The sequence below is a fragment of the Glutamicibacter sp. MNS18 genome, from assembly GCF_026107515.2.
GTDB lineage: Bacteria > Actinomycetota > Actinomycetes > Actinomycetales > Micrococcaceae > Glutamicibacter.
Map to the genome: position 1 here is coordinate 1 of NZ_JAPCHW010000018.1, position 49,431 is coordinate 49,431.

The window sequence follows — 49,431 nt, forward strand, 5'->3', positions numbered from 1 at the left end:
GACCCTTCACAGCGCTGGAAGGCCCGAACTGCCATAGGGATTCGACGACAGAACTTTCGACGATGCCACGGACGGAAACGCCGGCACATTCCGTCACCCCTTGGAAAACAAAGCTGGAATATCGCTCCCGCACCAGCTCTACGTCCACCAAACATACTGACGCAGGGTGGCACTGAACCGCAATTGCGCTGGCTCCCAAAGAGCCAATTATTCGCAGATCCCTAACGGCGAGGGAACCATGAGGAATACGTCTGTTCCGCTGCGAGTAGGGGAGAGGCCGTCACGGAAGTTTGAAATTGTGTGCTGTTGGTCGTTCGGAATTGAGTAGCCTCTGTCCGCGTGCCACAAGAGGAGATCATTGGCGTCATTCGGCAGACTGGCCGGCACGCAGTGATTTGATGATTTACTGCTCTCCAGGGGCACGCGGTTGGACGGGTTGAAGATCTCGCGGTGGGATTTCGATATTGCTGAAAAGGCAAGGGGTTGTACTCAGCAGATCCTTGGCCATCCTCGCAGGAAAACACATATCGAAGCTTTCAGGTCATAGCAAGTTGTTCTGCTGCAGTGGGCACAGCGCCCGCTCGGACGTAATACCGGCACTTGCGCTCCCGTCCAGGGGTGCCTGCGCGATGGATGACATCTTTGAGGGTGGCCAGCATAGACGGCACCTGGATCGGACTGTACACCTGCAGCTCCGTGGATGATCTTCCATATTAGCGGTCCAGTGCGTATCCGGTTAGCTCAGGTTCGCCGGGTGGTGCCGGGGCCTTGTGCCACGATTTCCCGGAAAGTCGTTGGGCCCTGGTGCGACTCAAGCCCGAGCAGGCTCCGGAAGGCAGACATTGGTGAATTCCGGCGGTTGTAGCGGAAGACGAACTCATCAAGATAGACCTGCAGGTGTTCTTTGCTGACGGAGCGGTGTGTGCCGCGCAGCCAGGATTTGAAGTTGCTGATGGCCCTGTGAACTCGCGGCATGACGGGTTCTGTATCACCGGTGCGCTTGGCTGCCCTTTGAGATCGCGGACGGTGGTCGTAGCCATTCTTTGCGAGCAGGACATATGGCCCCCATCCGTCCGTGTGGACAACTGCTCCCGGTGCCACGGTCTCATGGACGAAGTTGTACAACGTCGGCCCTGAAGCATCCGGGATGACTTGCATGCGAATGCGCCCGGAGCCTTGGCCGCGGACCTCAACAGCGACAACGACGCGGGCTGCTTTGGCTATCCGGCTGCGTCCGCTGCTGCGGCCCTTTTCCACTCCGCCGACCTCGCACTCATCAACTTCGACTTCCCCTGTCAGCATGGAGCGCTCGGGATTGACCATGGCCCGGCGCAGCTTGTGAAGCATCGTCCAGGCACTTTCGTAGCGACTGAGACCGAGCTGGCGCTGTAGCTGTACCGCGGAGATTCCAGGGGTGCTCGTGGCCATCAGGTAGGCCGCCCAGAACCAGTATTGGAGCGGCAGATGGGTCTTGTGCAGCACCGTCTCGGCGGTGAGTGACGTTTGACGGTGGCAGTCAGCACATTCCCAAAGGGTCCGCGTTGCCAGGGGCCAGCCCTTTCGTCCCTGGCAACGCGGGCAAACAAAGCCTTCCGGCCACCGGCAGGCAACCAAGTATTCCAAACAGGACTGCTCATCACCGAACCGTGCCTGAAACTCCAGAATCGAGCGCGGAAAGTCCGGACGTGCCATAGGTTCAACCTACACCTGAGCTAACCGGATACGCACTAGCGGTCCAATCAAACTGCTGGCGACCAAGGTCTTAACTACAATCAGCAGCACCATCCTCTGGGGGAAAAGGTCCGGTCGCCCCAGATAGCGAAACATGATGATCGGAGCGGTGTGGGACGGTCGAAGGGTGGTCGGTCGCGGGCGTTGTCGTTGCTTATTGTTGATTGCGAAAATTTGGAGCATGGATAACGCGTCCAGCGGGCACCTTTGTCATTGCTGGCGCAGGGTACTGTTCATAGTGGTGACTGGCTCTGTAAGGTTCGGAAGTACATTCCCTACAGTCAAGACCGCGTAAGTCATTTGCCGCTATCCGTGCCGGCACAATGACCTGTCGGGTGGTATCGGTGATAGCAGACGTGAACGCAGTCGGCCAGGTTTCCGGAGACGGACCAAGCGGCTTCCACAAGGAGGGCAATGGTGACAGGTCATTTCCGCATATTTGTGGTTCCGTCCAACTGCTGCCATCTTCATCCGAGGGTAGCAGCGCTGACACCCGTTCACCCCGGGTTCTCCCATCCATGACACGGACGCGAGTGCAAAGTCGAAGTGACGACCGGTCCATGCAGCATGGAACCAGCATGAACAGACATTTGTTATGAATGCCAATCTCTGGCCCACCCGCCCCGGGAGCCGATGACGGAAGAAGGGATTGGAAAAACCCGAGCTCCCGTGGACGGCAGATCGATCGCAAGATGGCCACCGACTATCCGCAGTCGTAAGCCTGTGAATTGCCAACGGTTTGGTATTTTCACGAGAGCAGGAATGCGAACAAAGCCGAGGCCGCATGGAATAAACTAAACAATGTTATCCATTTGTTTACTAACTAATATTGTCACAGAAGGATCAGAATCTCGAAGCCTGTTGAATCCATAGTCCTATAAGGGTCAGAAGACAACAAACGGGCGATGAACCAAGAAGGTTCATCGCCCGCGAAACCGGTATGTAGTTACAGGTACTCGGCAAATTCCTTTTCAAGGACAGGCTTTGGCTTAGCCCCAATGGAGGTCGCGACATGCTCGCCATTCTTGAAGACATAGACCGCAGGAATGCTGGTGATCCCGTACTTGGCAGCAATGCCCTGGTTCTCGTCCACGTTGACCTTCACGACGTCGATCTTATCGGCGTGCTCTTCGGCGATCTGATCAAGGATCGGACCCAGCTGACGGCATGGACCACACCATTCAGCCCAGAAATCAACGATGACCGGCTTGGAAGCATCCAGCACGTCGGTCTGGAAAGTTGCTTCAGTGACATCCTTTGCGTTGCTCATAGGAGACAACCACCTTTCAATTGAGCTTTAGTTTGCGGCCTGGGCCGGGGTTTTCAGATCGGCCAGGTAGTGTTCCACATCGATTGCAGCAGCACAGCCGGAGCCGGCTGCTGTGATGGCCTGACGGTATTTGGAATCGATGACATCACCTGCGGCAAAAACCCCCTTCAAGGAAGTCTGCGAGGAGCGGCCGTCAACGGCAATGGTGCCTTCGGGGGTCAGTTCGAGCTGGTCCTTGATCAGATCGGTACGCGGGTCGTTGCCGATCGCCACGAAGACGCCGGTGACATCAAGGGTTGTTTCATCGTTGGTGTGGCGGTTCTTCACGCGAAGACCGGTCACCTTGGGATCCCCGTCAATGCCTACGACTTCCGAATCCCAGACGAACTCGATCTTTTCATGTGCCAAGGCACGATCTGCCATGATCTTCGAAGCACGCAGCTCACTGCGACGGTGCACCACAAAGACCTTGGAAGCGAACTTGGTCAGGAACAGTGCTTCCTCCATGGCGGAGTCGCCGCCGCCGACAACAGCAATCTGCTGGTCACGGAAGAAGAACCCGTCACAAGTAGCGCACCAGGATACACCCTTGCCGGAAAGACGTTTCTCGTCAGCCAGACCCAGTTCGCGATAGGCCGAACCGGTGGAGATGATGACTGAGTACGCGTTGTAGACGGTGCCGTCATTGATGGTGACCTTCTTGATGTCGCCACTCAGGTCAACGTTGGTGACATCGTCAAAGAGGATCTCAGCGCCGAATCGTTCTGCCTGCTTTTGCAGGTTGTCCATCAGGTCCGGACCCATGATGCCTTCGGGGAACCCGGGGAAATTCTCCACATCGGTGGTATTCATCAACTCGCCACCTGCAGTCACCGAGCCGGCGATTACCAGTGGGCTGAGGTTTGCGCGAGCGGTGTAGATCGCCGATGTGTAGCCCGCTGGGCCGGAACCTACGATGATGACATCGCGGATTTCATCATTCTGTACTGAAGCCACGGGGGTGGTTCCCTTTCGTTTCATGTCAATGCGAAGTGCATCGTGGGTATGAACCTCACTATGCACCTCAACGTTGTGCGGCGGAAAAAAATTCCGCGTGTATTACTTGGCCGAGAATTCGCCGATTTGCAGGCCGAACGGACGCGAAGCGTTGGCTCCGGAAGCACGGCGCGGCAACTCGGTGACGTTCAGGAACACATGTTGTCCGGTGGAGTGTTCCTCGCTGACCGGTACCGAGAGTGACGGACCGGTAAATGAGCCGTTGGCCACTGCGGTGGCTTCACCCAAATCGTCGCTGTCGCCAATCAGGATCTGGTAGGTCCCGCCAGAAGCGTTCAGGCCGTCAAGGGTCACTTCGCTGATCTTCGAGGATTCCTCGAGTTCAAGGATGAAAACCATGTTCGAGGCAAAACCGCCAAAATTGGCGGTGGTGTATGAGTAGGTGTTGTAGGCACTGGCCGGGTTGCCGTCAATCATTCGTGGCAAGGTGTCATCGGTTTCGTCGTTCAACGACTGGTTGCCCGGTACCAAGCGGGACACTCCGCTCACCACTGGTGCTGGCAACTCCGTCTGCGGTTCCTCCGCGCCATCCTCACTGGGGTCAGCCGGAGGGGTGGATTCCGCGTTGGTCGTTGGCGACTGGGCCACCGGGGCCTCATTGCCGCCACCGAGGAAGTTGAAGGCAAAGACGACTCCGACCACCAGAACGGCGATCAGAACCGCGCCAACCAGCAGGCGTGCACCCTTGTTGGTGGTTTCCTCTTCTTCAACCTGTTGCTCCGGAATCTGAGTGGCGGCAGGTGCCGCCTTGGCAGCAGCGGGGAAGGTCTTCGGCTTGGAACCGTTACCTGCAGCCGCTGCAGCGGCTGCAGCAGACCCGGTATTCGCGCTCTGGGCTTCGGGTTGTCCGGTGTCGTGTTCGGTCTTCCGGGTGCTGCCAGTAGCCGCCGCAGCGGTTGCCGTGCCAGCTACAGTCTTCTTTGATTCCTTCTTCTTTATGTCCTTGCCCTTGGACAGCTCGGCCGAGGACAACGCCGCGGTGGCAGTGACACTGGGCTCCTCGTCGTCGAGTTTGGTGACCTTCGGCTTGTTCGAGGTCTGTGGTGCCGGTGTGGCGGCTGTTGCGGGCGCCGATTCGTCGGAGGCGGTGTCATTGGGCGCAGTTCGAGGATCCGCGTCGCCGTCCCAACTATCGTCCTCGCCAGCTTCGTTAGCCGGTTGCGGTTCGCTCTTGCGTCCGAAACGGTTCTTCAGTCCGCTGAACCCGCTACTGAGCGCAGTGCCGATGCGGCCTTGCTCCTCTGGTTCGTCCTCGTAACGAAGATGTTCGTAGTATTCGTCATCGTCTTCATAGGTCTGTGGCACTGCCTGGCGGGCTTCGCCGAAGATCTCGGTACCGAGGGTGTCAGTGTAAAACGGCTCGACGTACGGAGCATCACTTTCGACCACCAAATCCAGCAGATCCACGGAATTGGCCAAATTGGCTACCAAATAGGTCTGGCTGTTGTCGGTGATGCCCAAGTCCAGGACCTGGACGTTGGCGCTACGTTCGTCCATGGCGATTTCGCGGGCGCTACTGGCCAGCTGCGAGGAGTTGTCCGAGGATGCGACCAGAATGCTGACCGAGCGGTTCAGGACCTGGTCAATCCCTTCGAGTACAAGGTCACCTTCGGCGGTGGTCATGACAAACTCGGTGACCTGGTAACGACCGCCGAGAATTGACCCGACTTCGATGGACTGCGACACGTGCATCTCCAAGCGTTGGTTGTGCTGTGGGACAGACTTCCCTGCCTCTGAACATGTTACCCGTGTTCACTGGAGTTGTGTTGGTGATTTGGCCAGAGTCACGTTAGTGCTCATGGGGTCCGGCGCATTGGAATCGGCGGTCAGGAACCTGCATGGTACTTGGTGAGGACTTCACGTGCCAGGTCCGCAATACGGCGTTCGTTGGGAAAGGACAGCCGCTTGCCCAGGGCGTTCAGCGGCACCCACGCGACGTCCACTGCCTCGTGGTCAGGGTCGTTTTCGATGGTGAGCTCACCACCGGTGGCCTGCAACAGAAAATGGTGCACGGTCTTGTGCACACGGTAGTTCGTGACGGTAAACCAGTAGTCGACCGCACCCAATGGGGCCAGGATCCGGCCGGCGATCCCGGTTTCCTCCTCGATTTCCCGTACCGCGGCTTCTTCGTTGGTCTCGTCGCCTTCGGGATGTCCCTTGGGCAGACACCACTCGAGACGTCCGCCGCGGTTGTATCTGGCAATGATGGCGACAGGGTAGGCGGGATCATCAAAGTCGATGACAATACCACCGGAGGAAACCTCTTCCACCGTGGGCAACGGCTGGTGCCCACTGACCGCATGCCCGTGCGCCATTGACGCAGTCAATGGCGTGCGCTTGGGCGCGGACGGAATCGGTCGGTTCATGCAACCACTCTATCGACAAATCGCCTGACAATTCGTTAACCGCGTAGGCTGGAGAGTTTTCTCGCAAGGAATATCCGGAGGTTGGCGCGCACAACCGCGCGAAATCTGGCACCCTTAAAGAACTATGTACGAACTTCCTTCGCATGCCGCATTGCGCCAGATCCTGCCAACGGTCATTTTCGAGATGGCCGACCTCTTTGTTGAGGCCGGATTCGAGCTGTCCCTGGTTGGTGGGCCGGTACGCGACCTGTATTTGGGTAGGGTTTCCCCGGACCTGGATTTCACCACGAACGCGTTGCCGGAGGATACGCTGCGCATTATCGCCGGATGGGCGGATGCCACTTGGGATGTCGGCCGCGAGTTCGGCACCATCGCCTTGCGTAAGGGCCAAGACACCATTGAAGTCACGACGTATCGCGCTGATGCCTATGACAAGGATTCACGCAAACCGATCGTTGCCTTCGGGGACAACCTCAAGGATGACCTGTTCCGGCGTGACTTCACCATGAACGCCATGGCATTGCGTTTGCCTTCCCTGGAGCTGGTGGATCCTTTCGATGGCGTGTCCTCACTTAACGACCGGTTGATCCGTACACCTGGCTCCCCGGAGGTATCCTTTTCGGATGACCCCTTGCGTATGATGCGCGCCGCCCGGTTCACCTCGCAGTTGCCGATGGAGGTTTCCCCGGAGGTCCGGCAGGCCATGACCGACATGGCCCAACGTCTGAAGATCATTTCCGCGGAACGGGTGCGTGATGAGCTCGTGAAGCTGATCAACGGCAAGGACCCACGCACCGGGATCGACCTGCTGGTGCAGACAGGATTGGCTGACCTGGTATTGCCCGAGATCCCTGCCCTCCGTCTCGAAATCGACGAACACCATCGGCACAAGGACGTCTATCAGCATTCATTGACTGTGCTGGAACAGGCGGTAGGCCACGAAACCGATGAGCAGGGTCCGGTTCCCGGCCCCGACTTCGTCCTGCGGTTTGCAGCCTTGATGCATGACGTGGGCAAACCGGCCACACGCAGGTTCGAGAGTAACGGTTCGGTGAGTTTCCGGCACCATGACGTGGTCGGCTCCAAGCTGGTCAAACAACGTATGCAGGCGTTGCGTTTCGACAAGGAGACCACCAAGGCAGTGGCCCGTTTGGTCGAACTGCACATGCGGTTCTACGGCTACGGTGAGGCCGGCTGGACCGACTCCGCGGTACGTCGTTATGTCAATGACGCCGGACCCCAGCTAGAGCGTCTGCACCGGCTGACCCGCTCGGATGTCACGACCCGCAACCGGCGTAAGGCCGACCGGTTGGCGTTCGCCTATGACGATCTGGAAGAGCGCATCCAACAAATCACCCAGCAGGAAGAGCTCAACTCCATCCGTCCGGACCTGGATGGCGAGCAGATCATGAAATTGTTGGACATCAAGCCGGGGCCGGTGGTCGGGCGAGCCTACAAGTTCCTGCTCAACCTGCGTTTGGACGAGGGACCGCTGGGTGAGCAAGAAGCCACCGAACGGCTACGAGGGTGGTGGAGCGAACAGCCAGAGGCCGTAGCTGACACCGCTGAACTGCCCTAGGTATCGCCTGCCACGCAAACGACCGCACCGCCACATTACCTGTGGCGGTGCGGTCGTTTATGGACACCGAGCTCGGGCAAGTAAAAATAGTTGGAAATAATATGCCCGGCGACTAGATATTTAACCGGAGGCTCGGTTATGCTAGATATCGTGATTGGGAAGTCTCAATGAGACCGACGAGATCGAAAAGACAATAATCGTTGCAGTCTCGTGTGTAAGACACGATCGACTCGAGCAGACCTAGAGGAGGTGGGAAACATGAATATGATCCAGATCAATTGGACCTATGGTGGCGGATTTGTGGGCAATTTTGCCCGAACTCGCCGGAATTTCCCTGCCTCCGGACAGATGAAGATCTAGTTTTCTCACACTGATTCATCAAAAAAAGTTCCTGAGGCGGAAAAGTCAGTAATCGACCGCAACCTCGAGGAACTTTTTCCATGTCTGCCCCACTTCATACCACCACTCCACAGCGTGCTGTCCGTACCGCGGAACTAATCTTCGCCGGACCGGAAAGCCTCAAGGCCCGCCGCGTGAACCACGGTTCGCCCACTGGTGCCACCCTCCCGATCCTTCAGGAGAGGAGGGGAGAAAAATGAAAAAACGCTACCGTGGCGATCAGAGTGATCGCGTGAAGGCTACCCGGTTCCACCAGGCCAGCCGGGAACGCGAATTGAAAAACCATGTGCCGCCAGAAATGTACTTCCGCATCCGCTGAGGATCGACCTGACGCCATTACCGTCAGTTCGAGACCGAAGGGATAACCTGATGGAAGCGCAAAAGAATATCGAGACAAGGCCCGCCGGCCAGCAGCCCGGCGGGCTTTGCCGTACCCCACATATTGGTCACCGGAGGGACGCTGGTAAAACGGCGCGGCCCGTTGACCCTGAAGGGTCAACGGGCCGCGCCGGGACTAAGCAGCCGGTTCTAGCGCTCGATATCGCCGCGGATGAAGGCTTCGACCTTCTCGCGTGCGGATTCGTCATCGTACTGCTCCGGTGGAGATTTCATGAAGTAGCTCGAGGCAGAGAGGATCGGCCCACCCACTCCACGGTCCAGGGCGATCTTCGCAGCCCGCACCGCGTCGATGATGACACCGGCAGAGTTCGGGGAATCCCACACCTCGAGCTTGTATTCGAGGCTGACCGGGGCATCGCCGAAGTTGCGGCCCTCGAGGCGCACAAACGCCCACTTGCGGTCATCGAGCCAGGCGACGAAGTCACTGGGACCGATGTGCACATCGTCGTCACCCAGCTCGGCTGAGGTATTCGAGGTGACGGCCTGGGTCTTGGAGATCTTCTTGGACTCCAGTCGCTCACGCTCGAGCATGTTCTTGAAGTCCATATTCCCGCCAACGTTCAGCTGGTAGGTGCGGTCCAGGACGACACCGCGGTCTTCGAACAGCTTGGCCATGACCCGGTGGGTGATGGTGGCACCGATCTGGCTCTTGATGTCATCGCCCACGATCGGCACACCGGCATCGGTGAACTTCTGGGCCCACTCGGGAGTCCCGGCGATGAAGACAGGTAGCGCGTTGACAAAGGCGACACCGGCGTCGATGGCAGCCTGGGCGTAGAACTTGGCAGCCTGCTCCGAACCGACCGGCAAGTAGCAGACCATGACATCAACTTGGGCTTCCTTGAGCGAGGCAACGATATCCACTGCTTCGGCGGCGGATTCCTCGATGGTCTGGCGGTAGTACTTGCCCAGGCCGTCCAGGGTGTGGCCACGCTGAACGGTCACACCGGTGGCCGGCACGTCTGCGATCTTGATGGTGTTATTCTCGCTGGCCAGAATGGCGTCGGCCAGGTCCAGCCCGACCTTCTTGGCATCCACGTCGTAGGCGGCAACAAACTGGACGTCGTTGACGTGATAATCGCCAAACTTGACGTGCATCAGTCCCGGCACGGCCGTATCGACCGTGGCATTTCGGTAGTACTCGACACCTTGGATAAGTGAGGTGGCACAGTTACCCACGCCAACGATGGCAACTCTGATCGGGTTCGCCGACACATGAACTCCTTTGGAAAAAAGATGAAAGCTTGGGGAGCGGATCCAATAGATAAGAGGTATCTGCAAACAGGCTCCCCATAGATCTTAAGTCCCTTGGGGGCCTATTTCATTCCCGACCTGACCGACCCGAGGTTCGCGGGCGCTTCACCGGCCATTGGAAAACCCGTCGACTTACATGTGCCTGCACGATGATTGGCGTACTACACGCAAAAATATGTCAGGTTTAAAACCATAGACGCTAATGACCCCTTGGGGAAATACGGTGATTCCTATCCGAATTACTCACAAAATCGACTCAAAATTCAAGTAACTAGCAAAATGGATATAGATACTGACAATGTGTGTGGCCCGATTTCACGCATCAGCGAGATAGCGACGCAACTTTCGTGCTAACCGGAGCAAAGGAGCCGGCAGGGACGTCCTGACTCGTTGGCGGAACGGAAAATTCTTGATTTCGGCCAGCAACTGCGGGTCGGTAGTGAGCGCTCCCTGGCGGGCCCGGTGCGCCAAAAGCCGCAACGAATCCTCCAGATCACGATTGCCGCGGTGAAAGTAGTTCTCGCGCAGCCAGGTACGGTGCGGTGGGGTGAAATTCAGGTCCTGGAGGTCCTGGAGATTTCCCTGCAGTCCTGATCCGACGAACACGGTGTTGATCATGGAGTTGTTGACCCCGAAGTCGGTGAGAACCAGTGTTGGTAATCCGCGGTCAACTGCTTCCAGCGCAGCGGTGGAGGAAACCGTAACCAAGGCGCTTCCCGGGAGCAGGTAGTCACGCAGGGCGCCCGTGGCAAACGTCAGGTGAGTACTTTTGGTGAAACGACCAGCCGCCTTCATCTGCTCCATCAGGCTGTCGAACGGGTATTTCTCCAGGTGTGTCTGGGGCTCACCGGCTCGAGCGCGCAGCTTGATCACCACTTCCGTACCCGGATTGAGCCGAGCGACCGACTCCAGGGCAAGCAGGATCTGCGCTCGTTCCTCACGGCCTACGGGAACCTTGGCTTGTGGCGCGAAGACCACCTGCTTGATGGGATCCTGGCATATGGCGGGAAACCCTTGTGAGCAGAGGAACGGAAGCTTGCCCACCAGGATTGTCGGGTGGTGGCCGGGGGAGGACTCCGCCAGATCCGCGAAGTCACGTGCTTCGGCATGGGAATGGCAAATGAAGCCGTCACCGGCACGCCGGAAGTTCCATCCCTTGGCTGTTGCCGGGAATGCGACTCCGGGAAGCGCGGAAACCAGCGCGGTACGGCGTGCGTTCCGTGGTTCGCTACGCAACACCCGGGCATAGATCTCGGCGACCACAGGCCCGGTGGCCGAGGCGAAGAGCAGGTCTTCGGGAACCGCGGTGGCGCTGAGCTGGCTTAGCGTGAGGACCTGGATATCCTGCGCGTCCATATCAGTCCCCGCGAAGGCCGCCTCGATCTGCTCATGGGTCGGGGTGGTCGGTGTGCGGACCAGGATGATCCTGCGATCCCAGCTGGGACCCAGGCGGTGCAGCAGGCTGGTGGCCAATTTCAGATACGAGTCCGAATCAGCCACCGCGAGAATGCTAGGAGCCACTGATTTCACTACACTTTCAGGGAACTGGAAAGATGCTCGCGTACCTCGGGAGGCGTTGTGCCGGTCCACCAGCTACCGGGCACCGGCTTGGGGAAGATCCGGTTCCGCTCGGTGCCAAGCAACAGCCGCAACGACGGGATCACGGTGGATGGCAGGGAACGGATCTGTTGGCCGGGTTTCAGAGCCCGTAGACGCATTTCGATTGGGATGGTGTGTTCCTTCATATGGACACCGGGCAGTGTCGCAATCAATTTCAGTGTTTCGGGATTTTCACGTCGGTGTGGGAAATACGCGAAGGGGCCATCGGCGGCCAGCTCGGCCAACCAGCCAAGGTAGGGTTCGGTGTGGATCAGGCCATCGGCGCTCATCGCCGAACCGATGACGAGGGTCGGTTCGGGGAACTTCTCCTCAACCGGCTGTGCGGCCAGCCATTCGAACCTGTGCCGCGCGAACTTGATCCCGACCTCGTGCATTCGCTCCCGGGTTTCCTGGCCGACGTCCAGGGCGGAAACGATCAGTAGCCTCTGGTCACGGGCCATGAACCGCAGTCGGTACCACAAGGCCAGTCCCAGGGCCTTGCGGCTGGCGGAATTGTTGGTTCGGCCGCGCACGATGGGGGTGGGCTCGGTGCTGATCAGTTGGCGAATCAGGGCCAGGGTGGCCATGCCGTCATCGATGATCACCACTTCCTTGGCTTGCACGGGACCCAGAAGGGTGCGCTGGACCCGGCCGGAATAGGCATCCCCGGTGACCCAGCGGTCATCGGTGCGTATCGGAGTCGGAGGACGTCGAGCCGGATCATTGATGGACAACCCGGCAGGTGCGGCCGCCAACAAGGCTCGGGTGGTCGCCGCCAGCGGCATGTTCTTACGCGGAACGATCATCGTTTCGGTGCCCAGCAAACCGGCCGCATGTGTCTCCACCGCCGAGAGCAGCTGCAGCGGGGACTCGACCCAGACCTTGGATGCACCGAACCGGGGACGGGCAACCTCGGCTTCGGGCACATATTCGAAATCCGTCATGCTCACGCCTTCACATCCAGCTTCTGCGCGACCTGTTTGACGACACGTGCCGAACGGCGACGAAGACCGCGCACCTTGCGTCCGGCCGCACGCCGCAGCCGCACCACGGGATGGCGGTGCCCCGCCGGGTGCGCCCACCGCGGTGGCAGGTCCAGGGCTGCAAGCCGACGGCGTTTGAAGTAGCCGCTGCTCTGCCCGTAGCTGCTCTGCAGAAACCGCTCGGCAGCGGGACGCAACATCGGCAGCTGGTCGGCCTGCATACAGAAGGCGATGGCCTTGACCAGCTCACCGAGCATATCGGTTGAACCTTCCGGCACGTCGGCGGGGACCGGGTAGTCCTCGACGAACAGCGCATGGATCAGGCTCAACGGAATCCGGTTCGAATTCTGGTACGGCGCCAGTACCTTTAGCAGCTGCCCGGTGCCTACGGCGCACACAGGTACCCGGAGCATGAACTGCGCGGTTGCCAAGGCGGTGGAGAAGCAGGAGACCACCAATGTCGGTTTCATCCGGCTGATCACCGTCTCGGCGAGCAGCGGACTGCGTAACCAGGTGAAACCCAGGCCGCGCTCCGCAGCCAGGGTTGCCAGCCGGTAGGTGGCTGCCGGGGAAGAGCTCGGATGCGGTTTGAAGACGATGTGGTTGAGCCCCTGATCGGCGGCACATTGCAGCATTCTCAGGTGCAGCTCGAGCTCCTGGTCGGCATCGAGCAAGCCCAGTGCACCGAGGTATTGGCCCAGGACCAGGGCGTGGTTGCCCGGGACTTCGGGCAGTTCGCTGCCCGGCGAATCGTCGCGGACCAGTTCCTCGAACACCGTCTGCAGGGCAGAAAGTGGCACCACCTGGCGTTCCGGTGCCAGTTCACGCAGCAGCACGGGTTCAAGACCGGGCACCAGATCCACGTGGCAGGTGCCGATGATGCGCTGGGTGATGATCCGTGGCAGCTTATTGCGGGTTGGCCCGTAGGACATCAGGCCGTCGGAGTGCACGATGATCGGCGCGTCATGGAAGATCCGGGCCAGTGCCTGGGCCGGATTCACCTGGATGGATTCGACTACCAGGGTGACCGGTTCGTCACCGAGATCCCAGGCCTGCCGTAGCAGCCGTTCAAAGGTGACCAGTTCCTCGGTGCGGGGATTCCACGCCCCGGCACGCCGCGGCGCGGTGAGCGCCCCCAGATCCACGACGTTATCGAAGCGGGCGGCCACGGAGTCGAAGCCGGGACCTTCGTCCAGCGGCACGGTCAGTTCGGGACAGATCGAGCCGTTGGCCAGCACCAGCACGCGGCGATCGGCATCCGGCAGGGAACGGGTGTCGAGCATTGCGGCCAGGCACATCAGCTGGAAGCTGGAAGAGGCCACCAGTAACTGGATCATGGGTTCACCTTCAACACGCTGGGTTTGTGCAGGGCCAGCAGCAATCCGCGGCGCCGGTCATCCAGATCCCGCAGGGCCTCGGCGAGGTGACGTTGCGGCATGGCGGCCATGGCGGTGGAGATTTCCCGGCGGAGCCGGGCCGCCATCGCGGGCGGGAAGTTCCGGGCCCGATCCAGATGGTGGCAGCTCACGGCGAAGAACTGCCGTAGCGCCTTGGGCAGGAACTGTTCGGCGTCCCGGTCGGTGAACACCAGGTTCACGATCTTGAGGTAGGCGTGCACGAAGTGCAGTTGCCGTTCGTCGAAGACCTGTGTCAGCGAGGCGCTGTTACCGCGGCGGTAGAAGAACCCGGGTTCGCCCACCACGGCGTAACGGCCGGCGGCCAGGAACAGCTGCCAGGTCCACAACCGGTCCTCGCAGGTGTCCAGCGACTCGTCGAACCATGGGGCGGGCAGCACATCATGGCGGAACAGGCCGGTGGGAGGGAAGGGATAATCGATCATCGAGCTGGCAGCAACGGGCAGGATATCCGCCCGGGGCTCGAGCACCGTGTGCCGTCTGGCCTGCGGGGCGCGGTGGATATTCCGGGTGGCCCCGGTGACCTGGACATGGTCGCAACGCACGAAATCGACGTCCAGGTCCTCCAGGTCGCTGGCCAACCGGGCCAGGTGATCCCGGGAGAACCAGTCATCCGGATCCAGGAAGGCGATGTATTGACCTGTCGCTGCCTCCAGCCCGGTGTTACGTGCCGCCGAAACCCCGCGGTTCTGCCCGTGGCCGACCAGCTTCAGGTTCTGCAGCCGGTGGGTGTAACCGGAAACCAGGGTCGCGGTCAGGTCCGTGGAGGCGTCATCAACGACGATGACCTCCAGGGTGAACCGTCCCAGCCGTTGGGCCGCCAGGGAATCGAGCGCATCGGTGATGTAGGGCTCCTGGTTGTAGGCCGGGATGATCACGCTGATTTGCCCGGCGATTCGTTCCGTGGCGGTGGGGGGTTCGGTCACTGACGATTCATTCCTAGTTGGTAGTTGGAAACGGCGGGGATGCGGGTTTTCCGGGGCTCCTGGCAGGAACCCCGGAAAACACCGGTCACTGGGTGGCCGGAAGCCTAGCCGTCGACGCGGCGCAGGCGGGAGAGGGGAGCGAGCTCACCGGGGAAGACGCGCTTGACGCCGTCGCCCATGGCCTGCTCCAGGATGCGGATATCGCGGATCAGCGCCTCGAAGCCCTTGGGCTCCAACGAGGAGGCCTGGTCCGAACCCCACATGGTGCGGTCCAGGGTGATGTGGCGTTCCACGGTGACCGCGCCCAGGGCCACGGCGGCCAACGAGATCTGCAGGCCGCGTTCGTGGCCGGAGTAGCCCACCGGGACCTGGTAGCGGTCGCGCAGGGTCTCGATCATGCGCAGGTTGGCTTCCTCGGGAGGCAGCGGGTAGGTGGAAGTGGCGTGCATCAGCACCAGGTTGTTGGTACCCAGGGTCTCCACGGCCTTATCGATCTGCTCGATGGTGGACATGCCGGTGGAGAGGATGATCGGCTTGCCGGTCTCGGCCAGCGCCTTGAGCAGCTCGAGGTCGGTGACCGAGGCGGAGGCAACCTTGTGGGTGACGGCACCCTGGGCTTCCATGAACTCCACCGAAGGGACATCCCAGGGGGAGGCGAAGGCGTGCAGCCCCTTGGAGGCGGCGTAGGAGATCAGTTCCCTGTACTGCTCTTCGCCGAACTCCACACGGTAGCGGTAGTCCAGGTAGGTCATATCGCCCCAGGGGGTGGAGCGGATCTTGTCGCGCATGTCCATCGGGGTGGAGATTTCCGGGGTGCGCTTCTGGAACTTCACGGCGTTGGCGCCAGCGGCGGCCGAAACGTCGATCAGCTGCTTGGCGATCTCGATGTCACCGTTGTGGTTGATGCCGATCTCGCCGATCACGTAGACCTGCTGGCCGGTGCCGAGCAGGTTCTCGCCGATGGCTACTGGCTTGATATCGGTGGTTACGCTGGTCATGGTTGCTGCCTTTCGTAGGGATGGAAAGTCTTCACTTGTTGCGTGCTGCGAGCACGAGCTCGGCCAGTTCACGCACCGCGCCGGTCCCTCCAGCGCGGGTAAGTCGGTGTCGTGCGGCCCGGTGGGCCTCGGGGCGGGCATCGGCCACGGTGATGGGCCAGCCGACCAATTCCATGGCCGGGACATCGTTGATGTCGTTGCCCAGGTAGGCCACCCGGGCGGGGTTGACGGACTCGTCCGCCATCCAGCGTCCGAGGTAGTCGGCCTTGGACTCGATGCCCTGGGCCACTTCCACGTTGAGCTTCGCGGCCCGGGCGGAAACCACCTTGTTGCGTTCCTTGGACAGGATCAGGAACTTGATTCCCGCTGCGCGTAGCCGTTCCACACCCATCCCGTCCGAGCGGGAGACCCGCACGGACTCATTGCCGTACTCGTCCAGGTAGGCGGTGTCGGGGGTGTGGACCCCGTCGAAGTCGGTGACTACCGCATCAACGTCGATGAGTTGGTCGGTGGCGGTGAAATCGTGGTTGGCCAGGGCCAGATCCGCTTCGGTATCAATGTCGATCCCGTGTTCGGTGGGAACCTGGTGGATCTGCACGGTCCCGAAGAAGCGGTGACGGTTCTGAAGCAAGCCGGCGGTGCGCATGGCGTAGAAGGCACCGGTTTCGCGGAACTGCGGTGCCCGGTCCTGGCGGCGGGGGCGATGGGCGGCGTCGTGGCCGATGGCCAGTGCGGCATCCTGTTCGTCGGTTGCCCACAGGAAACCGTGGTCCGCCACGGCAGCGAAAGTGACATCCGCGGCCCCGGAAGCCACTCGGGTGACCGCTGCGTCCAGGTCCTGCGGGTTGATGAACGGCGAAGTGCACTGGATGAACAGGGTGACATCCGGGGTGGACTCGCGTCCGGCCAGGACATGCAAAAGGACTGCCTCGCTGCTGGCCGTATCTCCGGCGATTTCTGCCGGGCGATCAACAACGGTGGCCCCATGGGCCAGGGCCTCGGCCCGGATCTGTTCATGATCGGTGCTGACCACGACTTCGCTTACTGTCGTCGCGGATTTCGCAGACTTGATGGCGCGGGCCAGCAGGCTGATGCCGCCGACCTTGCGCAGGTTCTTGAGCCCTACTCCCTTGGATCCTCCACGTGCCGGGATGATCGCCAAGACGTTTGGCTGATTGGAATTGCTCACGTCATTGACGCTAGGAGCCGGAGTTGACCGACGCGCACCTATTGAGTGAACGAGCGGTGAAGTGCAGGTTTAATTACCTGACGATTACCTGAACGGACTGGTTAGCATCCCCGGGTGAACAAGGACAGGAAGACGTTAGGGCTCCAGGGCCCCATGGATGACCACCCGCAGGGCATCACGCGCATCGCTGGTGTCGTGGCGGACGACCCGGTGCAGGATGATCCCCTCGGCGCAGGCCATCAGCGCCGTGGCTGCCGCGGACGGGTCGGTGGCTCCAAGCCGGGAAAACACCTGGGTGACGAAGCCCTCGAGCTGGTGGCGGCCGCCGGTGACCGCCTCGCGCAGTTGCGGGTTGTGGCCTGCCTCCATGAACAGGGTCAAGCGGGCGGCGGTCAGGGTCCGGCGCTCGCCGGTGGTGTCATCGATCAACCGGGCCATGGCTTCGACCAGCTGATCCGCGGTGCCGGGCATGGTTGCTTCGCGGGTTGCTGGGGCCTCGCGCTCGATGATGCGTTCCATGGTGGCCTGCAGCAACCGGGCCCGGGTCCGGGCGTAGTTCGAGGTGGAGCCCGCAGGCAGGCCGGCGCGTTGGTCCACCCTGCGGTGGGTGAGGGCACGCAGCCCCTCGGTCCCCACCAGTTCGATGGCCGCATCCATGGCCCGTTGCCGCATACTTCGCATGCTGCAACTGTAAAGGCCGCGGCGGTGGACCCCAAGCCCACCGGCACGAGGGACATCATCGTGCGCTCGCCGGAGGGGGCCAGGTTTCGGCTATTCATGGACGAAACTTCGGGTAGCCGCCCGACGGTGCGGGAGTAAAGCAATTAGGCTGGGGACTATGCGCGAGCAAAAACAGCCTGAGCAGACACGTCAGCCCTGGCGGATCACCGTTCCTTCCCGTGCCGACGGGTTCCTTCGGCAATTCACCCGGGTGATTGGCGGACCGCTGGGCCGGCACTGCGATCCGGGGCGGATCAGCCCGGGGATTTTCACCGTGGAACGGGTGTTGATCATTTTCACCGCCCTCGGTGCCCTGTTGATGCTCCTGGCCAAGAACCCATGCAGGGTCAACGGCTGGGGCGGGTCCAACCCCTATCTCATGGCCTGCTACACCGACTGGGTTCCGCTCTTCGGGGCCCGTGGTTTCGCCGATAACCCCTGGGCACCGTTCGCCGCTGGAGCCGAATTCGAGTACCCGGTTTTGATGAGCGCCGCGGCCTCCTCGGTGGCCTCGCTGGTGCCCGAGGGCATCGAGAACCGGACCCTGCTGTTTTTTGACCTGAACCTGATCCTGGTGGCGATCCTCTGGCTGGTAACGGTGCTGTGCACGGTGCGGATGGCGGGACGGCGACCCTGGGACGCCGCAATGGTAGCCATCGCCCCGGGGCTGGTCCTCACCGCGAGCATCAACTGGGATATGTGGGCCGTGGCGATGCTGGCCTTGGGCATGCTCAGCTTCGCCCGGCGTCACCTGGTGCTGGCCGGTGTGCTGATCGGCCTGGGCACCGCGATGAAACTGTATCCGGTGTTGGTCCTCGGCGCGGTGCTGGTCCTGGCCCTGCGCACCGGCAAATTGCGGGTATTTTTCGTGACCGCTGGTGCGGCCGCCGCCTCCTGGCTGGCGGTGAACCTGCCCTATGCGCTGGCGTTCCCCGATGCCTTTGCGCATTTCTTCAAATTCACCTCTGAACGTGGCGCCGGGCTGTCGAGCTTCTGGCACGTCTGGAACATCATCGCCGGCAAGCTCGAGTGGCTGCCCCGCGTCGAGCCGTCCACGATCTCCCGGCTGGGCCTGGTGATCTTCTTCCTGGCCTGTGTCGCGGTGGCCTTGCTGACCTTCCTCGCTCCGCAGCGACCGCGTATCGCCTCGCTGATCTTCCTGATCGTCGCTTCCTTCGTGATGGTGAACAAGGTCTACTCGCCACAATTCGTGGTGTGGCTGATCCCGCTGTTCGCGTTGGCACTGCCGCGCTGGCGCGAATTCGTGATGTGGATGGCCATCGAGGTGCTGCATTTCTATGGGCTGTGGTTCTACATCCACAGCTACACCTCCGATGTCGAGAAGAACCACGCCTTCCCCGAGTCGGGGTACGTTGTCCTGGTCCTGGCGCATATGGTGATTCTCGGATACCTGATGTACCGTGTGGTCCAAAGTATTCTCAAACCAGAATATGACCCTGTCAGGGCCGTTGGGCAGGAGGATCCGCAGGCCGGGCCGTTCGCCGGAGCCGAGGACCGGCTATCCTGGGAGATCGTCTCGCAACGTCGCCGGCAGTTGGTCGACCGATGAGTTCGGTAGCGGTCATCGGTGCCGGGACCAACGGACTGTCGGCGGCTTGCGTTGCCGCCCGGGCCGGACTGGATGTCACCGTCTACGAGGCCAACGACACCATCGGGGGAGCGGCGCGCACCGGCCCGCTCGCCGGATCAGACGCCGTCTTCGATCTGGGTAGCGCGGTGCATCCGATGGCCATGCTTTCCGAGGCGTTCCACGCATTGCGGGTCCACGAACGCGTGGATTTCCTGGTGCCGGAATTGTCCTATGCCCACGTGGCGGGGGACCACACTGCCTACGCCTGGCACGACTTGCAGGCCACCCTCGACTACCTTCCCAAGACCGAGGCCGTGGTGTACGAGCGGATCATCCGCCCACTGGTGCAACGCATCGATTCCCTGGGCGATACGCTGCTCAATCCGCTGCTGGGCCTGCCACGGCACCCGGTGACACTGGCCGCTTTCGGCGCCTCAACGGTAGCGGGGATGGGCCTGCTGCAGGGGTGGCCGGGGCGGTACCCGCACGCTGCGGCACTGCTGGCCGGTTGCGCCGCGCATGTGGCCGGGGGATCGCGGGGACCGGCCGGAACCGGGGCCGGATTATTCCTCGCCGCCGCCGCCCACGGGGCCGGATGGGCCATTCCCCGGGGAGGGTCCCAGGCCATAAGCGACGCCCTGGCCAGCGAACTGCACGAGAACGGCGGCCGGATCGAAACGGGACGCCGGATCGAGGACCTCCGGGAGCTGGACCAGGAGGTCTTCCTGCTCGATACCTCGCCGGAAACCGCTGCCGTCCTGGGTGCCGGACGGATCCCGGACACGCTCCAGCGCCGTTTGGCCGCTCCGCGCCGGTCGCCGGGAAGCTGCGTGGTGCATTATGTCCTGGACGGACCGGTTCCATGGAGGGACCCGGTGGTTGCCCAGGCCGGCACCGTGCACCTGGGTGGGGATGCCAGGCAGGTGCTTGCCGCGGAACGAAGCAGCCGGCATCGGGCGGCGGCCGAACCGTTCGTGCTGGTCGCCCAGCCCTCGCAATTCGACAGCAGCCGCTCGGCGCAGGGCCATCATGTGCTCTGGGCCTATTGCCATGTGCCATTGGGCTCGAACCAGGACATGAGCCGTCGGATCACCGCGCAACTGGAGGCCGCTGCCCCCGGGTTCCGCGACCTGGTGCGCGAAGAGTACGTGCGCACCGCCACCGACCTGGAGCGGCAGAACGCCGCATTGGTCGGCGGGGATATCTCCGGCGGAACCATGGACCTGATAGGCAGTGTGCTCCGCCCGCGTCTGAGCCCCAGCCCCTGGTGGCTGCAAGGCCCTGGAATGTACCTGGTTTCCTCGGCCGTGCCGCCTGGACCCTCGGTGCACGGGATGGGCGGATACCGCGGTGCCCAGCACATGCTGGCCCGGGAGTTCGGGATCGGACGCTGAAACCCGGCAACCCGCCACTGAACGGGTGGGAAACCCTCTGGTGAAATAGGATTCAGGGTATGGCCACGTTCATTACCCTTGCCGCACTGTGGATCGCCTTCGTTCTGATGTACCGCAGTGAGCCGCGGCGCCTGGCCAACGCGGCCGTGCTGCTGCCGGCAGCGCTGATGACACTGGGTGCCGTCACCGAGTTGTTGTCCACCTTTGTTCCCGGTGCCGGCTTCGTGCTGGGGCTGCTGATGATTTCGCTTCCCCTGATGCTGCTGATCTTCGCCTTCGTCCTGATCTACAACGGGGTGCTGATGTGGCGCCGTGAAGGGCGCCGGGTGGCGAACCTGCTGTCGATGATCTGCGGTCTGCTGGTCCTGGTCCTACCGGTGCTGGCCGTGCTCCTGGTCCGTACACAACATTGGTTGGGACTGGCGACCGCCTTCATCCTGTTCATGGGCTCGGTGTTCACCGCGATGGTCTTCGTGATGGTGCTGCTCTACGCGTGGGTCTATGCCCGTTTCCCGGTACGGGGCACCCCCAATGCGATCGTGGTGTTGGGGGCGCGCACTATCAGGGGCCAGGTGACCCCGCTGCTGCGCGGACGACTGGACAAGGGAATCGAGCTGTTCACCTCGCAAGCCGCATCCGGCGTGTGGATGGTTCCCACCGGAGGACAGGGCGGCGATGAGGTCGAACCCGAAGGCACCACGATGGGCCGCTACCTGCGCGAGAACGGAATCGCGGAGGATCGGATCCTGGTGGAGGACAGGGCCCGTGATACCAACGAGAATCTGGTTTTCTCCCATGAGCTGATTGCCGGACAGGGGAACGGGACTCGGATGTGGATTGTCACGAACGATTACCACAGCCTGCGGGCCGCCCTGGCTTCCCGCCGGTTGGGACTGGACGCGGCCTCCTTCGGCGGGAGGACGGCGCGGTACTACCGGCCCAGCGCCTTCTTGCGGGAGTTCATTGCCATTGCCCGCGACCAGTGGATGACTTTTGCCGTCCTGGCGATTCCCTTCGCCGTCATCTTGGGGCTCGGGCTCATCTTTTCGCTTAACGGATAGGCCCCCGGTCATCCTTCCGGGTGATCCCCAAGATCAGTACTGCGGGCGGTGACCGGGACCGGCGTGCGGCATAGTCTGGAAACATGATTCAGGCACAAGAGTTGACCAAGAGATATGGTGCGAAAACCGTGGTGGACCGGGTGTCCTTCACGGTTCAACCGGGGCAGGTTACCGGCTTCCTCGGACCCAACGGTGCAGGCAAGTCCACGACCATGCGGATGGTGGTGGGGCTGGCCAAGCCCACTGCCGGGGCGGTGAGTGTCAACGGCCGCCGATTCACCGAATCCCGGAATCCGCTGACCGAAGTCGGGACGCTGCTGGAAGCCAAAAGCGTCCACAAATCCCTGACACCGCGTTCGCACCTGCGGGCCATGGCCGCTACCCATTCGATTCCGTTCACCCGGGTGGACGAAGTGCTGGACCTGACCGGTTTGAAGGACGTCGCCGGCAAGAAGGTCGGTGGGTTCTCCCTCGGCATGGGACAGCGGCTGGGCATCGCCACGGCGCTGCTGGGGGATCCCAGGGTGCTGATCCTGGACGAGCCGGTCAACGGGTTGGATCCCGAGGGTGTGGCGTGGGTGCGTCATCTGGCGCGCAGCCAGGCCGCAGCGGGCAAGACCGTGTTCATCTCCTCCCACCTGATGAGCGAAATGGCGCAAACCGCGGACCACCTGATCGTGATCGGCCGCGGCCGGATCATGGCCGATGCGCCGATCACCGAGTTCCTGGATGACGGGGTGGCGCAAACCGTGGTGCGGGCCGCGGAGCTGGAAGCCCTGATGACGGCCTTGGCCGCCGACGGGGTGCAACTGACCCGGGTGGACGCCACCACCTTGCGGGTGATCGGCCCCGACTCCGAGGTGATCGGGCGGCGTGCGCTGGAAGCCGGGATCGTGCTCAGTGAGCTGCGTCCCCTGCAACGAACCCTGGAAGACGCCTACATGGAACTGACCCGTGATGCCGTCGAATACCAGTCCCAAGATTCCTCCACAACCAAGGGCGGGAAGTAGCAAACCATGACTACCCAACTTGAATCCACATTTCATGGCCACGTCACGCTCGGTGGGGTCCTTCGCTCCGAAGCGATCCGGTTCTTCTCCCTGAACTCCACCCGGATCCTGATCCTGGTGGCGGTGCTGGTGAACGTCCTCATCGCCGCCGGCACATTGTGGGCCATGGGGCTCTTTTCCTCGCAGACCGCGGGGGTTCCCGGAATGCCCGATACCTCCTCGCCCGCGTTCACCGCCGAGATGGTCGGTTCGGGGCTGGGCTTTGGCCAGCTGATCCTCGGCGCGCTGGGTGTGCTGTTGATCAGTGGGGAATTCACCACCGGATCGGCGGTCAGCACCTTTCTGGCCAGCCCGCAACGGCTTCGTGTGCTCTTGGCCAAATCGATCCTGATCACGGTGCTCACCGCAGTGGTGACCCTGGGTTCACTGTTGTTGAGCTACCTGGTCAGCAAGCCCATCGCCCAGAATTACGGGATGGCCCTGGAGTTCGCCGGCGAGCCCTTCCAACGGGTGCTGTGGTACGGGACGCTTGGAGTGGTGATGGCCGCACTGATGGGCTTGGGGCTGGGCACCCTGCTGCGTAACTCGGCCGGTGGCATCACCTTGCTGGCCGCGATCTTCTTCGTCCTGCCGATCGCCACCCAGCTGTTGATCATGACCGTGGAATGGTTCCGCAACGTCGCCCAGTTCCTCCCGGACCAGGTCGGGCTGGGCGCGGCGTTCCCGCTGAGCTACCAGAACAACCTGGAAATCTGGCAGCAGATGCTCGGGGTTGCCGGCTGGGCCCTGATCCCGCTGCTGATCGGTGCCTGGCTGCTCAAGGTCCGGGACATCTAGGACAAGGACCCCGGTGGTGGGCCGGAGCGGGCGCGGCCCACCACCGGGGCAGCTGTTGCATTAGGAACACTGGATCGGAACTATATTGGGCATTATGAGCGAGCAGGAAACCACCGAGCCGGTGCTCTCCTTTGACGAGATCACCTCCAAACGGGTCGGACGGATCCGGCGCTACCTGCGCCAACACCCCCGTTTCGTGCTGGTGGGCACCGTCGCCGTCTATTTCTTCCTGTCGCTGCTCTCCTTCGTTCCGACCGCCTACATCACCGATTTCAACGCGGTGGCGGTACTGCTGCTGGTGATCGTTGTCGGTGTGGTGCTGTTGGCCCGGAACAAGGCGCCGATGACAGTACTGATCGTGGTCTTCGTCCTGGATTGCGCGGGGATGGTCTTTGCCGGGAACGACGCCAGCTATTCCGGGATCGGGATGGTCATCGCCCTCTATTCGGTGGGTACCAACTATTCCGGGAAACGGTCGATCCCGCTGGCCATTCTCGCTGCGGCCTTCCAGCTTCTGCTGTTGCTGGTGCTCGGCTACCCGGATACCAACGGCCTGGTCTTCGAGGATGGCACCACCGTCGAGGACCTGGGAGGCAGCGCGGTGTTCCTGGGCGTTGCCGGGGGCATGTTGGGCGCGGTCTATCTCACGGCCGCCATCATCGGGTTGAACGTGCGCAATTCCCGGATCCACGAGGCCGAGCTGAACCACTGGGCCTCCCAGGTGTCGTCCCTGGCCCAGGTGCAGGAACGCAACCGTATCGCCCGGGAAATGCACGATGTGGTCGCCCACTCGCTCTCGGTGATGATTGCACTGTCCGACGGAGCCCGGGTTGTCGGGCGCAAGAACACGGCACGTGCCGAAGAGGTGCTGACCGAGCTGTCCGGGACCGGCCGGGCTGCCCTGGCGGATATGCGCCGCATGCTGGGCGTCCTGCGCAATACCGAAGGCGGTGAACTGGCTCCGCAGCCCACCGGGGGGTCCATGGAGCAGATGCTCGAAGGGTTCAGGGTGGCGGGTCTGCCCTTGACCTACACCTACAGCGGGGAATCCCTCCCGGATGATGCCACCTTTAAACTGACGGTCTACCGGATCGTCCAGGAGTCCTTAACCAACTCACTGCGCTACGCTCGGAATGTGAGCGCGGTGTCCGTGCGACTGGTGCGCGAAAGGCAGCTGCTGCGCATTGAAGTGGTCGACAACGGCCAGGGCTACCTGGGGCACGGGGATGGTTCGGGGCAGGGACTGCGTGGAATGCGCGAACGCGCCGCACTCTACGGGGGAACGGTTAACGCCGGGCCCGCGGCCAACGGCGGCTGGATCGTCAAGGTGAGTCTTGGACTTCCGGACACCGAACCAGGAAACACTACGAGCACCGAGGAGTAAGGCACCATGGAAGACAAGATCAAGGTGCTGCTGGTTGACGACCAACCACTGCTGCGCATGGGGTTCCGTCTGATCCTGGAAGGCGAGGACGACATGCAGATCGTCGGGGAGGCCGCGGACGGGATCGAGGCGCTGACCCATGCGGACTCGCTGAATCCGGATGTGGTGCTCATGGACGTGCGGATGCCCCGCGTGGATGGCATTGAAGCCACCGAGCGGATCGCCAAGGCCCATCCGGATACCAAGATCATCATCCTGACCACCTTTGACCTGGACGAATACGCCTTCGCGGGACTCCAAGCCGGTGCCAGCGCTTTCCTGCTCAAGGATGTGGCCCCCGAGGAGCTGGTCACCGCGGTGCGGTTGGTCGCCAGCGGGGACGCGGTTGTCGCCCCACGGGTCACCGCGCGGCTGCTGGAAACCTATGTGCGTTCGGGCTCGGGGAACCTTCCGGCCAAGAATGCCGAACCGGAACGCGACCCGTTGCTGGACGACCTGACCCCGCGGGAGCAGGAAGTGCTGCGCGCGCTCGCCGAGGGGCTGTCGAACGCGGAAATCGCCCACCGGTTCTTCCTCTCCGAAGCCACGGTGAAAACCCATGTACGCCGGATCCTGACCAAATTGCACTTGCGCGACCGTGTGCAGGCGGTGGTCTACGCCTACGAGACGGGCCTGGTGATCCCGTCCCAGGGCCTGGACTTCTGACCCTCCCTGCCCTCTCGAGGTGCACTACTCGTCGGTGCTCGAATGCAGGCCACGGCGGGTGCTGAGCAGCTCGACTTCGGGTCGGTAGGCGACCATCCGCTCGATCCGGTCAAGGATCGCCACGACGTGGGCGGCATCGGCGGCAACCACGCAGACACCGAGTCCCGCCCTTCGGTGCAGATCCTGGTGGCCGGTCTCCGCCACCGCGACCTCGAATTTTCGCCGGATTTCGGCAATCAACGGGCGTACCGCCGAACGTTTTCCCTTCAGCGAGTGCACCTCTCCCAGCAGCAGGTCGAACTCCATCCATCCAATCCACATGCTCCCAGCATGGGCCACAGGAGGGGAAACAGCCACCCGCCGGATGCGCGGCTACCCAGCCACAGCCAACCCGACTAGGCTAAAAGAAGCCGACCTGCTGACAGGTAACTGCCCATACCCTGAAAGAAGTGAGCATTCTCCATGGCCCAAGCCGCCGCAATGGCCCACATCGCCGACCTGGCCGAATACGTTGCCACCTCACCCTCCAGCTACCATGCCGCCGCAAGTGCCGCGAAGAGGCTGGATGCAGCCGGCTTCACCGCCTTGGATGAATCCAGTGAATGGCACCTGGCTGCCGGCTCCTACTACGTGGTGCGTGACGGGGCCGTCATCGCCTGGGTGCAACCCGAGACGGTGTCCGCCACCAGCGGCTTCCATATCCTCGGCGCGCATACCGACTCGCCCGGCTTCAAGCTCAAGCCGAAGCCGACCACCGGATCCAACGGGTGGTGGCAGGCCGGGGTGGAGGTCTACGGCGGCCCACTGTTGAACTCCTGGCTGGATCGCGAACTGGTGCTGGCAGGACGCCTGGTCTTGCGTGACGGCTCGGTTCACCTGACCCAGACCGACCCGCTGCTGCGCATTCCGCAGCTGGCCATCCACCTGGACCGCCAGGTGAATGAGGGACTGACCCTGGACCGGCAAACCCACACCAACCCGGTCTTCGGGGCCGGTGACCTGGCCGAGGCGGACATCCTGGGGGAACTTGCCACCGCCGCAGGAGTGGACTCCTCCCAGATCGCCGGCTATGACATCCTGACCGCGCCGGCCCAACGCGGTGAGGTGTTCGGCCATGGCAAGAACTTCTTCGCCTCCAGCCGCCTGGACAACCTTTCCAGTGTGCATGCCGGACTGATCGCCTTGATCGACTATGCCCGCAATCCCCACGGGCGCCACATCGCCATGCTGGCGGCCTTCGACCACGAGGAACTGGGGTCGGAATCGCGTTCCGGCGCCGCTGGCCCGTTCCTAGAGGAATTGGTCTTCCGGATCCAGGCATCCTTCAACGCCAGCACGGATCAAACCGCTCGCGCCCTGTCCAACTCGGTCTGCCTTTCAGCCGATGCGGGTCACGCAGTGCACCCGAACTACCCGGAGCGCCACGATCCGGCGAACCGTCCCCAGGTGAATGCCGGACCGTTGTTGAAAATCAACGCCAACCAGCGTTACGCCACCGATGCGATCGGCGCCGCGGCCTTTGCCGGCTGGTGCGAGGCAGCAGGGGTCCCGTACCAGGAATTCGTCTCGAACAACCGGGTGCCATGCGGTTCGACCATCGGACCGTTGACCGCCACCCGGATCGGGATCCGCACCGTGGATGTGGGCATCCCGTTGCTCTCCATGCATTCGGCACGCGAAATGTGCGGAGTGGACGACCCCTGGTACTTGGCCGGGGTTTCCAAGGAGTTCTTTGGGGCCTGATCGGGGTTGAACACCCAATTCCAAACGAACTCAAAATTTTGTCTTGATTTTGAGTTCGTTTGGAGTTCCTGCGATAAGCACACCATAGCCTGGCGCGGGTATCAGTCGTCCGAAGCCCCGCGACCAGTTAGCGGCCCTCCGGGCGCCACCCCAGGTATTCCCTCGTAGGTATATTCGATCGGTAGGGGCAATCGTGGGTGGCCGCGCTCGGGATCACCCAGTGGGTGCCAGCCGGCGGATCGTATGATATGCCGCCCAGTCCCTCGCGGATCAGGTACGGCACCACGTGTCGTGGTCCTGGTCGGGTCCCTTTCGTGGCCTGTCGAGTGTTTCCGGAAATGGACTGATTGGCATGAACGAATCACGGTTTGCCGAGCTTCGCCGGGCCAAGGGCTGGACGCAGGAACGACTGGCCGGTGAGAGTGGAATAACCGTCAGCGCCATCCAACGTCTGGAAGCGGGAAAGGACGCCAGTCTGGACACCATCTCCCGGATCGCGAAGGCGCTCGATGTGGCGGTAGGCGAACTTTTCACCCGCGTGGAGTCTGACCGCCTCGAGCCCGCAGTTGAGGGTCTTGGGCAGCGGGTGACCCAGGAGCAGGAGCGGCGGGATTCGATTTCGCAGGAAATCATCATGGTATACGGGGATCCTGCTGGCCTTCGGCACCGTCATCCTGGCCATCGTGGGCCCCTTCGGGTGGCTCACCTGGCTCACTATTCCCGCGTACTGGTCAGGAAATCGGCTGTTGCACGAAGCCGTATTCCGTCTGGCCATCGATCCGCGACCGGATGAGAAATACCCGCTGGCCAGGGCCAACCGGGGATTACTGGGCTAAATGGCCGTCGTGCGCAGGATCCCGCGGAGCATGATCTGCGCCACCAGGGGTCGGGAAACCGGATCGGTATCGGGTAGGATTGATAAGTCTGTGCTGTTGCGTGTCCAAAAATCGGATACGGGGCAACAGAAAACGCAAAGAACCTCCTGTTGCGGAGATACCGTGACCGTTTAGCCCAAAGGAGGTGGGTTCACATGCGTGCTTATGAACTCATGGTCCTCATCGACCCAGAGGTCGACGACCGTACCGTGGAACCGACCATCGAGAAGTACCTCGAGGTCATCCGTTCCGCCGGTGGCTCGATTGACAACGTCGACATCTGGGGACGTCGCAAGATGTCCTACGAGATCCAGAAGAAGTCCGAAGCCATCTACGTTGTGGTGAACTACAAGTCGGAGCCTGCTGCTTCCGCCGAACTTGAGCGTCAGCTGAAGATCAACGAGCAGATCCTGCGCCACAAGGTTACCCGCCCGGAAGAGGCCCGCGTTTAATTACGCGACAGATCTTCATCATAAGAACTTCGTTCGAATCATCTAAGGAGAGAGCATGGCAGGCGAGACTGTAATTACCGTGATCGGAAACCTGACCGCCGACCCGGAGCTGCGTTTCACGCCGTCCGGATCAGCCGTAGCGAACTTCACGATCGCTTCGACCCCGCGGACCTTTGACCGCCAGACCAATGAGTGGAAGGACGGGGAAGCCCTGTTCCTGCGCGCATCGGTATGGCGTGAGGCTGCGGAGAACGTTGCCGAGACGCTGACCAAGGGTATGCGAGTCATCGCCCAGGGCCGGTTGCGCTCACGTTCTTATGACACCAAGGAAGGCGAACGCCGTACCGTCATGGAGCTGGAGGTCGACGAGATCGGCCCATCCCTGCGGTTCGCTTCAGCCAAGGTCACCCGCACCCAACGCTCCGGCGGTGGAGGCGGCGGCTTCGGTGGTGGCGGCGGAGGTTTCTCCAACGCACCACAGCAAAGTGCCCCACAGCAGCAGCAACAACAGCAGCAGGGTGGCGGATGGAATGCTCCATCCACCGACCCGTGGAGCACCGGTGGCTCAAGCAGCGGCGGAAACGGTGGCTGGGGCAACCCAGGCAACGACGAACCGCCTTTCTAACCAATATTTATTCACCATCCCGCAGAACAATCTGCGGGCTCCCAAACTAAAGGAGCTCCACGATGGCTAAGGCTGAAATCCGTAAGCCCAAACCAAAGTCCAACCCCTTGAAGGCCGCTGACATCACCGTCATCGACTACAAGGACACTGCACTGCTGCGCAAGTTCATCTCCGATCGCGGAAAGATCCGCGCCCGTCGTGTGACCGGTGTTTCCGTACAGGAACAGCGCAAGATCGCCCAGGCAATCAAGAACGCCCGCGAAGTTGCACTGCTGCCTTACTCCGGCGCTGGCCGCGGTTAAGGAAGAGGGATACCACCATGGCAAAGATCATTCTGACTAATGAAGTATCCGGTCTCGGTACCGCTGGCGACATCGTCGAGGTCAAGAACGGCTACGCACGCAACTACCTGCTGCCACGCGGCCACGCAATCGTGTGGACCAAGGGTGGCGAGAAGCAGGTGGAGTCGATCAAGGCTGCACGTGCCGCTCGCGCAGTGGCAAACCTTGAGGATGCCCAGGCACTGGCCGCGACCCTGAAGTCGCAGCCCGTCAAGGTCACCGTCAAGGCTGGCGCTACCGGCCGCCTGTTCGGCACCGTTAAGGCTGTTGATATCGCTAACGCTGTCGAGGCCGCTGGCCTGGGCAAGATCGACAAGCGCAACATCCAGCTGGCGGAGAACATCAAGTCCACCGGCAACTACTCGGCGACCGTTCGCGTTCACGAGGACGTTGTAGCCAACCTGCGCCTGCAGGTTGTTGCTGCCGCCAAGAAGTAAGTCTTATACAGACCCACCTTCGTTCAACGGGTGGCACACATCCCACAAGGATGTGTGCCACCCGTTGGCATATCGGCAGCTTTACGATCCGGTAGCGCGCCGACCCCTAATGGGCCATGCGTCCGCCGTGTTCTCGTCGCATTTCCATGGCCGGCACCAGCGCCCACAGTCCGGCAACAACGCCGACCGCACCGCAGATCCACGACACCCAGGCAACCATGCCCAGGCCCGCAAACTGGCCCATCCATGGGGAAATGAAGAGCAGTGCGCTGGCCGCGACAATCGCCCATTCCATCGAGACCAGCCGTGGCATCACCACGCTCCATACTCCGGTCACGACCATCAGCGCGCCAAAGACCACCATCAAGGTCATTGACCTCGAGGTCCCGGTTAGCCAGATGGTCGAAATGGCGGCGTAAAGGCCGGCAACTACGGCCACCCAATCCTGCCACCGAGTCCATTTCTTCATCTGAATCAACCTCCTGTACATCCAGAGGGCTCCCGGCGGGAGTCCCTTTAAATGTAGGTTTGGCACCCCCGCGGGTCAATGGATTTTGGCGCGGCAAAGCTGTGAATCCAAGGGTCGAACGGCGATTCGAACAGGAGCACAGTGCCCATTCGTGGTGTCCATGGGCAGCCGAATATCGCGTATCGGGGCGGTGGGCTTCGGAATATCCTGGCTTAGTTGCCGTCCTGGTCAGGCATGGGGATGTTCTGCACGCGCAGTTGCCCCCTGGCCAGTACCTTGCCGGATTCCTCCACACTGATCACCACATCCCACAACTGCTGTGTCCGGCCCTGGAACAACGCCGTCGCTTCGACCCTGGCACGGGTTCCGGTGCTCGGGCGCAGGAAATCGGTGGCGTTGTGCACTCCTACGGCGAACTGTCCCCGGTCCCGGACCGCGAAGCTGGCACCGATACTGCCCGCGCTTTCCACTATCGCCGTATAGACTCCTCCGTGCACCACACCCCAGGGGGTGTGGTGTTCGGACCCCAGCTCGGCGTGGCCGGTGACCCTGGTGGCGGTGATGTCCTCCACCATGAACCCGGTGGCTTCCACGAAGCGGCTTTGGGTACCTGGCAACAGTTCCGTTGCATCCCCTCCGGAAGTGCTCATGCGTATTTCTTCTCCTCAATTGGTTTTCCTGATGTGGCCAGCCTAGGTCAGTTCCCTGCCTGTTTCCGAGTGGAGCCGGATCCATGGGCCGGGACTGTTCGCTACCGTTCGCTGCACCGAGGACGGAACGGGTCTCCGGTCAGCGCAAAATCGGCACTGCTCACCGACCGGTCCAGCCCACGTCCTGTCCAAACGGAGACGCGATGGCGATCATTGCGCCACGCAACGATAGAGTGAATGGTTGAGATGCGGCACACAGCAGCGCCCATCGAGGAGCAGAAAGGTCCACCGTGCACCAGAGAATTCATCACCGTGCGTTCACCGATCGACTCATGTCCGCAACAGATGCGGCATCCTTGGTCCAGCCGGGAATGACGGTTGCCATGAGTGGCTTTACCGGGGCCGGATACCCCAAGGCCGTCCCCGGCGCCCTGGCCGCGCACATGCAGCAGGCCCACGATGCCGGCAAGGAATTCAAGATCAACGTGCTCACCGGAGCCTCCACAGCACCGGAACTCGACGGTGTGCTGGCCAGGGCGGACGGTATGAACCTGCGACTGCCGTACATGTCCGACCCGGAACTGCGCCGCCGAATCAACGAAGGCAATATGGAATACATGGACATCCACCTGTCCCATGTCGCCCAACATGCCTGGTTCGGGTTCTACGGAAAGATCGACCTGGCTATTGTGGAGGTTGTCGGTGTCACCGCCGACGGCCAGCTGATCCCCTCATCATCGGTGGGCAACAACAAGACCTGGCTGGAAATGGCCGATAAGATCATCCTCGAGGTCAACGAAGAGCAATCGGCGGCCATGGACGGCATGCACGACATCTACTACGGCACCGCCTTGCCCCCGCATCGTAAGCCGATCCAGCTGACCAATGCCACCGAACGGATCGGCCAACCGTACCTGGATGTGGATATCTCAAAGGTCATCGCCGTAGTGGAAACCAAGGCCCCGGACCGGCTCTCGCCCTTCGCCCCGGTGGACGAAACCAGCGAGAGGATCGCCGACCACCTGCTCGGGTTCCTTGACTACGAGATCCGTGCCGGCCGCCTGAACGAGAAGTTGCTTCCGATCCAGTCCGGCGTGGGCAATATTGCCAATGCGGTGTTGGCCGGATTGTCCCGCGGCGGGTACAAGGGGCTGCAGTCCTATACGGAAGTCATCCAGGACGGCATGCTTGAACTGATCAAGGACGGCACCCTGGACTTCGCCTCGGCCACCAGCTTCTCCCTGTCCGAAGAGGGGATCGCCGAATTCAACCGGAACGTCGAGTTCTACCGTGAGCGGATCCTGTTGCGCCCGCAGGAGATCTCCAACCACCCCGAGATCATCCGCCGGTTGGGCTGTATCGCCCTGAACGGCATGATCGAAGCCGATATCTATGGCAACGTGAACTCCACCAATGTGGTCGGTTCCCATGTCATGAACGGCATCGGCGGATCCGGCGACTTCGCCCGCAACGGCTACCTGTCGGTGTTCATGTCCCCGTCCACAGCCAAGGGCGGGAAGATCTCCGGGATCGTGCCGATGGCCAGTCACGTGGACCACACCGAGCATGACACCATGATCCTGATTACCGAGCAGGGACTTGCCGACCTGCGCGGCAAGTCGCCGAAGCAACGTGCCCAGGTGGTTATCGACCAGTGCGCGCATCCGCAGTACCGTCCGCTGCTGCAGGACTACTTTGACCGCGCCTGCGCCAACAGCTACGCCAAGCACACTCCGCACCTGTTGGGCGAGTCGCTGTCCTGGCACCAGCGCTACATCGAGTCCGGGGACATGCGACCGGCCGGTTAGGCTGCATCGACGTGCCAGGCGGGCAACCGGGCACATAATGGACACGCCCGTGGGCCTGGTGTCCGCAGCCGGAGTGCATCCGGCGAAGCGACCCGGAGCATACTGGAACCATGAGGAAGAACAATTGGCTGCTACTCGGAGGGCTGTTCGTTGCGCTTCTGGCGCTGCCGCCGATCCCGGGATACCTGATCAACCAACTGGAGATGGCCACCGGTGCCATTGAAATCCGCCCCGGAATTCCCCTGTGGGAAACCATGCTGAACCCGCTACGGCTGATTGGCACGCTGATGGCGATAGCCTGGGTGTGGGCTATGGCCAATCTGCGCGCTGGCACCCATGGGTATGTTCGCTATGTGGGGACTTTCGTTATCGCCGGGGTGTTCTATGTGGTTCCGGTGTGGGTGGGGGTCTTCGGTTCCAACACCGGTTGGGGCGAGTTGTGGTGGCTTCTGGGTACCGCCAGCTGGTACGAGTGGATGCAGCTACACGCACCTGTCGCCGGGGCGCTGAGCCTGTGGGCCATGCACCTGTTGCGTACCGCGCCCCGTATCGAGGAACGCCAGGGGCCGCTCCAACGGCTTGTGCGCCACCTGCGTCCCGGGCGCCAGACCTAGGTCCAGCTGTCCCTGGATCCCGTTGGTCACCGGGCGGCCAGGTGCTCCGGATCCACCAGCAGGAGCAGGTCATCCTCCGGTCCGGGGCTGCCCCGCCCGTCCGTGTTGTTGGTCAGCGCCCAGAGTTGCCCATCCGGGGTGCTGACAATGTCCCGGAACCGGCCATAGTCACCCACCCACAGTTCCGACTGGTTCCGCGGATCATCCAGATCCACGCTGCGCAGCCGCTGACCGCGCAAGTTTGCCAGATACACCGTCCTTTCGCGGATGGTGATGCCGCTGGGACTCGCCGCATCGGTGGGCCAGTGGGCAATCGGGAGGGTGAATCCTTCACGTGAATTGCCGGGGCCCTCGACCTCGGGCCACCCGTAGTTGGCTCCCGCGGTAATGATGTTCAGTTCATCCCAACGGTTCTGGCCAAATTCACTGGCGTACATGACCCCATCCGCATCCCAGGCCAGCCCCTGGACATTGCGGTGCCCGTAACTGAAGACCAGCGAGTCGCCGAACGGGTTGTCCGGTGGGGCCTGCCCGTCCGGTGTCATCCGCAGGATCTTACCACCGAGGCTGTCCAAGTCCTGGGGGAGTGAGCGGTTCCCGGCATCCCCGACCTCGGCATAGAGCATTCCATCCGGTCCCAAGGCGATTCGACCGCCATTGTGGATCGAGGCGGACGGTAACCCGGAGATCAGGGTCGCGGGTTCGGACAGGGTGTGGGAACCCGGTTCGCCCTGCAACGTAAAGCGTTGGATCCGGTTGCCGTCCTCGTCGGTGGAATACACGAACAACTCGTCCGGTTCGCGCCAGGCCAGACCCAGCAACCCACCTTCCCCACCGAAGGCGATATCGGTGAGCACGCCCACTTCGCGGAATGCGCCTGCTTCGTCCATCGCCAGGATGCGGCCGCTATCGCGTTCGCTGATCAACGGGGTCTGTCCGGCGAAGGTCACCGACCAAGGTGCATCCAGCCCTCGGCCGATGACCGGCCCATCCCCTGCCTCATCGAACGGGGTGGATGCAGTCTCCTCCACCCCGGTGGGTTGCGGCGGTGTCCGTGGCGGTTCGGCCGGGGTCGTGCAGGACGAGAGCACCAGTCCGACGGCACAGGCTGCCATCACCCACCGTGCGGGGTGGGCGCGCCGGTTCCGCCGGCACAACAAGGAATCCACGCCGAGCCTATCCATGCCTTGCAGGACGATAGGTCAGTTCCTGGGTCCGGCCATCAAGCAACCGGGAATCCACCAGCTCCAGGTCGTAGTCGTCGATTCCCGTGAAGACCGGAGAACTGCCACTGCGCCCGGTGAGTACCGGAAAGACGGTGAGCTGGATGTAGTCAACCAGCCCTGCGGCCAGCAGCGATCGGTTCATGGACAAACTGCCATGGGAACGCAAGGGGACGGCGGACTCCTCCTTGAGCCGCTCCACGACCTGCAGGGCATCGGCCCGTTCCAGCGCGGCATCGGGCCAGGTCAGTGCTGCGGAGAGGGTTGTGGAGATGACAGTGGCAGGCTGCTCGTGCAGGGCGATCCCCCAGGGGTCCTCGACTTCGGGGTTCCTGTCGACTTCTTCCCAGAATCGGGCAAAGATCCGGTAGGTGTTGGCGCCGAACACCATGTGGCACGGCGGGGTGTACAGCTCCAGCCGGCGTTGGAGCAGCTCCGGGCCCTGCTTGCCCCAGTAGCCGCCCCAGTCCCCGCCGACCGCGCCGAAGCCGTCCAGGCTGCTGAACACGTCAAAGGTATAGGTTGCACTCACCGGGAGCCTCCCACCGGATGGTTCGTCAGTTGCCGCCTACTCTACGCCCGGAGCCAGATAGGCGGTACCCCTGTGGGGCCGGTGCCGGGAGAGGGCCGGCAGCTGGGAAATACGCTTGTGCTCAGCGGCGCAAATGCGGGAACGGGCCCGGGCTCCTACCTCGGATGGAAAGCATGTGCTACGGCGACAATCCGTCACCAAGCTTGCCGGTGACAACTGTTTCAAGGTGATCCTGATCGACATCCTCCAATTGATCGGTGCGGGCCTTGGGCAGCGGAATATCATGGATTCTCGAAGAATTCCCAGCGGTCTTTGCCATCGTGCCCTCCGTGATGACTGCTGAAACCACAAGTCTTGCGGTCATCGGGGACCTGGAATCCATCATTTTGCGACCATGCCTCCCATCGGATGTCTGTAAGGCGACATTTCGGAATCAAGTATCGACCGGACTTCTTTCTGGGGCAGGCATTCGCTGGCGCTGGCGCTTCAGGCAGGCGGCAATGAATCAAACAGAGAACCAGGCACGGATAGGTTAGAACCGTCCGTCGGCAATGTCCCAGCAGGGCCATTCGATGCCTTCTCCGAACGGCAATTCGTCCCTTTCGGGCTCGGAACCGGCATCCTGTCCGTGTGAAGGTGACTTCGACGGGCCTTCCTGTTCCCGCAAAACCGATATCAGGGAAAGTCCTGAATATTTGCCTGCTACAACGCCCCCAAAGCGAGGAATGTGAAATTTTACGTCGAATATTTCTCTGTAAGACACAAATTGTTTGACGCATCCACGGGAGCGACCGTAATGTTTTAGACAGAATCAAGAGCGTCAGTGACAAGCCCTGGCTGGCTGACCGGCAACCCTCTAAACGGTAGTGGGGTGCTCTAGGTGATGATTCGGCTCCGTGCCAACCCCATGGGGCAAGTACCGCACACCGGGTGGAAATCCTTGGAACCCGACATCGATGGCCACTGGCCGTCCGATGACGGATCCTGAACGTCCAATATCCGGTGAGCCTGATGTCGAAGGATACGAGACATGTCATTGAATCAGGATCTAGACCCGTTGACCCTACGCAAGGTTTTCGCCCAGCATCCCTCGGGGGTTGCGGCTCTCTGCGCGGAGATCGACGGGGTGAAAACCGGAATCGTCGCATCATCCTTCACCGTGGGGGTCTCCCTTGAACCGGCATTGGTGATGTTTGCCGTGCAGAAGGCATCCAACACCTGGCCAAAACTCCGGCATGCCGGACGTATAGGAATCTCGGTGCTCAGTGAGCGCAATGAGGGTGTCTGCGGCCAGATCGCTTCGAAGAAGGGTGACCGATTCGCCGGAGTGGCAACCCACACCACGGCTGAATCAGCCCTGTTCATCGAGGATTCCACCCTGTGGCTGGATTCCTCGATCTACAACGAGGTCGAAGCCGGGGACCACTGGGTTGTTCTCCTGGAAGTACACGGCCACCGCATTTCGGAGCATGCGCCGTCGATCTTCCACGACTCCGGCTTCCATGCACTCAGGGTGCCTGAACTCGTGTAGGTGTCCGCAACTACACGGCTCATACGGGCCCTAAACCGCACGCTCGGGGACATCCTGGCGTGCGGTTTTCACTGTCCACCCCGGTTTGCCGTCGAATGGAGCGACAAACCTTCGCATGGGGAACTTCGGCCGGGCTTACGGGCTGGGTGCCCTTCGTGGAGGCTGCATGCATGGCCTGGATCCGGCAGCCACGTAATCCATCGACTCGTGATGAAATTGTGGACGACCAGCGGATGTTCTGCATACAAGAAGGGCGAAACCTCGGTGAGTAGTCCCTTTGCACGGAATCGGTAATCCACAAGCTTATCCACAGCCTTGTGGACCGGGTGTGGATTGTCGTGGATAAGTCCTCGGAATTGCCGAGAATCCACAGGATCTGCTGTTGAAAACCCCGAAAGACACAGCCCTGTCCCCTGGAATTAATCTTTCTATCCACACATGTGTAAAAATAAAAATCCTAGTCAAGTAGGTTATTGAGTTCATTAAGTGGGGAAATCCACAGACTTCTCCCCAAGTACTGCACAAGGTAGTCCACAGGTATACACCCATTGTCCACAGAAGCTGTGGATAATGGGGTTTACGCTTGTGGTTAACCCACCTACTGTTAGCTTTGGAACTGAAATATCCACATCTGTCCACAGCATCCAAATGTCGGTGTTCGGTGAGATGATGCATGTTTCACGGTGAAGCTATCACCGCGTTCCCGGTGGGTAGAAGGGGTCTAAATGTCTGTTGCCAGCGCTGAGCAGTCCTACGAGAATCGCGATTCCGAAGTAGGGCGGACACCGCCACAGGATATTGCCGCGGAAATGTCCGTTCTTGGTGGCATGATGCTCTCCAAGGACGCAATCGCTGATGTGATCGAGGTTGTCCGCGGCAACGATTTCTACCGACCGGCTCATGAATCGATTTATGAAGCGGTCATCGACCTCTATGGGCGTGGCGAACCCGCCGACGCGGTGACCGTCTCGGACCTGTTGACCAAACGCGGCGAAATCGTGCGTGTGGGCGGTGCCGCCTACCTGCACAACCTGATCCAGTCCGTGCCGACCGCCGCGAACGCCGGCTACTACGCCGAGATCGTGCGTGAGCGGGCGGTGCTTCGACGGCTGGTGGACGCGGGCACCCGCATTGTCCAGATGGGGTACTCGCCGGATGGCGAGGTGGATGCCATTGTGAACGAGGCCCAGGCCGAGGTCTACAAGGTTGCCGAAAACCGGTCCAGTGAAGACTACGTGCGCCTGAGCGAGATCATCGAGGGTACCGTTGATGAGATCGAGAACGCGGCCAATGCCGGGGACGGCATCACCGGTGTGCCGACCGGTTTCTACGAGTTCGACGAGCTCACCCAGGGGCTGCAGGGCGGACAGATGGTCATCATCGCCGCCCGTCCGGCCGTGGGTAAGTCGACGTTTGCATTGGACTTCGCCCGCTCGGCGGCCATCAAGAACAATATGGCCACCGTGTTCTTCTCCCTGGAAATGGGCCGCAATGAAATCGCCATGCGCTTACTGTCGGCCGAGGCCTCCATCCAGCTTCAGGATCTTCGCAAAGGCTCCGTGGAAGACGCGCAGTGGACGAAGATCGCCACCACCATGGGGCGGTTGAACGAGGCGCCGTTGTTCATTGACGATTCACCGAATATGTCGATGATGGAGATCCGTGCCAAATGCCGTCGCTTGAAACAGCGCCATGAACTGAAGATGATCATCCTCGACTACCTGCAGCTGATGAGTTCCGGTAAGCGCGTGGAATCCCGTCAGCAGGAAGTCTCCGAGTTCTCGCGTAACCTGAAGCTGCTGGCCAAGGAACTGGATGTGCCGCTGATTGCGCTCTCCCAGCTGAACCGTGGCTCGGAACAGCGAACCGACAAGAAGCCGATGGTCTCGGACCTGCGTGAATCAGGATCGATCGAGCAGGACGCGGATATGGTCATCCTGCTGCACCGTGAAGACGTGTATGACAAGGAAAACCGTCCCGGCGAGGCCGATGTGATCGTGGCCAAGCACCGTAACGGTCCAACCAAGACCATTACCGTGGCCTTCCAGGGCCACTACTCGCGGTTCAATAACATGCAGACCGAGGGGTAGGTCAACGCAGCAGTCCCGGGTTGATCAGGTGTAGTCCGATCCCGTCACCGGACTCCAGCCACAGGGCCGGAATGCCGGAGGCCAGTACCGAGGTCACTGCGAAGATCAAGGCCAGCAGCACGACGGTGGTCTTCAAGAACCACTTCTTGGTTTGTTCCGGATTCACTACGTCGCAGCCCTTTCGCACGGATGGTTGTCCACAACCATCCTACGGTGCGGTCGGGATCGCAGGTGGCGCCTTCACGGATTGCGGCAGACTACATCCACTTGACGCCGTCCTGCTCGTATTCCCTGATCCTGTAGGCAATCATCTCTTCGAGCAGCTCGCTGGGGACGGGTTTGCCATAGGGCAACGCGATCCGGCCCTTGCCGGTGGTATATCCGGCCCACCGCTCGGCGAAAGCCTCAAGTGTGCTTGGCGTGAAGCTGAAGTTCGCATGGTTCTTGTGCGCGCTGATGACGAAGAGGATCACCCCATCGGCATGGATCGTGGCGGGATGACCCCATTTGAGTGCCTCGCTGGTTCCAGGAGCGGCATGCCTGCTCAGGGCCCGCAACTCGTTCAGCAGTTCGGCGGTGGACCCGATGAGTCCGGAATAGTATTCGTCGATGGTCGTCGGCTTGGCCATGGGCCAAGTCTTCCAGCATGCTCGGTGGATGTCACGATTATTGTTGGTTTCCGGAATCAGGAACGGGGTCACCGGACCTGTGTTCCGGTGACCCCATTGATGTCAGGTTGCTATGCCCGGGCCGACTCCGCCACGGGTGATTTGCGACCATCGCTTGCCGCCACGTCGTTCCCGGATGGCGAACCCGAGATTACCTGATCCAGGTCCTGGATGTCGGAACCCGAGCGGTCCTTCGAAACCAGCAACGCGGTGAACGACATGGCCGAAAACGCCATCCACAGCAAGGAGACCATCCACAAGCTGCCGCCGCCGGCCATGACCAGCGCAGTGGCAATCATTGGGGTGAAGCCCGCACCCAACGTCGAGGCCAGCTGGTAGCCGATGGAGGTGCCGGAGTAGCGTACCGAGGTGGGGAACAGCTCGCCGGCGAACGCGCCATAGGGGCCGGAGGTGAAACCCTGGACCAGGCTCAGGCCGAGGATGATGGCCAGCAGGAACGCCAAGGTATTGCCCATGTCGAGCAGGTGCATGACCGGAAATGCCAATACCATGGCCAGGATATTGCCGAAAATCAGGATGCGGCGACGCCCGATCCGGTCACTGAGGCGGGAGGCAATCACCACGAAGAGGATGGTGAACACGCCGCCGATGGCCTTCATGTTCAGGACATCGGTTTGAGCCAAGATGGCTTGCTGCACGGCGAAGGAGATCGCCCATGCACCCATGAGGCCCTGGGTCATCTGCCCGGACAGGCCCGAGACAACAGCAACCAGCAGCGGCCTGCGATGGTTCCGGAAAAGTTCGGCCGCTGGCACCTTGCGCTTGGTCTTCTCGGCGGCAGCCGACATTTCGTGGAATACCCGCGATTCGCTGACCCTCATCCGGATGAATACGGCAACCATCATCAGTACCGCCGAGAACACGAACGGAATCCGCCAACCCCAGGCCAGGAACTGATCCGACGGCAGCATCGACATCAGCGACAGGATCAAAGTGCCCAGGATGGTCCCTGCCGGAGCGCCCATATAGGCGAAAGAGGCAGCGAACCCGCGTGACTGACGTTTGGCGCTTTCGAAGGCCAGTAGCATGGCGCCGCCCCATTCACCGCCCACTGCCAGGCCTTGGAAGATGCGCAAAGAGACCAGCAACACTGGCGCCCAGATGCCGATCTGTTCGGTGACCGGCAATAAACCCATCAACGTGGAGGCGATACCCATCATGAGTACCGTGGTGAGCAGGATGGTTTTCCGACCGAACTTGTCGCCCAGATTGCCAAAGATCAGTCCACCCAATGGGCGGGCAATATACCCCACGGCCAGCGTGCCAAAGGAAACGAAGATCGCCAGTCCCGGATCGAGGTCGGCAAAGAAGACCTTGTTGAACACGATCCCTGCCGCAGTGGCGTAGAGGATGAAGTCATAGTATTCCACGGCAGTGCCCATGAAACTTGAGAAGAGGATGCGTCGCATCTCCTTCGGGGAAGCATGGTAGGCCTTTCCGGCGGCCTGGGGATCTGTGGGCGGTTGGTTCGTCATGGTGGGTCCTTGAGGCGATGGAGGGCGGGTGGTTCAGGCGTTGACCGGCTGCTGGTCGACGGACTGTAGCCCGTCACCCGTTGCGATCGTTCCGAAGGGGATGATGTCCAAGTCGTCTGGAACAGACAGCCTGCCGGTGAAACTACGGCGGGCTTGCAGCCAGGCTTCAGGGGGCGAATACGTGGGAACAAGGTGGTGCAGGGCAAGGTGTCGGACACCTGCCTGGGTGGCTATGGTTCCAGCCTGGATGGCGGTGGTGTGCGCTCGTCGATGGTGGTCCATCGTGGCCTGCAGCATCGTGGCATCTGAATACTGGGCTGCCAGGATGTCCAGGTTAATCGCCTCGTGGAGCAGCAGGTCCGTCTCGCGGGCCAAACGGATCAAGTTGTCGCAGGGAGCCGTATCTCCCGAAATGGTCACCGAGCCCTGGGCAGTGTCGAAACGGAACGCGAAGGCCGGTGCGGTGGGGTGATGGGATACCAGGACGGCGCTGACGCTGACCAGATCGTCCTGGAAGACGACGATCGGTTCCATGTCCGGGCAGACATTGGAATCGGGATCGAATCCGAGAGCCGCCGGGATCTCGATCTCCATTGGCGCGAACTGGTCGGCTGGCGACTTGGCCAATGAATCGAAAATCCGGTCATTGCAGTCGGTTGCGTACGCTCCGAGAATACCGTTGACCAGCCCGGAGACCCCGGGCGTGGGACTATGCGGGGCGATCGGCTGCGGAACGCTGGTGGCTCGCGGGGACAGCGGAGGTAGCTTGCCGCGGTCGCCCGGCCCGACGATAGGGATGACACCACGCGGTGAGTCCTTCAATTCAAAGGCGCCGAACAGTAGCATCGAGGGCAGGTCCACGGTGTGGTCCGAGTGCATGTGGGTTATGAATACGCCAGCGAGATCAGCCATTTTCAGGCCCGCTGCATTCGCTTGACGCCCGGCGCCCTGGCCGCAGTCGACCAGATACCAGCGATCGCCAACGACGACTGCCGTGGAAATCCCGAAGCGTGGCTCGCCTTCTTGGTTCTTCCACCAGCGAGGTCCGCCAGCAGTGCCCAGGGTGATGACGTGGGGTACCTGTGCTTCATCGTGCATTGTATTCAACCTTCATTGACGGGTCAGGGGATCTGTAATCTATGATGGTGTTCCCTGTCACATTTGACTAGCTAAGGTTCCTGTAGGGACCCATTAGGGAAAATAATGACTGAGATCTCATTACGTCAGTTGGAGTACTTCGCCGCAGTCGCCGAGACCCAGTCGGTGACCGAGGCGGCTCGGATATGCCATGTCAGCCAAGGAGCGGTGAGCTTGGCATTAGGGCAGCTGGAAAAGGCCGTCGGGGCCAGCCTGGTGATACGGCGCCCGGGGAGAGGGGTCAGCCTGACAGCGGAGGGCAAGGTGATGGCCGCACGGGCAAGGCTGATCACGGAACAGGTTGTGGGATTGCGAGCCGCCGTGTCCGAAGTCCACAACGAATTGGCAGGACGCCTGGTCATCGGGGTATTCACTACCGTGGCGGTCCATGTCATCCCGCACCTGGCGGATTGGTTCGAGAAGCGGCATCCTCGTGTGGAATTGAGCTTCATGGAAGGCAGCGGGCCGCAGTTGCAAGCGGCATTATTCAGTGGGCAAAGCCAATTGTCAGTCGGTTACGAGGCGCAATTTGATGATGAGAACTCCGTTGAGGTGCTCCATGAGTTCCACCGCCAGGTAATGGTCAGCCCGGAACATCCTTTGGCTGAGCTGGAGACCGTGAGCTTCAAGCAGCTTGCGCCCTACCCTGCGGCATTGCTTAACCTGGAACCAGCATTGCGTCATACCCTGGCGGAATTTCACCGGTATGGCGTGGATCCAATCGTCAAATGGCTTTTCGGCAATGTTCCGTCAATCCACTCGGTGGTGGGCCGGGGGTTGGCCTATTCATTGCTGATGCAACCAACGGAAGTCAGCCCAGAGGGTCGGGCCCTGGTGCTCCGGCCGTTGAGCGACCCCACGGTACCCAATTCCCTGGTGGCGGCGACACCTCGCGGAGTGGGCCGCAGCGCCGTGGTTGATGAAGCCGTCACGGCGCTGAAGGCCCAATGGAAGGAATGCTGAGCGCATCCTGGCAGGGGAGTGGGCGACTAGCCTTTGGGCAGGATCTGGATATGGTGCGGCGCAACGGCCACCAGATCGGGCCCGTATTCCTTGTGCTTGGCGACAAAGGCCTTGATGTAAGGGCAGACCGGGACGATCCCGAGCCCTGCGGACACCGTGTCGTCCAGGGCGAAGGCCGCCAATTTGCCAGCCAGGCCCTGGCCGCCGTACTCCTCGTCGACCACGGTGTGGAAGAAGATCCGTTCCACGCCGTCCTGGCCTTGGTAGTCGCGGTAGTGTGCCCTGCCGATGTGCTTGCCGTTGTCATCCAGGACGTAGCGCTGTTGCTCGGGAAGTGCCCGGGGTTGGATCTGGCTCATGGTGCTCCTCATCGGGGGTGGGTTACTAGTCCGGCGGGTTCTGCCGCGGGCGCAGTCTGACAGTGGGAAGGGCCGGGGCGGGCAGCGCCGCGGGGGTGTCCGGCGGGAAGGGGCCGAAACGGTCCTCGGAGGCGTCCCCTGGTTCGGCGCCGATCTCGGCCTGGTACTGCTGGCGGAAGGCCACGACCTCCTCGTGGTTACGTCCCACGAAGTTCCACCACATCAGGATTTCCTCGTTCAGCGGTTCACCGCCGATGACCAGCACGCGTACCGGATCGTTGCCTGCGGTGATCCTCAGTTCGGTGTGCCCGCGGCTGACGAAACCCAGATCCCGGTGTCCCAGCTGACGCCCGTTCAGGATGGGGGATCCGGAATCGACCATGACCCCGTGCTCGTGCCCGGCCGGAACACGCAGGACCACTTCGGCCTGGGCCTGCAGGACCAATTCGGCCCCGGTGATCTCGGTATGGGTTCGTACCGGCGAGGTGGAACTGCGACCAGCGATGCCCAGGGTGCCGAGGAAGACCGCGAGGGCCCACCCGTCGCCGGTCAACGGCTCGGGACGGTAGTTCTCGAAGATCGGGGCCATATTGCGGGCATGATCGGGCAAGGCGATCCACAGCTGGGCACCATGCAGGATGGTGGTGTCCTTGGTGGAAAACTCCGAATGGGTGATCCCGTAGCCAGCTGTCATCAGGTTTACCTCCCCGGGCAGCACGGTCGCCTCGAATCCTGCCGAGTCGAGATGATCGATGGCTCCGGTGAAAAGCCAGGAAACCGTTTGCAGTCCGGTATGGGGATGCCGCGGAACCTGCATACCCGGAGCACTGGTGACGTCGTCGGGGCCGTAATGATCCAGGAAGCACCAGGCGCCGATCAGGCTGCGCTGCTTCTGCGGAAGGGTGCGGTATACGGTCATGGCCCGGGTGCCGCCCAGCGGAACCGGGCGGGGTTCCAGCACCTCGACGGCCTCCATGGCTTCACAGTTCGCGCAGTCGATTTCTGCCGGTGCCTGCTCCAGGTTGCTCATGCCCCAAGTTTAGGATTTCCGGAGCAGCATTCCTAGCCACAGGAGCACCACACCCACCCAGGCGGCGACGGCAACCCAGATGAACCCCTGGCCGAACTGTTGAAGTACAGCGAAATCCGTTTCCCGACCCAGGAACTGGCAACAGCTGGCCAGCATGCCCAAGGGGAAGACAATTGCCCACAATCCTGTTTCGTAGCGCAGGGGAAGCCGGTGAACCACATGGCGCCAGTAGCCGAAGATCACCAACAGCGGAATGAACCACACGCCAACCGACAACAAGGCGAAACAGGTGAAGGCGATCATGGGATGCAACCAGGGTTCCAGAACCCCCTCATTGGCCAGGAACAGCAACTGCGAGCCGGTCATCACGGTAATGGCGGTGGCGCCCATGAAAATCCAGTATGTCGGAGACAAGGTCTCGGGGTGGTTGGGGTAGCGCAGCATCCGGACCGTGACCAGCGTGGCAATCATCAGGTACAACATGCACCCCAGCAGCCAGATGGCCAAGGCCGCGATGTTCCCCAGGCTGAAGATCCCGGGGTGGAAGGCAAAGGTGCCGGCCACGGCCTGGGTGGCGACCACCCAGAGGAACCAGGTGCCGTGCGCGTGGGCGATTGAGGGTTCTGGCCGCTCGATCAGTACCAGCAGGGCGGGAATCACATAGCACAGGCCCACCCAGAGCACACCACCGGCGCTTGCCACGGCCAGGGACGTGCGGGTGTAGCCCAAGGTACCCAGATCCAGGGAAACGACGGTCGCGGCGGCCACGACCGTGAAGAAGCCGAAGGACGCCGAAGGATTCAACAGGTCGTTGACCACCGCAGTGCGGTACCGGATGAGCCGGTATCCCAGGACCGCCGTGAGAACGACCAGCAGTGCCACGGCAGTCCAGGAGAAGAACTGTCCGATAAGCCGGTGCCCGGCCAACCCCAATCCGTAGCCCACGATCCCTGTGGCCATGACCGAGGAGAACGCGGACGGTGGGAGTTTGGCCACCCATCGTGAAAAGGTATGCGTGTTGGAGGTGGATATGGCGTTCACGGATCTCCCAAGTCTCTGGTTGCCAAGGACCCCTGGTGTGCAGCGGGATATCTTCCAAGGTACTGCACCGCCGGGAACCGGAGGGTCGGCCTACACTGGAGTTAGGGTCCGAGTGGACTCGTGAGGGATTGTGGATGGCCATGATGGATGACAGCCCGCTGCCGATTGTCCATGACACCACGGGGTTGAGTGCGGGGTACCGGCTCCGGTGGTGGATCCGGTACTGTGCGCTCATGGTCTTCGGGCCAGCCGATCGCGTGCTGGAGGCCAGCCCACGCGAGCGCATGAAGTGGGAACGGGCGGTGAAGGTGCTCAATGCGCATTACGCGCGGGGGACCCTGCCTGACGGCGAAACCGTGGAAACGGTACGCAGGATGTCACCGTAGGGCTCCTGCTGGCTTGGTTTGTTGGAGCGCTTTGGGAATGAGCGAGTCGTGGAAGGTGGAAGTTGATGGAGCTGGACCCGGATGAGCTGCTCAAGCTGGAAAGCCAGGTGTGTTTCGGTGTGGCGGTGGCCTCCCGATCGGTGATTTCGGCCTATCGTCCGGTGTTGGAACCCCTGGGCCTGACCCATCCGCAGTACCTGGTCATGCTGGCGCTGTGGGAACAAGCTCCGATTGGTGCCCGTGAACTGAGTTCGCTGCTGCATCTGGATCCGGGAACGTTGAGCCCCTTGGTCAAGCGGCTGGAATCCCATGGACTGGTGGCCCGTCGACGGAACCCGGCTGATGAGCGGGCCATCTTGATCGAACTGACCGAGACCGGGATGGCCCTGCGGGAACGCGCCTTGGGGGTGCCTCTGGAAATGATGCGTCGACTACAGCTGGACGAGCAGGATGTGCGTGATATCCAGCGCCTCATGGACAAGCTGATCCAGGCGGCAAGCGACGCTGGAGACTAGTCTCACGTATTTAGTTTGTGCACCAATAGTTGGCGTACCATTGAGGTAGGGCTTCACGAGATCAGGTCACGAACTGCGAGGGAATCATGAACGAATCACCGCTGCCAATCATTGCCGACACTACCGGCCTGAGCCGCGGGTACCGGTTCCTGTGGCGTATGAAGTTCACCGCCCTGATGATCTTCGGGCCTGCCGAACGCACTATCCACTCCAGCCCGCGTGAACGGCTCAAATGGGAACGGGCCATGAAGGTCCTACGCGCCCACGAGGCTTCCGGGACCCGGGCCGATGAGCAGACGGTGCAAACCGCTGCGCGGATGGAGTCGCGCTAGGGGCGCCCGAATCGACCCTCCCCAGGGGTTCACGGTAACCTTCATGTCATGGAAGATATGACCGAGCTGGTACTCACCCGCCAATTCTCCGCCCCGCGAACGGCTGTTTGGGCAGCCTTCAGCGAACCGGAGATCATCGCCCAATGGTGGGGGCCGGCAGGGTGGGGTATCCAGGAATCCTCGGTTGTGCTCGAACCCAGGGTTGGCGGGCGTCACGAGCTGGTGATGTTCCAGCATAAGGATCCCGCACAGCAGGTCCCGCTGAAGGCCGTGGTTACCGAGTTCGACGAGTACAAGTGCTTCGCCAGCGCCGATGGCCCGCACGAGATGACCCTGGACCTGGTGATCCAGACCCGGATCGATTTCAATGAGTTCGCCGGCCGGACCATAGTCACCTTGACGCAGGGGCCGCTCCCCTTCGAGGTGCTGCCCACCAGCCAGAGGGCCTGGAATTCGGCACTCGATAAGCTCGAAGCCCTCCTGGGGGAGTTTTTCAGCTAGATGGGGGGCCCACCGGCGGTTCCGGCTAGACCGGCTTGGACACCAGGTAGCTGCGCACTGCGCTGATCCTGGCCGACTTCGCCGTCGATGCGAAGGTGATGATGTAGCTGAAGGCCACCGAAATATTCTGGATATTGGTCACCCGGCCATCGGTGCTGGCTTCGCGTCCGTGGGTCAGGATGCTGTTGAAACTCAACTCGACGTTGTCCCGTGCGCCCCTGACCCAATCGAGCACCTCGCTGAGTCCATTGAGCTTCTGGAACCCGACGACATCCCACTGGACATCCTCGCTCAGCCATTGCGACAGGTGGTCCAGATCCTTGCCCTGGACGGCGACCACGAAGTCCCTGACGATCTGCGCCCGTGGCGCGTTGCCGCATCCTCCCGGTGGTTCGTGAACCTGCAATGACGTGGGAACATCGTGTGGCATCGGCTCGATCTCCTGACCGGTTGGTGCGAGGCTACCGCCATTCTCGTGATGCGCTCAGACGGTATGGAACTCGAGCATATCGGTTATCCGCGGCCGGCAAACGGCATGCCGGCCGCCGTGATGGTCAGCTGGTTGACTGAGGCGCTCGCCGGCGTGTTCGCAATGAAGGCCACGGCGGCAGCCGCATCCGCCAAGGGGAAGGTAGGCTCCACCCGCCGGGTGCCATCGGCCTGCAGGGCGCCGGAAGAGGTCCCCAGCTGGCTCATGATCTCACTGGCGGTATTGCCGATGTCTATCTGCGAGGCACTGATCGACCACGGGCGCCCGTCCAGTTCAATGGATCGGGTCAGGCCGGTGATAGCGTGCTTGGTCACCGAGTAGGCTACCGAATTCGGGCGGGGAACCTGCGCCGAGATGGACCCGTTGTTGATGATCCGGCCTCCACCATGTTGCTTCATGTGGTTGAAGGCAGCGCGGGCGCAATTGATGGCGCCGGTCAGGTTCACGGCACATACCTGATTCCATGCCTCTTCATCCAAATCGCCGACATGGGCAGCGGGCCCAAACATCCCGGCGTTGTTGAACAGCGTGGTGATCCGGCCGAAGCGTTCGGTGGCGCGTGTGAAGAGTTCGACCACTTGGCCGGGATCTCTGACATCTGTGGGGACCACCAGTGCCCGTGAGTGATTCCGCGCCGTTTCCTCCAGGCTCCGTGCCGTACGTCCGGCCAGCACCACATTCCAGTCTTGGGACAGCAGCAAGTGGGCCGTGGCCCGGCCGATCCCCGAACCGGCGCCGGTGATGATGATTGTGCGTGACGTGTTTTGTGAAGGCTGGTTGGCCGGTTCCATTTGCTGCAACGACCTTTCGGTACTGGTAAATGCGGGTATGGGTGACTGTCCGTAGGTTACGAGCACACTACGCCATATCGGCGGATTTGGGCCAAGGGCTTGTGAGCGCACTCACTTAATCTTAGTATGCGATAGAGAGTTTCCATAAAGCGGAAGTTTTACTGTGTATTGCCACCCGCAAAATGCACGCTTCGATACCCTGAAGGACTGTATCCATGACCATCATTGATGACACCACCGTTTCAGCATTCGCCGATCGCCAGCCGGGGTCCCCGGAAAAATCCGGAGAGTCAACGGCAGCCGACCACCAGATCACCACGATCCGTAGTGGTCTGACGTATCAGTTGTCTGATCGGGATCCGGAAGAGACCCAGGAATGGTTGGATTCTTTTGATTCGTTGATCGAGTCGCAGGGGACCGAGCGGGCCCAGTTCATTATCCGGTCGTTGTTGCAGCGGGCCGGGGC

At 61.6% G+C, this 49,431-nt stretch carries 52 protein-coding genes, 1 pseudogene and 1 riboswitch; of the genes and pseudogenes, 25 read left to right on the forward strand and 28 right to left on the reverse strand.

What is annotated here, in order from left to right; translation table 11 throughout:
* Nucleotides 1–741: 741 nt before the first annotated feature.
* From OK351_RS16575 to OK351_RS16595, 5 genes are all read right to left on the reverse strand, one after another.
* Nucleotides 742–1,692: an IS1595 family transposase gene (locus OK351_RS16575; RefSeq protein ID WP_265161260.1), complete on the reverse strand. Its 951-nt coding sequence runs from the start codon at nt 1,690–1,692 to the stop codon at nt 742–744.
* A gap of 985 nt (nt 1,693–2,677) precedes the next feature.
* Nucleotides 2,678–3,001, reverse strand: coding sequence for a thioredoxin (gene trxA / locus OK351_RS16580; RefSeq protein WP_265161262.1), 324 nt, complete (start codon nt 2,999–3,001; stop codon nt 2,678–2,680).
* Nucleotides 3,002–3,028: 27 nt separating this feature from the next.
* On the reverse strand, nt 3,029–4,021 hold the full coding sequence (gene trxB / locus OK351_RS16585) for a thioredoxin-disulfide reductase (protein ID WP_371931482.1): 993 nt from the start codon (nt 4,019–4,021) through the stop codon (nt 3,029–3,031).
* A gap of 78 nt (nt 4,022–4,099) precedes the next feature.
* Nucleotides 4,100–5,743: a hypothetical protein gene (locus OK351_RS16590; RefSeq protein ID WP_265161266.1), complete on the reverse strand. Its 1,644-nt coding sequence runs from the start codon at nt 5,741–5,743 to the stop codon at nt 4,100–4,102.
* Between the two features lie 140 nt (nt 5,744–5,883).
* A complete protein-coding gene (locus OK351_RS16595) occupies nt 5,884–6,423 on the reverse strand; it encodes an NUDIX hydrolase (protein WP_265161268.1) in 540 nt (179 codons plus the stop codon).
* A 124-nt stretch (nt 6,424–6,547) separates the two neighbouring features.
* Here OK351_RS16595 and OK351_RS16600 point away from each other — a divergent pair, with 124 nt between their 5' ends.
* Together OK351_RS16600 and OK351_RS16605 are read left to right on the forward strand one after the other, a co-directional pair.
* Complete coding sequence (locus tag OK351_RS16600) at nt 6,548–8,002, forward strand: CCA tRNA nucleotidyltransferase (RefSeq protein WP_265161270.1); 1,455 nt, start codon at nt 6,548–6,550, stop codon at nt 8,000–8,002.
* Nucleotides 8,003–8,597: 595 nt separating this feature from the next.
* Entirely contained in the window at nt 8,598–8,720 is a 123-nt protein-coding gene (locus tag OK351_RS16605; protein ID WP_265161272.1) for a hypothetical protein, read from the forward strand.
* 209 nt (nt 8,721–8,929) lie between these two features.
* Here OK351_RS16605 and OK351_RS16610 read toward each other — a convergent pair whose 3' ends face one another.
* The 8 genes from OK351_RS16610 to OK351_RS16645 form a co-directional block, all read right to left on the reverse strand.
* Complete coding sequence (locus OK351_RS16610) at nt 8,930–10,015, reverse strand: inositol-3-phosphate synthase (RefSeq protein ID WP_265161274.1); 1,086 nt, start codon at nt 10,013–10,015, stop codon at nt 8,930–8,932.
* 354 nt (nt 10,016–10,369) lie between these two features.
* Nucleotides 10,370–11,554, reverse strand: a complete 1,185-nt coding sequence (locus tag OK351_RS16615) for a DUF6716 putative glycosyltransferase (RefSeq protein ID WP_265161276.1) — start codon at nt 11,552–11,554, stop codon at nt 10,370–10,372.
* Nucleotides 11,555–11,583: 29 nt separating this feature from the next.
* Nucleotides 11,584–12,597, reverse strand: a complete 1,014-nt coding sequence (locus OK351_RS16620; RefSeq protein WP_265161278.1) for a hypothetical protein — start codon at nt 12,595–12,597, stop codon at nt 11,584–11,586.
* A gap of 2 nt (nt 12,598–12,599) precedes the next feature.
* Complete coding sequence (locus tag OK351_RS16625; protein WP_265161280.1) at nt 12,600–13,973, reverse strand: polysialyltransferase family glycosyltransferase; 1,374 nt, start codon at nt 13,971–13,973, stop codon at nt 12,600–12,602.
* Nucleotides 13,970–14,977: a glycosyltransferase family 2 protein gene (locus tag OK351_RS16630; RefSeq protein ID WP_265161281.1), complete on the reverse strand. Its 1,008-nt coding sequence runs from the start codon at nt 14,975–14,977 to the stop codon at nt 13,970–13,972. The genes OK351_RS16625 and OK351_RS16630 overlap by 4 nt, the downstream gene beginning before the upstream one ends.
* Before the next feature lie 104 nt (nt 14,978–15,081).
* Entirely contained in the window at nt 15,082–15,975 is an 894-nt protein-coding gene (locus OK351_RS16635) for an N-acetylneuraminate synthase family protein (protein ID WP_265161283.1), read from the reverse strand.
* A 31-nt stretch (nt 15,976–16,006) separates the two neighbouring features.
* Nucleotides 16,007–17,164 (reverse strand): acylneuraminate cytidylyltransferase, encoded by a 1,158-nt coding sequence (locus tag OK351_RS16640; RefSeq protein ID WP_265161285.1) that lies wholly within the window; start codon nt 17,162–17,164, stop codon nt 16,007–16,009.
* 135 nt (nt 17,165–17,299) lie between these two features.
* On the reverse strand, nt 17,300–17,845 hold the full coding sequence (locus tag OK351_RS16645) for a TetR/AcrR family transcriptional regulator (protein ID WP_265161287.1): 546 nt from the start codon (nt 17,843–17,845) through the stop codon (nt 17,300–17,302).
* Between the two features lie 157 nt (nt 17,846–18,002).
* Between OK351_RS16645 and OK351_RS16650 the strand changes: the two genes are divergently transcribed.
* The 7 genes from OK351_RS16650 to OK351_RS16680 all read left to right on the forward strand — a co-directional run bounded on the left by OK351_RS16650 (nt 18,003) and on the right by OK351_RS16680 (nt 25,866).
* Nucleotides 18,003–19,454, forward strand: a complete 1,452-nt coding sequence (locus OK351_RS16650) for a glycosyltransferase family 87 protein (protein ID WP_265161289.1) — start codon at nt 18,003–18,005, stop codon at nt 19,452–19,454.
* The gene (locus OK351_RS16655; protein WP_306349498.1) at nt 19,451–20,869 is read left to right on the forward strand and encodes a phytoene desaturase family protein; all 1,419 of its coding nucleotides are present in this window, start codon (nt 19,451–19,453) and stop codon (nt 20,867–20,869) included. Before OK351_RS16650 ends, OK351_RS16655 begins: the two co-directional genes overlap by 4 nt.
* 59 nt (nt 20,870–20,928) lie before the next feature.
* Entirely contained in the window at nt 20,929–21,930 is a 1,002-nt protein-coding gene (locus tag OK351_RS16660; protein WP_265161291.1) for a YdcF family protein, read from the forward strand.
* Between the two features lie 83 nt (nt 21,931–22,013).
* Nucleotides 22,014–22,940, forward strand: a complete 927-nt coding sequence (locus OK351_RS16665; RefSeq protein WP_265161293.1) for an ATP-binding cassette domain-containing protein — start codon at nt 22,014–22,016, stop codon at nt 22,938–22,940.
* A gap of 6 nt (nt 22,941–22,946) precedes the next feature.
* A complete protein-coding gene (locus OK351_RS16670) occupies nt 22,947–23,777 on the forward strand; it encodes an ABC transporter permease (RefSeq protein WP_265161295.1) in 831 nt (276 codons plus the stop codon).
* Nucleotides 23,778–23,871: 94 nt separating this feature from the next.
* Nucleotides 23,872–25,161: a sensor histidine kinase gene (locus tag OK351_RS16675; RefSeq protein WP_265161297.1), complete on the forward strand. Its 1,290-nt coding sequence runs from the start codon at nt 23,872–23,874 to the stop codon at nt 25,159–25,161.
* A 6-nt stretch (nt 25,162–25,167) separates the two neighbouring features.
* On the forward strand, nt 25,168–25,866 hold the full coding sequence (locus OK351_RS16680; protein ID WP_265161299.1) for a response regulator: 699 nt from the start codon (nt 25,168–25,170) through the stop codon (nt 25,864–25,866).
* 24 nt (nt 25,867–25,890) lie between these two features.
* Here the strand turns inward: OK351_RS16680 and OK351_RS16685 are convergent, their stop codons facing one another.
* Entirely contained in the window at nt 25,891–26,187 is a 297-nt protein-coding gene (locus tag OK351_RS16685) for a DUF503 domain-containing protein (protein ID WP_265161301.1), read from the reverse strand.
* 141 nt (nt 26,188–26,328) lie between these two features.
* Between OK351_RS16685 and OK351_RS16690 the strand changes: the two genes are divergently transcribed.
* From OK351_RS16690 to rplI, 6 genes and pseudogenes are all read left to right on the forward strand, one after another.
* Nucleotides 26,329–27,609 carry a M18 family aminopeptidase gene (locus OK351_RS16690; RefSeq protein ID WP_265161303.1) on the forward strand — a complete coding sequence of 427 codons (1,281 nt, stop codon included), beginning with the start codon at nt 26,329–26,331 and terminating at the stop codon, nt 27,607–27,609.
* Nucleotides 27,610–27,961: 352 nt separating this feature from the next.
* A pseudogene (locus OK351_RS16695) lies at nt 27,962–28,090 on the forward strand (helix-turn-helix domain-containing protein); the annotation flags it as partial.
* A gap of 549 nt (nt 28,091–28,639) precedes the next feature.
* Nucleotides 28,640–28,936 carry a 30S ribosomal protein S6 gene (rpsF, locus tag OK351_RS16700; RefSeq protein ID WP_265161305.1) on the forward strand — a complete coding sequence of 99 codons (297 nt, stop codon included), beginning with the start codon at nt 28,640–28,642 and terminating at the stop codon, nt 28,934–28,936.
* A gap of 55 nt (nt 28,937–28,991) precedes the next feature.
* Nucleotides 28,992–29,561 carry a single-stranded DNA-binding protein gene (locus OK351_RS16705; protein ID WP_265161307.1) on the forward strand — a complete coding sequence of 190 codons (570 nt, stop codon included), beginning with the start codon at nt 28,992–28,994 and terminating at the stop codon, nt 29,559–29,561.
* 62 nt (nt 29,562–29,623) lie between these two features.
* Nucleotides 29,624–29,863 (forward strand): 30S ribosomal protein S18, encoded by a 240-nt coding sequence (rpsR, locus tag OK351_RS16710; RefSeq protein ID WP_013350683.1) that lies wholly within the window; start codon nt 29,624–29,626, stop codon nt 29,861–29,863.
* A gap of 17 nt (nt 29,864–29,880) precedes the next feature.
* A complete protein-coding gene (rplI, locus tag OK351_RS16715) occupies nt 29,881–30,339 on the forward strand; it encodes a 50S ribosomal protein L9 (protein ID WP_265161330.1) in 459 nt (152 codons plus the stop codon).
* A gap of 106 nt (nt 30,340–30,445) precedes the next feature.
* Here the strand turns inward: rplI and OK351_RS16720 are convergent, their stop codons facing one another.
* On the reverse strand, nt 30,446–30,808 hold the full coding sequence (locus OK351_RS16720; protein WP_265161332.1) for an SPW repeat protein: 363 nt from the start codon (nt 30,806–30,808) through the stop codon (nt 30,446–30,448).
* A 212-nt stretch (nt 30,809–31,020) separates the two neighbouring features.
* Entirely contained in the window at nt 31,021–31,458 is a 438-nt protein-coding gene (locus OK351_RS16725) for a PaaI family thioesterase (protein WP_265161334.1), read from the reverse strand.
* Nucleotides 31,459–31,748: 290 nt separating this feature from the next.
* On the opposite strand from OK351_RS16725, the gene OK351_RS16730 reads away from it, so the two are divergent.
* Nucleotides 31,749–33,266: an acetyl-CoA hydrolase/transferase family protein gene (locus tag OK351_RS16730; RefSeq protein WP_265161336.1), complete on the forward strand. Its 1,518-nt coding sequence runs from the start codon at nt 31,749–31,751 to the stop codon at nt 33,264–33,266.
* A 110-nt stretch (nt 33,267–33,376) separates the two neighbouring features.
* Entirely contained in the window at nt 33,377–33,880 is a 504-nt protein-coding gene (locus OK351_RS16735) for a hypothetical protein (RefSeq protein WP_265161338.1), read from the forward strand.
* A gap of 26 nt (nt 33,881–33,906) precedes the next feature.
* On the opposite strand, the gene OK351_RS16740 is transcribed toward OK351_RS16735, so the two are convergent.
* The 3 genes from OK351_RS16740 to OK351_RS16750 form a co-directional block, all read right to left on the reverse strand.
* Nucleotides 33,907–34,995, reverse strand: a complete 1,089-nt coding sequence (locus OK351_RS16740; RefSeq protein WP_265161340.1) for a PQQ-dependent sugar dehydrogenase — start codon at nt 34,993–34,995, stop codon at nt 33,907–33,909.
* A gap of 61 nt (nt 34,996–35,056) precedes the next feature.
* Nucleotides 35,057–35,635, reverse strand: coding sequence for a dihydrofolate reductase family protein (locus OK351_RS16745; RefSeq protein WP_265161342.1), 579 nt, complete (start codon nt 35,633–35,635; stop codon nt 35,057–35,059).
* Between the two features lie 178 nt (nt 35,636–35,813).
* Nucleotides 35,814–35,999, reverse strand: coding sequence for a hypothetical protein (locus OK351_RS16750; RefSeq protein WP_265161344.1), 186 nt, complete (start codon nt 35,997–35,999; stop codon nt 35,814–35,816).
* Between the two features lie 445 nt (nt 36,000–36,444).
* Nucleotides 36,445–36,560: riboswitch (SAM riboswitch) on the forward strand.
* 105 nt (nt 36,561–36,665) lie between these two features.
* On the opposite strand from OK351_RS16750, the gene OK351_RS16755 reads away from it, so the two are divergent.
* Nucleotides 36,666–37,166 carry a flavin reductase family protein gene (locus tag OK351_RS16755; protein ID WP_265161346.1) on the forward strand — a complete coding sequence of 167 codons (501 nt, stop codon included), beginning with the start codon at nt 36,666–36,668 and terminating at the stop codon, nt 37,164–37,166.
* 725 nt (nt 37,167–37,891) lie between these two features.
* A complete protein-coding gene (gene dnaB / locus OK351_RS16760; protein WP_265161348.1) occupies nt 37,892–39,256 on the forward strand; it encodes a replicative DNA helicase in 1,365 nt (454 codons plus the stop codon).
* 1 nt (nt 39,257) lies between these two features.
* Here dnaB and OK351_RS16765 read toward each other — a convergent pair whose 3' ends face one another.
* The 4 genes from OK351_RS16765 to OK351_RS16780 all read right to left on the reverse strand — a co-directional run bounded on the left by OK351_RS16765 (nt 39,258) and on the right by OK351_RS16780 (nt 42,518).
* Nucleotides 39,258–39,422: a hypothetical protein gene (locus OK351_RS16765; RefSeq protein ID WP_265161350.1), complete on the reverse strand. Its 165-nt coding sequence runs from the start codon at nt 39,420–39,422 to the stop codon at nt 39,258–39,260.
* A gap of 91 nt (nt 39,423–39,513) precedes the next feature.
* Entirely contained in the window at nt 39,514–39,885 is a 372-nt protein-coding gene (locus OK351_RS16770; protein ID WP_265161353.1) for an iron chaperone, read from the reverse strand.
* A 110-nt stretch (nt 39,886–39,995) separates the two neighbouring features.
* Nucleotides 39,996–41,420 (reverse strand): MFS transporter, encoded by a 1,425-nt coding sequence (locus OK351_RS16775; RefSeq protein WP_265161355.1) that lies wholly within the window; start codon nt 41,418–41,420, stop codon nt 39,996–39,998.
* Between the two features lie 33 nt (nt 41,421–41,453).
* Nucleotides 41,454–42,518 carry an MBL fold metallo-hydrolase gene (locus OK351_RS16780; RefSeq protein ID WP_265161357.1) on the reverse strand — a complete coding sequence of 355 codons (1,065 nt, stop codon included), beginning with the start codon at nt 42,516–42,518 and terminating at the stop codon, nt 41,454–41,456.
* Nucleotides 42,519–42,623: 105 nt separating this feature from the next.
* Between OK351_RS16780 and OK351_RS16785 the strand changes: the two genes are divergently transcribed.
* On the forward strand, nt 42,624–43,520 hold the full coding sequence (locus OK351_RS16785; RefSeq protein WP_265161359.1) for a LysR family transcriptional regulator: 897 nt from the start codon (nt 42,624–42,626) through the stop codon (nt 43,518–43,520).
* Nucleotides 43,521–43,546: 26 nt separating this feature from the next.
* On the opposite strand, the gene OK351_RS16790 is transcribed toward OK351_RS16785, so the two are convergent.
* From OK351_RS16790 to OK351_RS16800, 3 genes are read right to left on the reverse strand one after another with little or no spacing between them, the layout of a single operon-like run.
* The gene (locus OK351_RS16790; RefSeq protein ID WP_265161361.1) at nt 43,547–43,879 is read right to left on the reverse strand and encodes a GNAT family N-acetyltransferase; all 333 of its coding nucleotides are present in this window, start codon (nt 43,877–43,879) and stop codon (nt 43,547–43,549) included.
* A 25-nt stretch (nt 43,880–43,904) separates the two neighbouring features.
* On the reverse strand, nt 43,905–44,909 hold the full coding sequence (locus tag OK351_RS16795; RefSeq protein WP_265161363.1) for a pirin family protein: 1,005 nt from the start codon (nt 44,907–44,909) through the stop codon (nt 43,905–43,907).
* A 9-nt stretch (nt 44,910–44,918) separates the two neighbouring features.
* Nucleotides 44,919–45,950: a tellurite resistance/C4-dicarboxylate transporter family protein gene (locus OK351_RS16800; protein WP_265161365.1), complete on the reverse strand. Its 1,032-nt coding sequence runs from the start codon at nt 45,948–45,950 to the stop codon at nt 44,919–44,921.
* A gap of 140 nt (nt 45,951–46,090) precedes the next feature.
* On the opposite strand from OK351_RS16800, the gene OK351_RS16805 reads away from it, so the two are divergent.
* From OK351_RS16805 to OK351_RS16820, 4 genes are all read left to right on the forward strand, one after another.
* Nucleotides 46,091–46,336: a hypothetical protein gene (locus tag OK351_RS16805; RefSeq protein WP_265161367.1), complete on the forward strand. Its 246-nt coding sequence runs from the start codon at nt 46,091–46,093 to the stop codon at nt 46,334–46,336.
* Nucleotides 46,337–46,401: 65 nt separating this feature from the next.
* Nucleotides 46,402–46,851, forward strand: coding sequence for a MarR family winged helix-turn-helix transcriptional regulator (locus OK351_RS16810; protein ID WP_265161369.1), 450 nt, complete (start codon nt 46,402–46,404; stop codon nt 46,849–46,851).
* An 86-nt stretch (nt 46,852–46,937) separates the two neighbouring features.
* Nucleotides 46,938–47,183, forward strand: a complete 246-nt coding sequence (locus tag OK351_RS16815; RefSeq protein WP_265161371.1) for a hypothetical protein — start codon at nt 46,938–46,940, stop codon at nt 47,181–47,183.
* A gap of 48 nt (nt 47,184–47,231) precedes the next feature.
* The gene (locus OK351_RS16820) at nt 47,232–47,684 is read left to right on the forward strand and encodes an SRPBCC family protein (RefSeq protein ID WP_265161373.1); all 453 of its coding nucleotides are present in this window, start codon (nt 47,232–47,234) and stop codon (nt 47,682–47,684) included.
* A 25-nt stretch (nt 47,685–47,709) separates the two neighbouring features.
* On the opposite strand, the gene OK351_RS16825 is transcribed toward OK351_RS16820, so the two are convergent.
* Together OK351_RS16825 and OK351_RS16830 are read right to left on the reverse strand one after the other, a co-directional pair.
* Entirely contained in the window at nt 47,710–48,114 is a 405-nt protein-coding gene (locus OK351_RS16825; protein WP_265161375.1) for a nuclear transport factor 2-like protein, read from the reverse strand.
* Between the two features lie 83 nt (nt 48,115–48,197).
* Nucleotides 48,198–48,965 (reverse strand): SDR family oxidoreductase, encoded by a 768-nt coding sequence (locus OK351_RS16830; protein ID WP_265161377.1) that lies wholly within the window; start codon nt 48,963–48,965, stop codon nt 48,198–48,200.
* A 215-nt stretch (nt 48,966–49,180) separates the two neighbouring features.
* On the opposite strand from OK351_RS16830, the gene OK351_RS16835 reads away from it, so the two are divergent.
* Nucleotides 49,181–49,431: hypothetical protein (locus OK351_RS16835; protein ID WP_265161379.1), on the forward strand; the 251-nt coding region annotated here is incomplete at its 3' end.

Excerpts from the sequence above, each read along its gene's own strand:
- OK351_RS16575 (WP_265161260.1), bottom strand. The coding sequence starts at position 1,692 with ATGGCACGTCCGGACTTTCCGCGCTCGATTCTGGAGTTTCAGGCACGG.
- trxA (WP_265161262.1), bottom strand. The coding sequence starts at position 3,001 with ATGAGCAACGCAAAGGATGTCACTGAAGCAACTTTCCAGACCGACGTG.
- trxB (WP_371931482.1), bottom strand. The coding sequence starts at position 4,021 with ATGAAACGAAAGGGAACCACCCCCGTGGCTTCAGTACAGAATGATGAA.
- OK351_RS16595 (WP_265161268.1), bottom strand. The coding sequence starts at position 6,423 with ATGAACCGACCGATTCCGTCCGCGCCCAAGCGCACGCCATTGACTGCG.
- OK351_RS16600 (WP_265161270.1), top strand. The coding sequence starts at position 6,548 with ATGTACGAACTTCCTTCGCATGCCGCATTGCGCCAGATCCTGCCAACG.
- OK351_RS16605 (WP_265161272.1), top strand. The coding sequence starts at position 8,598 with ATGAAAAAACGCTACCGTGGCGATCAGAGTGATCGCGTGAAGGCTACC.
- OK351_RS16620 (WP_265161278.1), bottom strand. The coding sequence starts at position 12,597 with ATGACGGATTTCGAATATGTGCCCGAAGCCGAGGTTGCCCGTCCCCGG.
- OK351_RS16625 (WP_265161280.1), bottom strand. The coding sequence starts at position 13,973 with ATGATCCAGTTACTGGTGGCCTCTTCCAGCTTCCAGCTGATGTGCCTG.
- OK351_RS16635 (WP_265161283.1), bottom strand. The coding sequence starts at position 15,975 with ATGACCAGCGTAACCACCGATATCAAGCCAGTAGCCATCGGCGAGAAC.
- OK351_RS16645 (WP_265161287.1), bottom strand. The coding sequence starts at position 17,845 with ATGCGAAGTATGCGGCAACGGGCCATGGATGCGGCCATCGAACTGGTG.
- OK351_RS16650 (WP_265161289.1), top strand. The coding sequence starts at position 18,003 with ATGCGCGAGCAAAAACAGCCTGAGCAGACACGTCAGCCCTGGCGGATC.
- OK351_RS16655 (WP_306349498.1), top strand. The coding sequence starts at position 19,451 with ATGAGTTCGGTAGCGGTCATCGGTGCCGGGACCAACGGACTGTCGGCG.
- OK351_RS16660 (WP_265161291.1), top strand. The coding sequence starts at position 20,929 with ATGGCCACGTTCATTACCCTTGCCGCACTGTGGATCGCCTTCGTTCTG.
- OK351_RS16665 (WP_265161293.1), top strand. The coding sequence starts at position 22,014 with ATGATTCAGGCACAAGAGTTGACCAAGAGATATGGTGCGAAAACCGTG.
- OK351_RS16670 (WP_265161295.1), top strand. The coding sequence starts at position 22,947 with ATGACTACCCAACTTGAATCCACATTTCATGGCCACGTCACGCTCGGT.
- OK351_RS16675 (WP_265161297.1), top strand. The coding sequence starts at position 23,872 with ATGAGCGAGCAGGAAACCACCGAGCCGGTGCTCTCCTTTGACGAGATC.
- OK351_RS16680 (WP_265161299.1), top strand. The coding sequence starts at position 25,168 with ATGGAAGACAAGATCAAGGTGCTGCTGGTTGACGACCAACCACTGCTG.
- OK351_RS16685 (WP_265161301.1), bottom strand. The coding sequence starts at position 26,187 with ATGTGGATTGGATGGATGGAGTTCGACCTGCTGCTGGGAGAGGTGCAC.
- OK351_RS16690 (WP_265161303.1), top strand. The coding sequence starts at position 26,329 with ATGGCCCAAGCCGCCGCAATGGCCCACATCGCCGACCTGGCCGAATAC.
- rpsF (WP_265161305.1), top strand. The coding sequence starts at position 28,640 with ATGCGTGCTTATGAACTCATGGTCCTCATCGACCCAGAGGTCGACGAC.
- OK351_RS16705 (WP_265161307.1), top strand. The coding sequence starts at position 28,992 with ATGGCAGGCGAGACTGTAATTACCGTGATCGGAAACCTGACCGCCGAC.
- rpsR (WP_013350683.1), top strand. The coding sequence starts at position 29,624 with ATGGCTAAGGCTGAAATCCGTAAGCCCAAACCAAAGTCCAACCCCTTG.
- rplI (WP_265161330.1), top strand. The coding sequence starts at position 29,881 with ATGGCAAAGATCATTCTGACTAATGAAGTATCCGGTCTCGGTACCGCT.
- OK351_RS16720 (WP_265161332.1), bottom strand. The coding sequence starts at position 30,808 with ATGAAGAAATGGACTCGGTGGCAGGATTGGGTGGCCGTAGTTGCCGGC.
- OK351_RS16725 (WP_265161334.1), bottom strand. The coding sequence starts at position 31,458 with ATGAGCACTTCCGGAGGGGATGCAACGGAACTGTTGCCAGGTACCCAA.
- OK351_RS16735 (WP_265161338.1), top strand. The coding sequence starts at position 33,377 with ATGAGGAAGAACAATTGGCTGCTACTCGGAGGGCTGTTCGTTGCGCTT.
- OK351_RS16740 (WP_265161340.1), bottom strand. The coding sequence starts at position 34,995 with ATGGCAGCCTGTGCCGTCGGACTGGTGCTCTCGTCCTGCACGACCCCG.
- OK351_RS16750 (WP_265161344.1), bottom strand. The coding sequence starts at position 35,999 with ATGACCGCAAGACTTGTGGTTTCAGCAGTCATCACGGAGGGCACGATG.
- OK351_RS16755 (WP_265161346.1), top strand. The coding sequence starts at position 36,666 with ATGTCATTGAATCAGGATCTAGACCCGTTGACCCTACGCAAGGTTTTC.
- dnaB (WP_265161348.1), top strand. The coding sequence starts at position 37,892 with ATGTCTGTTGCCAGCGCTGAGCAGTCCTACGAGAATCGCGATTCCGAA.
- OK351_RS16770 (WP_265161353.1), bottom strand. The coding sequence starts at position 39,885 with ATGGCCAAGCCGACGACCATCGACGAATACTATTCCGGACTCATCGGG.
- OK351_RS16775 (WP_265161355.1), bottom strand. The coding sequence starts at position 41,420 with ATGACGAACCAACCGCCCACAGATCCCCAGGCCGCCGGAAAGGCCTAC.
- OK351_RS16780 (WP_265161357.1), bottom strand. The coding sequence starts at position 42,518 with ATGCACGATGAAGCACAGGTACCCCACGTCATCACCCTGGGCACTGCT.
- OK351_RS16785 (WP_265161359.1), top strand. The coding sequence starts at position 42,624 with ATGACTGAGATCTCATTACGTCAGTTGGAGTACTTCGCCGCAGTCGCC.
- OK351_RS16790 (WP_265161361.1), bottom strand. The coding sequence starts at position 43,879 with ATGAGCCAGATCCAACCCCGGGCACTTCCCGAGCAACAGCGCTACGTC.
- OK351_RS16795 (WP_265161363.1), bottom strand. The coding sequence starts at position 44,909 with ATGAGCAACCTGGAGCAGGCACCGGCAGAAATCGACTGCGCGAACTGT.
- OK351_RS16805 (WP_265161367.1), top strand. The coding sequence starts at position 46,091 with ATGATGGATGACAGCCCGCTGCCGATTGTCCATGACACCACGGGGTTG.
- OK351_RS16810 (WP_265161369.1), top strand. The coding sequence starts at position 46,402 with ATGGAGCTGGACCCGGATGAGCTGCTCAAGCTGGAAAGCCAGGTGTGT.
- OK351_RS16815 (WP_265161371.1), top strand. The coding sequence starts at position 46,938 with ATGAACGAATCACCGCTGCCAATCATTGCCGACACTACCGGCCTGAGC.
- OK351_RS16820 (WP_265161373.1), top strand. The coding sequence starts at position 47,232 with ATGGAAGATATGACCGAGCTGGTACTCACCCGCCAATTCTCCGCCCCG.
- OK351_RS16825 (WP_265161375.1), bottom strand. The coding sequence starts at position 48,114 with ATGCCACACGATGTTCCCACGTCATTGCAGGTTCACGAACCACCGGGA.
- OK351_RS16830 (WP_265161377.1), bottom strand. The coding sequence starts at position 48,965 with ATGGAACCGGCCAACCAGCCTTCACAAAACACGTCACGCACAATCATC.